This window comes from Micromonospora sp. NPDC049559 (assembly GCF_040676675.1).
Classification (GTDB): Bacteria; Actinomycetota; Actinomycetes; order Mycobacteriales; family Micromonosporaceae; genus JBFAPK01.
Genome location: NZ_JBFAPK010000047.1, coordinates 1 through 57,671 on the forward strand (window position 1 = coordinate 1; position 57,671 = coordinate 57,671).

48 protein-coding genes and 2 pseudogenes (1 of these 50 running past the window's edge) are annotated in these 57,671 nt (G+C 73.9%); 20 read left to right on the forward strand and 30 right to left on the reverse strand.

Going from position 1 to position 57,671, the window contains the following annotated elements; all coding sequences use genetic code 11:
• Positions 1-142: 142 nt before the first annotated feature.
• The 8 genes from AB0J86_RS33910 to AB0J86_RS33945 all read right to left on the reverse strand — a co-directional run bounded on the left by AB0J86_RS33910 (position 143) and on the right by AB0J86_RS33945 (position 10,098).
• Positions 143-949, reverse strand: a complete 807-nt coding sequence (locus AB0J86_RS33910) for a zf-HC2 domain-containing protein (RefSeq protein ID WP_363861774.1) — start codon at positions 947-949, stop codon at positions 143-145.
• Positions 946-1,638 carry a sigma-70 family RNA polymerase sigma factor gene (locus tag AB0J86_RS33915; RefSeq protein ID WP_363861775.1) on the reverse strand — a complete coding sequence of 231 codons (693 nt, stop codon included), beginning with the start codon at positions 1,636-1,638 and terminating at the stop codon, positions 946-948. Before AB0J86_RS33915 ends, AB0J86_RS33910 begins: the two co-directional genes overlap by 4 nt.
• An 80-nt stretch (positions 1,639-1,718) precedes the next feature.
• Complete coding sequence (locus AB0J86_RS33920; RefSeq protein WP_363861776.1) at positions 1,719-2,576, reverse strand: fused MFS/spermidine synthase; 858 nt, start codon at positions 2,574-2,576, stop codon at positions 1,719-1,721.
• Positions 2,577-2,651: 75 nt separating this feature from the next.
• Entirely contained in the window at positions 2,652-3,638 is a 987-nt protein-coding gene (locus AB0J86_RS33925; RefSeq protein ID WP_363861778.1) for a hypothetical protein, read from the reverse strand.
• A gap of 26 nt (positions 3,639-3,664) precedes the next feature.
• On the reverse strand, positions 3,665-6,136 hold the full coding sequence (locus AB0J86_RS33930) for an SMC family ATPase (RefSeq protein ID WP_363861779.1): 2,472 nt from the start codon (positions 6,134-6,136) through the stop codon (positions 3,665-3,667).
• Positions 6,133-7,284, reverse strand: a complete 1,152-nt coding sequence (locus tag AB0J86_RS33935) for an exonuclease SbcCD subunit D (RefSeq protein ID WP_363861780.1) — start codon at positions 7,282-7,284, stop codon at positions 6,133-6,135. The genes AB0J86_RS33930 and AB0J86_RS33935 overlap by 4 nt, the downstream gene beginning before the upstream one ends.
• Positions 7,285-7,294: 10 nt before the next feature.
• The gene (locus tag AB0J86_RS33940; protein ID WP_363861781.1) at positions 7,295-9,067 is read right to left on the reverse strand and encodes an ATP-binding protein; all 1,773 of its coding nucleotides are present in this window, start codon (positions 9,065-9,067) and stop codon (positions 7,295-7,297) included.
• 272 nt (positions 9,068-9,339) lie between these two features.
• On the reverse strand, positions 9,340-10,098 hold the full coding sequence (locus AB0J86_RS33945) for a pyrimidine reductase family protein (RefSeq protein WP_363861782.1): 759 nt from the start codon (positions 10,096-10,098) through the stop codon (positions 9,340-9,342).
• A 242-nt stretch (positions 10,099-10,340) separates the two neighbouring features.
• Here AB0J86_RS33945 and AB0J86_RS33950 point away from each other — a divergent pair, with 242 nt between their 5' ends.
• From AB0J86_RS33950 to AB0J86_RS33975, 6 genes are all read left to right on the forward strand, one after another.
• Positions 10,341-10,904 (forward strand): plasmid pRiA4b ORF-3 family protein, encoded by a 564-nt coding sequence (locus tag AB0J86_RS33950; protein ID WP_363861783.1) that lies wholly within the window; start codon positions 10,341-10,343, stop codon positions 10,902-10,904.
• Between the two features lie 592 nt (positions 10,905-11,496).
• The gene (locus AB0J86_RS33955) at positions 11,497-12,801 is read left to right on the forward strand and encodes an extracellular solute-binding protein (RefSeq protein ID WP_363861784.1); all 1,305 of its coding nucleotides are present in this window, start codon (positions 11,497-11,499) and stop codon (positions 12,799-12,801) included.
• 137 nt (positions 12,802-12,938) lie between these two features.
• Positions 12,939-13,928, forward strand: coding sequence for a sugar ABC transporter permease (locus AB0J86_RS33960; RefSeq protein ID WP_363861785.1), 990 nt, complete (start codon positions 12,939-12,941; stop codon positions 13,926-13,928).
• A gap of 52 nt (positions 13,929-13,980) precedes the next feature.
• Positions 13,981-14,883: a carbohydrate ABC transporter permease gene (locus AB0J86_RS33965; protein ID WP_363861786.1), complete on the forward strand. Its 903-nt coding sequence runs from the start codon at positions 13,981-13,983 to the stop codon at positions 14,881-14,883.
• 71 nt (positions 14,884-14,954) lie between these two features.
• Positions 14,955-16,334, forward strand: coding sequence for a GH1 family beta-glucosidase (locus tag AB0J86_RS33970; protein ID WP_363861832.1), 1,380 nt, complete (start codon positions 14,955-14,957; stop codon positions 16,332-16,334).
• Positions 16,335-16,419: 85 nt separating this feature from the next.
• A complete protein-coding gene (locus AB0J86_RS33975; protein WP_363861787.1) occupies positions 16,420-17,466 on the forward strand; it encodes a LacI family DNA-binding transcriptional regulator in 1,047 nt (348 codons plus the stop codon).
• Positions 17,467-17,537: 71 nt separating this feature from the next.
• Here AB0J86_RS33975 and AB0J86_RS33980 read toward each other — a convergent pair whose 3' ends face one another.
• Both AB0J86_RS33980 and AB0J86_RS33985 read right to left on the reverse strand, forming a co-directional pair.
• A complete protein-coding gene (locus tag AB0J86_RS33980; RefSeq protein WP_363861788.1) occupies positions 17,538-18,764 on the reverse strand; it encodes an acyl-CoA dehydrogenase family protein in 1,227 nt (408 codons plus the stop codon).
• Entirely contained in the window at positions 18,764-19,876 is a 1,113-nt protein-coding gene (locus AB0J86_RS33985) for a phosphotransferase family protein (protein ID WP_363861789.1), read from the reverse strand. Before AB0J86_RS33985 ends, AB0J86_RS33980 begins: the two co-directional genes overlap by 1 nt.
• A 216-nt stretch (positions 19,877-20,092) precedes the next feature.
• On the opposite strand from AB0J86_RS33985, the gene AB0J86_RS33990 reads away from it, so the two are divergent.
• Entirely contained in the window at positions 20,093-20,803 is a 711-nt protein-coding gene (locus tag AB0J86_RS33990) for an amino acid-binding protein (RefSeq protein ID WP_363861790.1), read from the forward strand.
• Positions 20,804-20,961: 158 nt separating this feature from the next.
• On the forward strand, positions 20,962-22,041 hold the full coding sequence (locus AB0J86_RS33995) for a GNAT family N-acetyltransferase (RefSeq protein ID WP_363861791.1): 1,080 nt from the start codon (positions 20,962-20,964) through the stop codon (positions 22,039-22,041).
• A 76-nt stretch (positions 22,042-22,117) separates the two neighbouring features.
• Here AB0J86_RS33995 and AB0J86_RS34000 read toward each other — a convergent pair whose 3' ends face one another.
• A complete protein-coding gene (locus tag AB0J86_RS34000; RefSeq protein ID WP_363861792.1) occupies positions 22,118-23,689 on the reverse strand; it encodes an aldehyde dehydrogenase family protein in 1,572 nt (523 codons plus the stop codon).
• Between the two features lie 228 nt (positions 23,690-23,917).
• Complete coding sequence (locus tag AB0J86_RS34005) at positions 23,918-24,505, reverse strand: isochorismatase family protein (RefSeq protein ID WP_363861793.1); 588 nt, start codon at positions 24,503-24,505, stop codon at positions 23,918-23,920.
• 371 nt (positions 24,506-24,876) lie between these two features.
• Between AB0J86_RS34005 and AB0J86_RS34010 the strand changes: the two genes are divergently transcribed.
• On the forward strand, positions 24,877-27,711 hold the full coding sequence (locus AB0J86_RS34010) for a glycoside hydrolase family 9 protein (protein ID WP_363861795.1): 2,835 nt from the start codon (positions 24,877-24,879) through the stop codon (positions 27,709-27,711).
• A gap of 271 nt (positions 27,712-27,982) precedes the next feature.
• Positions 27,983-28,858 carry a DMT family transporter gene (locus AB0J86_RS34015; protein ID WP_363861796.1) on the forward strand — a complete coding sequence of 292 codons (876 nt, stop codon included), beginning with the start codon at positions 27,983-27,985 and terminating at the stop codon, positions 28,856-28,858.
• Positions 28,859-28,966: 108 nt separating this feature from the next.
• Here the strand turns inward: AB0J86_RS34015 and AB0J86_RS34020 are convergent, their stop codons facing one another.
• On the reverse strand, positions 28,967-30,247 hold the full coding sequence (locus tag AB0J86_RS34020; RefSeq protein WP_363861798.1) for a phosphodiester glycosidase family protein: 1,281 nt from the start codon (positions 30,245-30,247) through the stop codon (positions 28,967-28,969).
• A 510-nt stretch (positions 30,248-30,757) separates the two neighbouring features.
• Here AB0J86_RS34020 and AB0J86_RS34025 point away from each other — a divergent pair.
• Complete coding sequence (locus tag AB0J86_RS34025) at positions 30,758-31,390, forward strand: G5 domain-containing protein (RefSeq protein ID WP_363861799.1); 633 nt, start codon at positions 30,758-30,760, stop codon at positions 31,388-31,390.
• 159 nt (positions 31,391-31,549) lie between these two features.
• On the opposite strand, the gene AB0J86_RS34030 is transcribed toward AB0J86_RS34025, so the two are convergent.
• From AB0J86_RS34030 to AB0J86_RS34050, 5 genes are all read right to left on the reverse strand, one after another.
• Positions 31,550-31,996, reverse strand: coding sequence for a hypothetical protein (locus AB0J86_RS34030; RefSeq protein WP_363861800.1), 447 nt, complete (start codon positions 31,994-31,996; stop codon positions 31,550-31,552).
• Positions 31,989-32,645 carry a hypothetical protein gene (locus AB0J86_RS34035; RefSeq protein WP_363861801.1) on the reverse strand — a complete coding sequence of 219 codons (657 nt, stop codon included), beginning with the start codon at positions 32,643-32,645 and terminating at the stop codon, positions 31,989-31,991. Before AB0J86_RS34035 ends, AB0J86_RS34030 begins: the two co-directional genes overlap by 8 nt.
• Positions 32,642-32,902 (reverse strand): hypothetical protein, encoded by a 261-nt coding sequence (locus AB0J86_RS34040; RefSeq protein WP_363861802.1) that lies wholly within the window; start codon positions 32,900-32,902, stop codon positions 32,642-32,644. The genes AB0J86_RS34035 and AB0J86_RS34040 overlap by 4 nt, the downstream gene beginning before the upstream one ends.
• Before the next feature lie 342 nt (positions 32,903-33,244).
• Positions 33,245-33,445: a DUF397 domain-containing protein gene (locus AB0J86_RS34045; RefSeq protein WP_363861804.1), complete on the reverse strand. Its 201-nt coding sequence runs from the start codon at positions 33,443-33,445 to the stop codon at positions 33,245-33,247.
• Positions 33,438-34,316 (reverse strand): helix-turn-helix transcriptional regulator, encoded by an 879-nt coding sequence (locus tag AB0J86_RS34050; RefSeq protein ID WP_363861806.1) that lies wholly within the window; start codon positions 34,314-34,316, stop codon positions 33,438-33,440. Before AB0J86_RS34050 ends, AB0J86_RS34045 begins: the two co-directional genes overlap by 8 nt.
• Before the next feature lie 494 nt (positions 34,317-34,810).
• Between AB0J86_RS34050 and AB0J86_RS34055 the strand changes: the two genes are divergently transcribed.
• Together AB0J86_RS34055 and AB0J86_RS34060 are read left to right on the forward strand one after the other, a co-directional pair.
• A complete protein-coding gene (locus AB0J86_RS34055) occupies positions 34,811-35,071 on the forward strand; it encodes a hypothetical protein (RefSeq protein WP_363861807.1) in 261 nt (86 codons plus the stop codon).
• 32 nt (positions 35,072-35,103) lie between these two features.
• Entirely contained in the window at positions 35,104-37,227 is a 2,124-nt protein-coding gene (locus AB0J86_RS34060) for a hypothetical protein (RefSeq protein ID WP_363861808.1), read from the forward strand.
• Between the two features lie 73 nt (positions 37,228-37,300).
• On the opposite strand, the gene AB0J86_RS34065 is transcribed toward AB0J86_RS34060, so the two are convergent.
• Positions 37,301-40,432, reverse strand: coding sequence for a tetratricopeptide repeat protein (locus tag AB0J86_RS34065; protein ID WP_363861809.1), 3,132 nt, complete (start codon positions 40,430-40,432; stop codon positions 37,301-37,303).
• A 749-nt stretch (positions 40,433-41,181) separates the two neighbouring features.
• On the opposite strand from AB0J86_RS34065, the gene AB0J86_RS34070 reads away from it, so the two are divergent.
• Entirely contained in the window at positions 41,182-41,946 is a 765-nt protein-coding gene (locus AB0J86_RS34070) for a DUF559 domain-containing protein (RefSeq protein WP_363861811.1), read from the forward strand.
• 163 nt (positions 41,947-42,109) lie between these two features.
• Here AB0J86_RS34070 and AB0J86_RS34075 read toward each other — a convergent pair whose 3' ends face one another.
• Both AB0J86_RS34075 and bioB read right to left on the reverse strand, forming a co-directional pair.
• Entirely contained in the window at positions 42,110-42,304 is a 195-nt protein-coding gene (locus AB0J86_RS34075; protein WP_363861812.1) for a hypothetical protein, read from the reverse strand.
• A complete protein-coding gene (bioB, locus tag AB0J86_RS34080; protein WP_363861813.1) occupies positions 42,304-43,299 on the reverse strand; it encodes a biotin synthase BioB in 996 nt (331 codons plus the stop codon). The genes AB0J86_RS34075 and bioB overlap by 1 nt, the downstream gene beginning before the upstream one ends.
• Positions 43,300-43,556: 257 nt before the next feature.
• Between bioB and AB0J86_RS34085 the strand changes: the two are divergent.
• From AB0J86_RS34085 to AB0J86_RS34100, 4 genes and pseudogenes are all read left to right on the forward strand, one after another.
• Positions 43,557-44,690, forward strand: a pseudogene (locus AB0J86_RS34085) (8-amino-7-oxononanoate synthase); the annotation flags it as partial.
• 173 nt (positions 44,691-44,863) lie between these two features.
• On the forward strand, positions 44,864-45,565 hold the full coding sequence (bioD, locus tag AB0J86_RS34090) for a dethiobiotin synthase (RefSeq protein ID WP_363861834.1): 702 nt from the start codon (positions 44,864-44,866) through the stop codon (positions 45,563-45,565).
• A 145-nt stretch (positions 45,566-45,710) separates the two neighbouring features.
• Positions 45,711-47,498 (forward strand): histidine kinase, encoded by a 1,788-nt coding sequence (locus AB0J86_RS34095; RefSeq protein ID WP_363861814.1) that lies wholly within the window; start codon positions 45,711-45,713, stop codon positions 47,496-47,498.
• Positions 47,495-48,145, forward strand: a complete 651-nt coding sequence (locus AB0J86_RS34100; protein ID WP_363861815.1) for a response regulator transcription factor — start codon at positions 47,495-47,497, stop codon at positions 48,143-48,145. The genes AB0J86_RS34095 and AB0J86_RS34100 overlap by 4 nt, the downstream gene beginning before the upstream one ends.
• Positions 48,146-48,200: 55 nt before the next feature.
• Here the strand turns inward: AB0J86_RS34100 and AB0J86_RS34105 are convergent, their stop codons facing one another.
• The 6 genes and pseudogenes from AB0J86_RS34105 to AB0J86_RS34130 all read right to left on the reverse strand — a co-directional run.
• Entirely contained in the window at positions 48,201-48,785 is a 585-nt protein-coding gene (locus AB0J86_RS34105) for a hydrolase (protein WP_363861816.1), read from the reverse strand.
• Positions 48,786-48,875: 90 nt separating this feature from the next.
• Positions 48,876-49,316, reverse strand: a complete 441-nt coding sequence (locus AB0J86_RS34110; RefSeq protein WP_363861817.1) for a MarR family transcriptional regulator — start codon at positions 49,314-49,316, stop codon at positions 48,876-48,878.
• A 155-nt stretch (positions 49,317-49,471) separates the two neighbouring features.
• On the reverse strand, positions 49,472-50,287 hold the full coding sequence (locus tag AB0J86_RS34115; RefSeq protein WP_363861818.1) for an ABC transporter permease: 816 nt from the start codon (positions 50,285-50,287) through the stop codon (positions 49,472-49,474).
• The gene (locus AB0J86_RS34120; protein ID WP_363861819.1) at positions 50,284-51,558 is read right to left on the reverse strand and encodes a hydrolase; all 1,275 of its coding nucleotides are present in this window, start codon (positions 51,556-51,558) and stop codon (positions 50,284-50,286) included. The genes AB0J86_RS34115 and AB0J86_RS34120 overlap by 4 nt, the downstream gene beginning before the upstream one ends.
• Positions 51,558-52,487: an ATP-binding cassette domain-containing protein gene (locus tag AB0J86_RS34125; RefSeq protein WP_363861821.1), complete on the reverse strand. Its 930-nt coding sequence runs from the start codon at positions 52,485-52,487 to the stop codon at positions 51,558-51,560. The genes AB0J86_RS34120 and AB0J86_RS34125 overlap by 1 nt, the downstream gene beginning before the upstream one ends.
• Positions 52,488-52,661: 174 nt before the next feature.
• A pseudogene (locus tag AB0J86_RS34130) lies at positions 52,662-52,799 on the reverse strand (CGNR zinc finger domain-containing protein); the annotation flags it as partial.
• A gap of 246 nt (positions 52,800-53,045) precedes the next feature.
• Between AB0J86_RS34130 and AB0J86_RS34135 the strand changes: the two are divergent.
• Entirely contained in the window at positions 53,046-53,561 is a 516-nt protein-coding gene (locus AB0J86_RS34135; protein ID WP_363861835.1) for an MFS transporter, read from the forward strand.
• Positions 53,562-53,624: 63 nt separating this feature from the next.
• Here AB0J86_RS34135 and AB0J86_RS34140 read toward each other — a convergent pair whose 3' ends face one another.
• Both AB0J86_RS34140 and AB0J86_RS34145 read right to left on the reverse strand, forming a co-directional pair.
• Positions 53,625-54,815 carry a cytochrome P450 gene (locus AB0J86_RS34140; RefSeq protein WP_363861836.1) on the reverse strand — a complete coding sequence of 397 codons (1,191 nt, stop codon included), beginning with the start codon at positions 54,813-54,815 and terminating at the stop codon, positions 53,625-53,627.
• Positions 54,816-54,827: 12 nt separating this feature from the next.
• Entirely contained in the window at positions 54,828-55,496 is a 669-nt protein-coding gene (locus tag AB0J86_RS34145) for a 50S ribosomal protein L11 methyltransferase (RefSeq protein ID WP_363861823.1), read from the reverse strand.
• Positions 55,497-55,745: 249 nt separating this feature from the next.
• On the opposite strand from AB0J86_RS34145, the gene AB0J86_RS34150 reads away from it, so the two are divergent.
• Positions 55,746-56,696 (forward strand): hypothetical protein, encoded by a 951-nt coding sequence (locus AB0J86_RS34150; RefSeq protein ID WP_363861824.1) that lies wholly within the window; start codon positions 55,746-55,748, stop codon positions 56,694-56,696.
• Positions 56,697-56,746: 50 nt separating this feature from the next.
• On the opposite strand, the gene AB0J86_RS34155 is transcribed toward AB0J86_RS34150, so the two are convergent.
• Positions 56,747-57,671, reverse strand: the 3' portion of a protein-coding gene (locus AB0J86_RS34155; protein WP_363861825.1) for a hypothetical protein. The gene runs 86 nt beyond the window's last position; the window shows 925 of its 1,011 coding nt (coding positions 87-1,011); its start codon lies off the right edge, out of view — the gene reads right to left on this strand; its stop codon occupies positions 56,747-56,749.

The window sequence follows — 57,671 nt, forward strand, 5'->3', positions numbered from 1 at the left end:
GGCGAGCGGCGACCTCGTCGGGGGTCAACAGCTCGTCATCCATTCATGTCCTCAAGCCTGACGGGCTTCGCGGGGCACGGCGGGCCCGACCCCAAACCGCGACCCACCGAGGGACCGCGACCGAAGGAGCGCGACCAGAGACCTACAGCGGCACCGTCACCAGCGGCGTCGCCACCCCGCTCGGGTCCACCGACTGCACCTGCACCCGGTCGATCTCCGCCCGCGGCGTCGAGGTCGAGACCTGGAGCAGCAGCGGCTGGGGCCGGGCGGCGGTGCCGTACCCGCCGGCCGGTACCGACCAGCTGGAGAGCACCTCGGAGGTGCCGTTGCGGCGCAGCACCACCAGCCGGCAGGTACGCGGGCCGGGCAGCTTGGTGAGGGCGAACGAGATCTGCGTGCCGAACGGCGCCGAATCCAGGATCAGGTCGGCGCGGACGCCGGTGCCGCCGTCGGTGGCGGTCACCTTCTGCCCGCCCTCGACCTCGGGGCCGCCGATGCCCGGTCCGGGCTGGCCGCCGGGGCCGGGTTCACCGCTGGGGAACGGCTCGTCGGGACCCGTCGTGGCCGACGCCGTCGCCGAGGGCTGGGCGTCGATGCGCGGCGGATCGGCCAGCCGCGTACCGGCGAAGAGCGCCACGCCGCTGAAGATCAGCAGCGCGACCACGCCGGCGGCCAGGGCGTAGAGCTGGCGGCTGCGGGCCCGGTGGCGTTCCCGTCCGACGGTGACGAGCATCCGGTCGAGCAGCTGCCCGTCCGAGGTCGACTTCTCCACCGTGGCGAGGTCGTCGCCGTCCACGTCGGCGAGCAGGTCGACGACGGGAAGCAGCGACTCCAGCTCGCCCGCGCAGACCCAGCACTCGGCCAGGTGCTCCTCGAAACGTTCGGCGTCGCGCTCGTCGAGCACGCCCAGGGCGTACGAGGCGACGTCCCAGTGCTCCTCGCGGGTCACTCTGTCACCCCTCGTTCCTGCAGGGCGGCGCGCAGCGCGCGGAGCGCGTAGTAGACGCGGGACTTGGCGGTACCGAGCGGCAGGCCCAGTTCCTGGGCGGCCTCCGGCACCGTGCGTCCCCGGAAGTACGTCGAGACGAGGATCTCCCGGTGCGGTTGGCTCAGGGTCCGCAGCGCGTCGGTGACCGTCATCAGCCGCAGCACCCGGTCCGTCTCGTCGGCCTGGGAGAAGCTCTCCAGGTCCCGGTCGTACGTCTCGGCGGGCCGGGCCTGTTCGCTGCGGTGGTCGTCGATCGCGATCCGGCGGGCGACCGTCACGAGCCAGGGCCGGAGCGAGCCGTTCGCCTGCACCCGCAGCCGGTGCGCGTTGCGCCAGGCCCGCAGCAGCGTCTCCTGCACGATGTCCTCGGCCCGCTGCCGGTCCCCGCCGGTCAGTCGCAGCACGAACATCAGCAGCGGTCCCGCGTGCTCGGCGTAGAGCATCCGCATCAGCTCGTCCGAGTGGTTCGTTTCGGCCGACCCGGCGTGGTGTCGTCCGGGGACCGATCTCGCCATCACCGGAACATCATGGCGGTCCGCCGGTCGCGCGTCGAGGGTCTTCCACTGATCTATCGCGCGCGGCTGCCGGACGGCGTACGCCCGCTCCGCCCCGAACCGGTCGCCGCGCCATCCGCTGGCTACCGCATACATCCGCATCCTCCCCATCCGCGCCGGTCCGGGAGCACCGGGTCGGCCGCCACGCAGAGGTACGGATCGGGTGCGGCTACGGATCAAAGCGAAACGCCGAAAGTTCCGCGCGGCGGCGGCTGCGATCCGGTCGCCTCGCCGTCGTGCATCGCCGCCCACCCGCCGACGAAGCGTTCCAGCTCGTCACCGGCGAGCACCCGGCCGGGGAACCAGTCGCCCGCGACCCGCCGGGTCAGCTCGGGCACGGGCGGCTCGGTCCGGCCGGCGACGAGCACCAGGTTGCCGTACCGGCGACCGCGCAGCACCGCCGCGTCGGCGATCAGGCAGGCCCGGGGCAGCACCTCGCGCACGGTGGCGACCTGCGCGCGGGCGTACCGCAGCGGCGGCCCGTCGGCGATGTTGACCAGGTAGACCCCGTCCGGTGTCAGCGCCCGGGCGACCTCGCCGGCGAACTCCACCGACGACAGGTGCGCCGGGGTCCGCGCCCCGGCGAAGACGTCCCCGACGACCAGGTCGTACGAGCCGTCGCGGGCGGCGGTGACGGCGGCCCGGGCGTCCTCGACGCGTACCCGCAGCCGGGGGTCGGGCGGCCAGGGCAGGGTCCGCCGTACCAGCTCCACCAGCGCCGCGTCGATCTCGACGACCCGCTGCTCCGAGCCGGGACGGGTCCGGGCCACGTACCGGGGCAGGGTCAGCGCCCCGCCGCCGAGGTGCAGCACCCGCAGCGGCCGGCGGGACGGCGCGGCCAGGTCGATCGCGGCGGCCATCCGCCGGATGTACTCGAACTCCAGGTGGGTCGGGTCGTCCAGGTCGACGTGCGACTGCGCGGTGCCGTCGAGCAGCAGCGTGAACGCGCGCGGCCGGTCCGGGTCCGGCGCGATCTCCGCCCGGCCGGTGCCGACCTCCTCGACGACCCGGTCCTTCCCCCGCTTGCGCCCCACCCGTCAAGTATCCCCGGACCGGCGGCCGAAGATCACCGGGTCGGGCCAACGGCCGGCGACGTCACCCACGTCGCCTCAGCGGCCGCCCCGGGCCGTGATCGCGGCCCGGCCGGCCGCGATGGTCAGCGCCCGGTGCAGCAGCCGGGCGTCGCCGAGCAGCCCCCGCAGCCGCCGTTCCAGCCCGGCGATCGGGATCAGGTTCTGCGGCGCGCGCGGGTCCTTGTACGAGGTCGAGGCGAACTTCGGCAGCGTCACCAGGGAGAGGTCGGCCAGCGCGACCGCCTCGCCCGGGTCCAGGTCGGTCGAGCACTCCACCCGGACGATGCCCGCCCACGGCGCCCCGGCCGGGCCGGGCAGCCGCAGGTACCAGGAGTAGCCGCCCCACGCGGTACCGACCCGGAAGACCGGGCAGCGCTGGCCCGGCTCCAGCGCCGTCACCACCGCGGAGAGCTGCGCCGACAGGTACCTGCCCTGCTGCGTCTTGATGTAGCCGAGGGTGCGCGGCAGGTTCCGCCGCCGGCGCAGCGGCCCGTCCACCACCAGCAGGTCGTCCGCGTCCGCGCCGCCCTGCCGGGCCTCCGCCGAGACCTCCACCTCCAGCTCGGTCAGCGGGCCCTGCACCGTCTGGCTCAGCTTCGCGACGTCGCTGGTGCCGACCCGGTGCACCCGGTAGCGGACCGTCCCGGCGAGCAGGTCCGGCGCCTCCTGGCTGGCCGTGAAGAGCCCCCGGTCGACCCGGCGCACGGCCAGCTCCGCCGAACCGCGCCGCAGGTCGCAGCGGACCACGCCGGCGGCGTACGAGGCCGCGATGCCCGGGTACGACGCGCCGTCGTCCTCCCGGGTCCAGAGGCCCGCGTCGATCCGGCGTACCCCGTCGACCAGCAGCACCACCGGCGGCGGCCGCAGCTGCGGCGGCGCCGAGAGCGGGCGCCAGGTGGCCGCCGGCATCTCGACGTCGGTGTCGACCTGGGCACTGCTCTCGCTGGTCGGCCCGTCGCCCGTCTCCACCTGCTCGAACGAGGTGCCGTAGGACGGGTTCCACCCGTCCACGTGCCACCGCACTGCCGCACCTCCCGTGGGGGTTGAGGTCACCCGACCCGCTCGATCCGGGCGGTACGGGGAGTCTTGTGCACCTCGAAGCGCACCGGCACCCGCTCGGCCAGGGCCGGTACGTGGGTGACGACGCCGACCATCCGGTCCCCGCGCGCGGCCAGGTTCTCCAGGGTCGCGGCCACCGTGTCGAGCGTGGCGGCGTCGAGCGTGCCGAAGCCCTCGTCCAGCAGGATCGACTCCAGGCTCGCCGCCGTGGTCGACAGCCCGGCGAGCTGTTCGGAGAGGGCCAGCGCCAGGGCGAGCGAGGCCTGGAACGTCTCGCCGCCCGACAGGGTGCGCACGCCCCGGCGCAGCCCCGCGTCGTGGTGGTCGACGACGAAGAACTCGCCCTTGTCGTGGCCGAGGTCGTACTGCCCGGCGGAGAGTTCCCGCAGGATCCCGGAGGCGCCGTCGACCAGCAGGTCCAGCGCCTCGGTCAGCAGCCACCGCTCGAAGTTGTTGGCACGCAGGTGCCCGGCCAGGGTCTTCGCGACCCGGGCCGCCCGCTCGTGCGTACCGCGCTGCTCGGTGAGCTGGCGGGCCTGTTCGCGGCGCTCGGTGAGCCGCCGGTGCTCCGCCTCGGCGCGCTCGACCGCCACCGCGGCGCCGCGTACCGGGTCGTCGGGCACGGCGAGCCCCGCGTCGGCGAAGAGCCGCCCGATCCGCTCCTCGACCGCTGCGGCGGTCGCCTCGGCGTCGCGCAGCGCCGCCGCCGCGCCGACCCGCTCGTCCCGGCGCCGCCGCGCCTCGCCGGCCGCCCAGTCGCCGAGCGCCGTCCAGGCCGCCGCCACGTCGTCGCGGTCCACGGCCGGCGGGCCCAGCCGGGCGATGCCGTCGCGGGCCGCGTCGAAGTCGCGCCAGGCCGTCCGCAGCCGCTCCTCGGCCGCCTCGACCCCGGCCCGGGCGCGGCGCTGGGCCTCCCGGGTCGAGCGGACCGACCCGCCCGCCTCGTCGAGGTCGCGCCGCAGCGCCTCCAGGGTCTCCAACCGCTGGCGCAGCGACTCCGGCCCGGGGGAGTCGGCCAGCTGCGCGGCCAGCTCCGCCAGCCGGGCGTCGAGCTGGTCGTGCCGGGCGCGGGTCCGCTCCAGCGCGCGTTCCAGCTCGCGGGCGGCCTGGTCGCGCTCGGCGACCACCCGCTGGGCGGCGTCGGCGGCGGCGCGGGCGGCGTGCCCGGCGGCCTCGGCCGCGGCCAGCGTCGAGCCGGCCGGCACCGCGGGCACCTCGTGCACCGGCTGCGCGCAGACCGGGCAGGTGGCGCCGGCCGCCAGCTGCGCGCGCAGCGCCGCCGCCCGGTCGCTGTTCTGCGCCTCCTGGTACGCCCGGCGGGCCGCCTCCAGCGCGCCGGCCGCCTCCTCGGCGGCGGTACGGGCCTGCGCCAGCGCGTCGAGCGCCGCCCGGTGGTCGGTCTCGGCCTCGGCCAGGCCCGCGCCCAGCGTCCGCGCCTCGCCCGCCGTGCGGTCCCGCTCGGCGTGCGCCCGCAGCAGCAGCCGCAGCGCGGCCGGGTCGCCGGCGCCGGCCAGCTCGCCCCGGAGCTTCTCCTCCCGCTCCTCGGCGAGCGCCACCGCCCCGGCCGCCTCGGTCGCCTCGGTGCGGGCCGTGGCCACGGCGCGGGCGAGCGCGGCGACCCCCTCGGGCGGCCGGATCCGGGCCAGCTCGGCGATCTCCGCGTCGAGCGCGGCCACCCCCGTCCGCGCCGCGTCGGCGGCCGCTCGGGCGGCGCGCAGCTCCGGCAGGGCCGCCTCGACGGCGTCCGCGAGCGTACGGGCGGCGGCGACCTGCCCGGCCGCGGCCGCCAGCGACTCGTCGTCGGTACCGGTGAGGCCGGCGAGGACCTGGTCGACGGTGGCGAGCTGGGCCTCGGCGCGGATCGCCCGGGCGCTCGCCCGCTTCTGGATCTCCTCGTAGACCCCGAGCCCCAGCAGGTTCACCAGGATCTGCTGCCGGGTCGCCGGCTTGGCGTGCAGGAACTCGGCGAACTGCCCCTGCGGCAGGATCACGCAGCTGGTGAACTGCTCGTACGGCAGTCCGACCGCCTCCAGCACGGCCTGTTCCATCTCGGCCGGCGTACCGGCGATCACCTCGCCCAGGTCCTCCGGGCTCATCCCGGTGTCGAGCTTGGTGACGTCGAACCCGGCCGGCATCAGCTGGAGGCCGGCGTTGCCGGTCTTGGCGTTGCCGCGCGCGTCCCGGCGCACCACCCGGGTCGCCACGTACCGCGAGTTCGCCGACTCGAAGACCAGCCGCACCCGCGCCTCGGCCGACGAGGGGGAGAGCGCGTTGCCGATGCCCCGGGTGCTCGCCCAGCGCGGCACGGTGCCGTACAGGGCGAAGCAGATCGCGTCGAGGACGGTGGACTTGCCGGAGCCGGTCGGCCCGACCAGCGCGAAGAAGTCGGCGTCGGTGAAGTCGATGGTGGTGGGCTCGCGGAAGACGGTGAATCCGGCCATGTCCAGCCGCAGCGGTCTCACGCCGACTCGACCTCCTCGTAGAGCTCGTCGAAGAGTTCCCGTACGCCGTCCTCGCCCTGCCCCCGGCTGGTCAGGTAGTCGGCGAAGAGGTCCCGGGGCGAGCGGCCGGCCCGCTGGGCGCCCCGGTTCGCGGCGGCCGTCGCGGCGAGCAGCTCGGGGTCGATGCGCACCTCCAGGGCGCGCGGCAGCAGCTCCTGCACCTCCTCGCGCAGCCCGGCCCGCGGGGTCTCCCGCACGTACACCCGCAGCCAGGCGTCCGGCGGCGACATCGCGGCCAGCTCGGCGAGGGTGCCGCGGACGGTGCGCAGCGGCGTGGCCGCGGTGATCGGCACCTCGCGTACCCTGGCCGCGGTCCGGGCGCCGACCTCGACGATGGTGACCGACGGGACGTTCTCCGTCTCGCCGAAGTCGATCGGCAGCGGGCTGCCGCTGTAGCGGATCGGGCAGGGACCGATCACCTGCTGGGAGCGGTGCAGGTGGCCGAGGGCCACGTAGTGCGCGTTGCCGGGGAAGACGGTGGCCGGTACCGCGTAGCCGAGCACCGTGTGCGCCTCCCGCTCGCCGCCGCCCGTCTGGGCGCCGACCACGGTCAGGTGCGCGGCGACCAGGTGCACCCGGTCCGGCTCGTCGAAGCCCTCGGTGAGCCGGCCGAGCAGCCGGCCGAGGTGGTCGGCGTACGTCTGGGTGGCCTCGGCGGCGGTCAGCTCGTACATCTCCACGGCCCGTACCGCGTAGCGCTGGGAGAGGAACGGCAGCGCGACGACCCGCCACCGTTCGCCGGAGGCGGTGCTGCCGTCGACGATGTGCTCGGCCGGGCTGTCGCGGACGGTACCGCGCAGCGCCACCCCGGCCGCCTCGGCCCAGGGGCGCAGCGCGTCCAGGGCCGGGCCGTTGTCGTGGTTGCCGCCGATCGCGACCACCTGGGCGCCGGTGGCCCGCAGCGCCGAGAGCGCCCGGGTGACCAGCCGGGTCGAGTCGGGCGTCGGGGCCGCCGTGTCGTAGAGGTCCCCGGCGACGATCACCAGGTCGGGTCGCTCGGCGCGGGCGATCTCGACGAGCTGGGCGAGCACGGCCACGTGCTCGGCGACCCGGTTCTGTCCCTTGAGGACCTTGCCGACGTGCCAGTCGGAGGTGTGCATCAGCTTCACGCGGGCCGCCTCAGAACGGGATGTCGTCGTCGGCGAGCGCGCCCGGTCGGGTACCGACCACCGCGAACGGGTCGGCGGCCTGCGTGATCGACCGCAGCGTCTCGGACGGGGCCCGGCCCGCCTCCGAGACCCGGGTGGCCCAGGCCGGGAACGGGAACTCCAGGCAGAGCGGTACCGGGATGTCCGGCTGGTTGACGAACATCGTGCCGGGCTTGGCGAGCAGGGCGCGCTGGCGCTGGGCCGGGGGGAGGAAGCCGTACTCGGGTCGGGACGCCTCGGCCGGGTCCAGCCGGCCCACCACCCGGATCGCCGAGTTCGTCACGATCCGCCGCTCGACCTCGCTCGCGGTCTGCTGCGCCCCGATCAGGATCACCCCGAGCGAGCGGCCCCGCTCGGCGATGTCGAGCAGCACCTCCTTGATCGGCGAGGAGCCCTCCCGCGGCGCGTACTTGTTCAGCTCGTCCAGCACGACGAAGAGCAGCGGCTTCGCGGTGCCCGCCTTCTCCTTGCGCTCGAACTCGCTCTTGAGGGTCACCCCGACCACGAAGCGCTGCGCCCGGTCCGGCAGGTTGTGCAGGTCGACGACGGTCACCTGGGCGCTCTCGGCGGTGTTGATGGCGTGCGGGCGGCGGGTGGCCAGGTCGCCCCGGATCAGCCGGGACAGGTCCTTCTTGCTGCCGATCAGCCGCCGGGCGAAGGCGTTGACCGTGCCGATGCCGACCGCGCTGCCGGCCCACTCGGACCGGGTCTCGTCGTCGTTGAGCCGGTCGACGATGTGGTCCACCAGGTCGGGGTAGGAGCCGATCCGGGTGCCGTCGATGCTGATCCCGCCGTCGGCCGGCTGCGCGTAGCGGGCCAGGTGCGCCGCGACCGCGTGCACCACCATCGTGTACTGCTGGCGCTCGTCGTCGGCGTCGGCGAAGACGTACGGCAGCAGCCGGTCGGCGCAGAACTCGGCCAGCGTCCAGTAGAAGCTGTCCACGCCCGCGAGCCGGCTGCTCACGTCCGGCGTGCCCGAGGCGTCGCCCGCGCGCGGCGGGGCGTAGACCCGCACGTCCGGGAAGGCGCCGGCGGCCAGCCCCAGCTTCGCGTACGCCGTCGTGGTGGCCTCGTCCAGCCGGGTGTTGGGATGGTCGAGGAAGAGCAGGTCCTCGCCCTTGACGTTGAAGATCAGCGCCTTGGCGTTGACCGCGTCGCCGCCCAGCACGCCGGAGCGGAAGACCGAGTAGAGCAGGAACGTGGCGAAGCTGGTCTTGGTCGCCACCCCGGAGATGCCGGAGATGGAGACGTGCGCGCCCCGGGTGCCGTCGAGGAAGTCGGCGTTGAGGAAGACGGGCACGCCGTCGCGGCCGGTCCCCATCGGGATCCGCCGCTCCATCCGGTCGAAGTGCAGCGCGGCGGCGCGGGCGTCACCCTGCGCGCGGTGCACCAGCGCCCCGGGCGCGGGCGGTACGTACAGCTCCGGGTCGACCCGGGTGGTGCTGATCTCGGCCGCCTCCTGCACCATCGCGGGCAGCGTGCCGTCGGCGATCGCGAAGACGTCCGAGTCGAACTGTGCCCCCTCGTGCCGGGCGCGGACCTGGGTGACCACCCCGGCGATGGTGACTGGATCCCGGTCGGGCAGCTCCCGGTGGGTCACCACCACGTCGTCGAGCTGGAGGTAGCTGCCGGGGATGACCGCGGTCCAGAACTGCAGCGGGGTGGCGTCGGCGGTGCCGAGCACCCGTCCGACCACCTCGCCGGGCCCCTCGGGGGTATCGCCGTCGCGCTCGGGGCCGGTCACCGGCCGCCTCCGATCGTGGTCGACTCTTGGTCAGGACACAACACGAGATGCATCCTGCCCCACGCGTACGACAGCACGCCAAGTGACGCGCTGCCGTCGCGCGCTCCGGACCGGTCCGCTGTGACGCGATCGGCGCGATCCGGCACCCCGGCTGATCCGCGCGGGTGCCCCGCTCCCGGCCCGTCGAGGCGTCCCGCTCCCAGGCCGGCGCCCCTCCCCGGCCCGTCCGGGAGTCCTGCTGCGACCTGGTCCGGGCGTGGCCGGCCGGCCCGTCAGGCGCGGGCGTAGCGGAGCAGCAGCGTGGCGTCGGCCCCGAGCACGTGCCGCAGCGCCATCCCGCGCGGCGGGCTCGGCGTGCCGGTGATGATCCGGTCGGCGCCGGGGCCGGCCAGCAGCGGCGCGACGGTGAGGCAGACCTCGTCCACCAGGTCGGCGGCGGTGAGCGCGCCGAAGAGCCGGGGCCCGCCCTCGCAGAGCAGTTGCCGGTGGCCGCGGCGGCGCAGCTCGGCCAGGCCGGCGGCGAGGTCGACCCGGTCGGTACCGAGCGGCACCAGCTCCGCCACGTCCGTCAGCCCGGGCGGCGGGGTGGCCCCGGCGCGGGTGAGCACCAGCGGGCGTACCGGCGCGTCGGCGAAGGCCGCCTGCGCGGGGTCGAGGACCAGCTCCGACGAGACCACCACCAGCGTCGGGTACTCGGCCAGCCCGTGCGCGCGGCGCCAGGCGCGGCGGCGCTCGTCCAGCCGCACCGCGTGGTACCCCTCGTGGCGCAGCGTGCCGGCGCCGACCACCAGCGCGTCGCAGAGCATCCGCAGCACGCCGAAGACGCGCTTGTCCGGGCCGTTGGACAGGCCCGCGGAGTACCCGTCGAGTTCCACCGCGCCGTCGACGCTGGTGACGAAGTTGACCCGCAGGCACGGCTGTTCGGCGCGGCCGTACAGCTCGGTCAGCGCGTCGTCGTCCAGTGGCGTACCGGTCGGCGCGGGCCAGAGCCGCCGGATGGGGGCCTGGACCGCGGGGGTGGGCTCGGTCATTCGCCGGCCGGCCCGGTCGCCGGGGGCGCGGGTACCGGCTCCCGGTGCTGGCAGTCGCACCAGTTGCGACCCGCACACCGGTCGTGGCGGCGTTCGCGGCATGCGCGGCAGATCATGTCGGCAGCCTATGCCCCCGGTGCGCCGCCCGCCCGGGCCGCCGCCGGAGGAGGTCACCCGGCGGAGGGGCGTACCGTTCGGGTGACTGATGGTTACGCCGCCAGCGCGCATGGTATTCATTGAAGGTGCGCGAACCCTCCAGCCCGCACCGGCAGATCTACCAGCTGAAGGTGTCCCTGGCCGACGTCACGCCGCCGGTGTGGCGGCGGGTACTGGTGCCCGGCGGTTACACCCTGGACCGGGTACACCGGGTGTTCCAGCACGTCATGGGCTGGCAGAACTGCCACCTGCACTCGTTCGACATCGACGGCCTCCAGTACGGTGAACCGGACCCGGACGGCGGCCTGACGCTCCGCGACGAACTGGACGCCCGGCTCGACGCCGTCGCCGTGAAGGGCGGCCGGTTCCTCTACACCTACGACTTCGGCGACTGGTGGGAGCACGAGGTCACCGTCGAGGACGTCTTCGGCGCCGACCCGGACGAGCGGTACCCGGTCTGCGTGGCGGGGGAGCGGGCCTGCCCGCCCGAGGACGTCGGCGGACCCTTCGGCTACCGGCTCTTCCTGGCCGCCCTCGCCGACCCGGGGCATCCGGAGCACGACTCGATGCGCCGCTGGGTGGGGCGCCCGTTCGACCCGGTCGTCTTCGAGCCGGGACGCGTGACCACGCTGGCCCGCCGCCTCGCCTGAGCGCTTCGCCGGAGCCCCCCTCGCCCGCGTACCCGCGGGCCCGCCGTGCGCTGCCCGCTCGCGTGTCCCGGCGCCTTCGCCCACGTGCCCGGCGCCTTCGCCCACGTGCCCGGGCTGGCGCCGCCGCAGGTGTGATCTCACCATTCCCCCGGCAGTAGGCCTCTCCGGAGCACGCGAGGGCCCTGCTGCTCAGCAGTTGCGCGATCATGCGCCCGCCGCCCGCCGCCCGCCGCCCGCCGCCCGCCGCCCGCCGCCCTTTGCCCGCCGCCTCGCCTGAGCCCGCTGCCCGCCACCGGATCGTGGCGGCGTAGCGGGGCGTAACGGACTTCTCGCCGCAGCGCAACGATCGAGTACCGGTAACGAAATGGGAACGCTCCCAAGCGTCTCTTGACACCCCCGAAACTCGTCGGCAATCTCATGGGAGCGCTCCCGAGGGGGTGACGCAAGCCATACCGCCCGGGGCTCTCATCACGCCGGGCGCCGCGAACCTGCCGAACCAACCGGGCGGTACGCCGGGCCGCACGTCGCCGGCGACCGCTCGTTGTACCGCACCACCCCACCGCACCTTGCAGACGACCTGAGAGGGGTCAGGATGAGTGGCACGCCCCGCCGTCGCCGGTACGCGGCCGCCGCACTAGCGTCCGTCGCGGTCTTCGCCGCCACGGCCTGTGGCGACTCCGCGGATTCGGCCGACCCGAACGCGCCCGTCACGCTCGTCGTGGACGTCTTCGGCGACCAGGGCTTCGGTTACGAGGAGCTCTACAAGCAGTACCAGCAGGACCACCCGAACATCAAGATCCAGGAGCGCGGCAAGGGCCTCGGCCTGGGCGACTACAACACCCGGCTGACCCAGCAGATCACCGCGGGTTCCGGCGCCGGCGACGTGGTGGCCCTGGAGGAGGGCACGATCGTCCAGTTCTACGCGCAGTTGGACAAGTTCGTGAACCTGGCCGACCACGGCGCCAACGACCTCAAGGGCAACTTCCTGCCGTGGAAGTGGGAGCAGGGCGCGCCGGGCGGCAAGGTGCTGGGCCTCGGTACCGACGTCGGCTCGATGGCGATCTGCTACCGCAGCGACCTGTTCAAGGCCGCCGGGCTGCCCACCGACCGCGACCAGGTCGGTTTGCTCTGGCCGACCTGGGACGCCTTCATCGAGCAGGGGAAGAGGTTCGCCGCCGCCGACAAGCAGCACAAGTTCGTCGACTCGGCGACCAACTTCTTCAACGTGGTGCTCAGCCAGGTGGCCGGCAACGGCTCCGGCTACACGTACTACGACAAGAGCAACAAGCTGGTGCTGGAGAGCAACCCGGACATCAAGACGGCGTTCGACCTCACCACCAAGATGACGGCGGCGGGGCTGTCGAACAACCTCCAGTCCTTCTCGAACGAGTGGAACGCGGGCTTCAAGAACGGCACCTTCGCCACCATCGCCTGCCCGGCCTGGATGACCGGCAACATCAAGGGCCAGGCCGGTGACGCGGCGGCCGGCAAGTGGGACATCGCGAAGGCGCCGGGCAACGGCGGCAACTGGGGCGGCTCCTTCCTGGCGGTACCGAAGTCGAGCAAGCACCAGAAGGAGGCCATCGAGCTGGCCAAGTTCCTGACCAGCGCGCAGGGCCAGCTGGGGGCGTTCAAGGCGCTGGGCAACCTGCCCTCGAACCCGCAGGCGCTGACCGACCCGGCGGTGACCGCGGCGACCAACCCGTACTTCAACAACGCCCCGATCGGGGTGCTCTTCGCGGCCGGCGCGACCAGCCTCAAGCCGGTCTACCTCGGGCCGAAGAACCAGGCCGTGCGTACCGCGGTGGAGAACGCGCTGCGCGCCAACGAGCAGGGTCAGCCCGCCGACGCGGCCTGGCAGGACGCGTTGAAGAACGGCGCGGCCGCCGGCAAGTGAGCCGGTCGCGCGGATGACGGGTGGCGCCGGCGGCCTGACCGAGCCGGCGCCACCCCGGCACGTCCGAACCCGGACGCCCCGGCCGGCCGGGCCCGCCGCCCGCGGGCCCGCCGAAACTACCCCCGAAGGACTTTCCGATGAGCCTGGACCTCGACACGGCCGCGCCGCACTCCCGGCACGCCCACCGGGCCGGCCGCGGCGCGGGGCGCGGGCGCGCGTCGCGCCGCCCGCTGACCCGCTTGGACCTGAAGTTCTCGCCGTACCTGTACGTGCTGCCGTTCTTCGTCCTCTTCGCGATCTTCGGCGCGTACCCGATCGTCTACACCGTCTGGATCGCGCTGACCGACCGCTCGCCGCTCAACGCGACCATCAACTTCGTCGGCCTGGACAACTTCGTCGAGCTGCTCACCGACGACCCGCAGTTCTGGAACGCGGTCGTCAACACGTTCGGCATGTTCGTCTTCTCCACCGTGCCGCAGCTGCTGCTGGCGCTGCTGCTGGCGAGCGCGCTCAACCGGCGGCTGCGGGCGCAGACCTTCTTCCGGATGGCGATCGCCATGCCGATCATCACCTCCACCGCGGTGGTGGCCCTGATCTTCTCGATGATCTACGCCCGGGAGTTCGGCCTCGCCAACTGGCTGCTCGACCTCGTCGGCATCGACCCGATCGACTGGCGGGCCAGCCGCTTCGCCTCCTGGTTCGCCATCTCCAGCATGGTCAACTGGCGCTGGATCGGCTACAACGCCCTGATCTACCTCGCCGCCATGCAGTCGATCAGCAAGGACGTGTACGAGGCCGCCGCGCTGGACGGGGCGAGCCGGCGCCGGCAGTTCTGGTCGATCACCATCCCGCAGCTGCGCCCGACGATCATCTTCACCCTGATCATCTCGACCATCGGCGGGCTTCAGCTCTTCACCGAGCCGCTGCTGTTCACGAGCGGCTCGGGCGGGATCTCCGGCGGGTCCCAGGGCCAGTTCCAGACCATCACCATGTACCTGCTCGACGTGATGAACCAGCGCTTCCGGTGGGGGTACGCGGGCGCCGTCGCGCTCGTGCTCTTCGTACTGATCGCGCTTATGTCGATCGTCAACTACCTGCTGGCCCGGCGCATCAGCTCGGACAAGTGAGCGGACACGTGAACCGGACAAGTGAGGCGGACCGCAAAGTGAGGGACCGGAGATGACAACGACGACGCTGGGCCCGCGGCCCGTGGCGGGCGCCGGCAAGACGCGGGGCCGCCCGCACAGCGCGGACCGGCTGTGGCGGGCCACGCCGCTGACCTGGTTCGGGCTGGTATTCGGCGTGATCCTCTCGCTCTTCCCGTTCTACTGGATGATCGTGATCGCGTCCCGTACCAACGACGCCGCCAACTCCTGGCCGCCGCCGTTTTTGCCCGGGGGACGGCTGGGCGAGAACATCCAGCGGGTACTGGCCAACGGCGACGCGAACATCGTCAAGGGCCTGATGAACTCGTTCCTGGTCAGCGGGACGATCACCATCGCCACCGTCTTCTTCGGCTCGCTGGCCGGCTTCGCCTTCGCCAAGCTGCGGTTCCGCGGCAAGAACGCGCTGCTGCTGGTCATCCTCGCCTCGATGATGGTCCCGATCCAGCTGGGCGTGCTGCCGCTCTACATCCTCATGGCGAAGCTGAACTGGCTCAACACCATGCCGTCGGTCACCGTGCCGTTCCTCATCGGCGGCTTCGGGATCTTCATGATGCGCCAGTACGCCGAGCAGGCCGTACCGAACGAGCTGATCGAGGCGGCCCGGGTCGACGGCTGCTCCACCTGGGGCGTGTACTGGCACGTCGTCGCGCCGGCGCTGCGCCCGGCCGCCGCCGTACTGGGCCTGCTCACCTTCATGGAGCAGTGGAACCAGTTCTTCTGGCCGTTCGTGGTGCTGGCGGACCCGGCCAACCCGACCGTGCAGATCTCGCTGCGCAGCCTCAACTCCGCCTACTTCGCCGACAACTCGCAGATCTTCGCGGGGACCCTGATCGCCACCCTGCCGTTGTTCGTCGTCTTCGTCCTCTTCGGCCGCCAGATCATCGGCGGCATCATGGAAGGTGCCGTCAAGTCGTGACCAGCTCCGCACAGTCACACCACGTCCAGCTCGCCGACCAGGCGGCCGACCCGGGCGGCCGGGCCGAGGAGATCCACTTCCCGACCGACTTCCTCTGGGGCGCCGCCACCGCCGCGTACCAGATCGAGGGCGCGGCGTCCGAGGGCGGCCGGACCCCGTCGATCTGGGACACCTTCAGCCACACCCCGGGCCGGACCGTCTCGGGGCACACCGGCGACGTGGCATGTGATCACTATCACCGGTTCCGCGAGGACGTGCGCCTCATGGCCGACCTCGGGCTGAAGTCGTACCGGTTCTCGGTCTCCTGGCCCCGGGTGCAGCCGGACGGGTTCGGCGCGGCCAACCCCGAAGGGCTGGACTTCTACCGCCGCCTCGTCGACGAGCTGCTCGAACACGACATCGAGCCGTGGGTGACGCTCTACCACTGGGACCTGCCGCAGCCGCTGGAGGACGCTGGCGGCTGGCCGAACCGGGACACCGCGTCCCGGTTCGCCGACTACGCCCAGCTCACCCACGCCGCGCTCGGCGACCGGGTCCGGTACTGGACCACCCTCAACGAGCCCTGGTGCTCGGCCTTCCTCGGCTACGGCTCGGGGGCGCACGCGCCGGGCCGGCAGGACCGCGCGGCGGCGGTACGCGCCGGCCACCACCTGATGCTCGGGCACGGCCTGGCGGTGCAGGCGCTGCGGGCGGCCCGTCCCGACCACGAACTGGGCGTCACGCTCAACCTGTACGCGGTCTCCCCGGAGACCGGCGCGGCGGCGGACCTCGACGCGGCCCGCCGCATCGACGGGCTGGCCAACCGGTTCTTCCTCGACCCGATCCTGCGCGGGGAGTACCCGGCCGACCTGCTCGACGACCTGCGCGAGGTGAGCGACTTCGCGCACGTGCGCACCGGCGACCTCGACGTGATCTCCACCCCGCTCTCGCTGCTCGGGGTCAACTACTACAGCCGGTACGTGGTGGGCGGCCCGAGGGAGGGCGAGGCGCCGCAGCCGTACTGGCGGGCGCCGTCGGCCTGGCCGGGCAGCGAGCAGGTCCGGTTCGTCACCCGGGGGCTACCGGTGACCGACATGAACTGGGAGATCGACGCGCCGGGCCTGGTCGAGGTGCTCCGGCGGGTGCACCGCGACTACGGCGACCTGCCGATCTACATCACCGAGAACGGCTCGGCCTTCGTCGACGAGGTGGTCGACGGGCGGGTCGACGACCCGCAGCGGCTCGCCTACTTCGACGCCCACCTGCGCGCCTGCCACGAGGCGATCGGCTCCGGAGTTCCGTTGCGGGGCTACTTCGCCTGGTCGCTGATGGATAATTTCGAATGGGCCTGGGGCTACACGAAGCGCTTCGGCATGATCCACGTCGACTACGAGAGTCAGCTCCGCACCCCCAAGTCAAGTGCCAGGTGGTACGCCGAGGTGATCCGACGTAACGGACTGGCCGCAGAATAGGCGGGACCCAGCCACCATCAGGGGCTCCCGGTACCGGCCCGACCCGGGCCGGTACCGGTTCCGCCCGACGTCGGAGGAGCAGACGATGACAACCCAGCGCACCCGGTCGCTCGGGCGGCCCACCCTGGACGCGGTCGCGGCCCGGGCGGGTGTCGGGCGGGGCACGGTCTCCCGCGTCGTCAACGGTTCGCCGCAGGTGAGCCCGGAGGCGCGGGCCGCCGTACAGCAGGCCATCGCCGAGCTGGGTTACGTGCCGAACCGCGCGGCCCGGGCGCTGGTCACCCAGCGGACCGACTCGATCGCCCTGGTGGTCTCCGAGTCGGAGGAACGGGTCTTCGGCGAACCGTTCTTCGCCGGCATCGTCCGGGGGATCAGCTCCGGGCTGCTGGACACCCAGATGCAGCTCTGGCTGGCGATGGCCCAGTCCCCGGCCGAGCGGGAGCGGGTCGAGCACCACCTGACCAACCAGCACGTCGACGGGGTGCTGCTGCTCTCCCTGCACGACGCCGACCCGCTGCCCACCCTGCTGGAAGAGCGCAACCTGCCCACCGTGCTCGGCGGCCGGCCGGCCCGGATGCTCCAGCCCGACGCCCAGCCGGCCTACTTCGTCGACGTCAACAACGCCGGCGGCGCCCGCCAGGCCGTGGAGTACCTGCTCGCCAAGGGGCGCAGCTGCGTCGCCACCATCGCCGGCTCGCAGGACATGGGCGCCGGGCTCTCCCGGCTGGTCGGCTACCGGGAGGCGGTGCGGGCCAGCGGCGGCCAGGTGCGCGAGGAGCTGATCGCGTACGGGGACTTCAGCGAGGGGAGCGGGGCCGCCGCGATGCGCCGGCTGCTGGAGCTCTGCCCCGAGTTGGACGCCGTCTTCGTCGCCAGCGACCTGATGGCCTGCGGCGCCCTGCGCGCGCTGCGCGAGGCGGGCCGGCGGGTGCCGGACGACGTCGCCGTGGTCGGCTTCGAGGACGCCCCGATCGCCCGGCAGGCCGACCCGCCGCTGACGACCGTGTTCCAGCCGGTGGAGGAGATGGGCCGGCAGATGGCCCGGCTGCTGGTGTCGCGGATCCGCGGCGAGGACCTCCAGTCGCCGTACGTGCTGCTCGACACGCACATGGTCACCCGCGCCAGCGCCTGACCCTCCGCGCCCCCTCCGCGTCGATCTAGGGCAAATCCGCGTGATTAGAGATCAAATAGCAGGGATTTGCCCTAGATCGACGTGGGCTGGGTCCAGCGGCGGAGTTCGCGGCGGGCCAGCGAGGCGCGGTGCACCTCGTCCGGCCCGTCGGCCAGGCGCAGCGTACGGGCCTGGGTCCAGAGCGCGGCCAGGGGCGTGTCCTGGCTGACGCCCGCCGCGCCGTACGCCTGGATCGCCTTGTCGATCACCCACTCGGCCATCGCCGGCGTCACGATCTTGATGGCCTGGATCTCGGTGTGCGCGCCCCTGTTGCCCACGGTGTCCATCAGCCAGGCGGTCTTGAGCACCAGCAGTCGGGCCTGCTCGATGCGGACCCGCGACTCGGCGATCCAGTCCCGCACCACGCCCTGCTCGGCCAGCGGCCGGCCGAACGCGACCCGCTCGGCGGCCCGCCGGCAGAGCAGTTCGAGGGCCCGCTCGGCCATGCCGACCAGGCGCATGCAGTGGTGGATCCGGCCCGGCCCGAGCCGCGCCTGGGCGATGGCGAAGCCGGCCCCCTCCGCGCCGAGCAGGTTGGCCGCCGGCACCCGTACGCCCTCGAAGGTGATCTCGGCGTGGCCGCCGTGCGCGCCGTCGGTGAAGCCGAAGACCGTCATGCCCCGGCGTACCGTCACCCCCGGGGTGTCCCGCGGCACCAGGATCATGCTCTGCTGCCGGTGCCGGTCGGCGTCCGGATCGGTCTTGCCCATCACCACGAAGATCTCGCAGCTCGGGTCCATCGCCCCCGACGACCACCACTTGCGCCCGTCGATCACGTAGTGGTCGCCGTCGCGCCGGATCCGGGTGGCGATGTTCGCCGCGTCGGAGGAGGCGACCTCCGGCTCGGTCATGCAGAACGCCGAGCGGATCCGCCCGTCCAGCAGCGGGCGCAGCCAGCGTTCCCGCTGCTCCGGCGTGCCGAACTCGGCCAGCAGCTCCATGTTGCCGGTGTCGGGCGCCGCGCAGTTCAACGCCTCCGGGGCGAGGTGCGGGCTGCGGCCGGTCAGCTCGGCCAGCGGCGCGTACTGGAGGTTGGTCAGGCCGGCGCCGTACTCGGGGTGCGGCAGGAAGAGGTTCCACAGGCCCCGCTCGCGGGCCTGGGCCTTCAGCTCCGCCAGCACCGGCGGCCGGGACCACGGGTCCCCGGCCTCGGCGACCTGCGCGGCGTGCACCGGCTCGGCCGGGTAGACCCGGTCGACCAGGAACTCGTGCAGCGTCTCGCGCAGCTCCTCGGTGCGGGCGTCGAAGCCGAACTCCATCACTTCTCCCTGACGGCGTCGAGCCCGTACGCGACCAGCGGGGCGACCAGCCCGCCGATGCGGTCGAAGCCCTCGCCCACGGTCTGGCCCAGGCCGTACCGGTAGTGGATGCCCTCGCAGATCACGGCGAGCTTGAAACAGCCGAGCGCGACGTGCCAGTGCAGCGGGCCGACGTCGACATCGGCGCGCCCGGCGTACCGGGCGATCAGCTCGGCGCCGTCCGGGAAACCGGCGGCCGGGCCGAGCCCGTCGGCGACCGGGTTCGCGACCGGTGCGTCGCCGTCCCCGCGGCCCAGCACCTCCCAGTACGTCAGCAGCAGCCCGAGGTCGGCCAGCGGATCGCCCAGCGTCGCCATCTCCCAGTCGAGCACCGCCCGTACCGACACCGGCTCGACCTCGGCCAGCAGGTTGTCCAGGCGGTAGTCGCCGTGCACGATCCGGCCGGCGTTCGCCCCCTCCGGTACCGTCGCCGCCAGCCGTTCGCGCAGCTCGTCGATGCCGGGCAGCGGCCGGCTGCGGGAGCGGTCCAGCTGGGCCCCCCAGCGCCGGACCTGCCGGGCCAGGAAACCCTCGGGCCGGCCGAAGTCGGCGAGCCCCACCTCGGCCGGGTCGACGCCGTGCAGCGTCGCGAGGGTGTCCATCATCGCCATGGCCAGGTCCCGGCGCTGCCCGGCGCCGAGCGCGTCGGTCTGCGCGCGGCTGCGGTAGATCACCCCGTCGACGCGTTCCATCAGGTAGAACGGCGCCCCGAGCACCTCCTCGTCGGCGCAGAACAGCAGCGCGGCGGGGACCGGTACGCCGGTCGGGGCCAGCGCCGTGATGACCCGGTGTTCGCGCGCCATGTCGTGCGCGGTGGCGAGCACGTGCCCCAGCGGCGGCCGGCGGAGCACGAACTCGCGGGCGCCCGAGCGGACCAGGTAGGTGAGGTTCGACCGGCCGCCGGCGATCAGCTCGGCCCGCGGCGCCGCGCCGTCGAGCAGCTCCGGCCGGTGGGTCGCGAGGTACGCGGCGAGCCGGTCGAGGTCGAGGCCGGACGGGTGTCGGCCGGGCCGTGACGGCGGCTGCGCCGGCTGCCGCGCCGGCCGGAGGGGTGCGGCCGGCGGGTCGGTCATCCGAACAGTTGATGGCAGTTCAGCCGGGTTGTCAAGGGACGGATTGTTGCCACCGAGACACGGTGTGGCAACAGGGGCGAAATGGTCAACATGCAGGCTGGTGCCATCGATCCGGGGTACGCGGATGGACGACGGGTGACCGGTGGGTGTCCGGCGCGTGCGACGCGTGGGTCCGGTGCGTGCGCCGCGGGGACCTCGCCAGACGAAGGGACTGCCATGCTGCTGAGGGTTCGGGTGACCCTGCCGGACCGGCCCGGAGCGCTCGGCCAGGTGGCCCGCACGCTCGGCGTCGCCGGTGCCGACATCGTCCAGGTGGTGGTCCTGGAGCGGCTCGGCGGTCGGGCGGTGGACGACTTCACCGTGGTCTGGCCCGGCGTGGCCCGCGTCGACCGGCTCCTCGCCGGCCTCGCCGCGATCCCCGGGGTGCAGGTCGACGGCGTCTGGCGGGCGATCGGCACCCCGACCACCGGCGGTCAGGACGCGGAGTTGCTGGCCCAGGTCGCGGCGAACCCGACCGACGGCCTGGCGACCCTGGTCGACGCCGTACCCGGCCTGCTCGCGGCCGACTGGGCGGCGGCCGCGGTGGTTCCGGCGGACTGGGCGGCCCGCAGCGAGCCGTCCGGCGCCGGGGGCGAGCCCGCGGTCGCGTACGCGAGTTGGCGCGCCCCGACGCCGCTGCGACTGCCCGAGGTGACGCCGCTGCGGGCCCGCGCGCTGGACGGGCCGACCGGCGTGCACTTCGCCGCGGCCCCGTTCGGCCGGGCCGGGCTGGTGCTGCTGGTGGCGCGCGAGTCCCCGGAGCTGTCGGCGGCGGCCTTCCACGTCACCGAGGTCGACCGGGTCGCGCAGCTGGTCCGCGCCGCCGCGGTGATCCTCGGTGACCGGCTCGACCTGGTCAGCGCGCCCCCGGTCGCATCGCGCCCCTGACCACCCGGGCCGCCCTCCCGGGCCCGCCGAGTCGCGACAGCCCCGGTCGCCGGGCCGCCCCGCGGCCGGCCCCGCTCGGCGCGGCGGCGCGACTGGTCACCGGCGGGCAACCCGGGGGAAACAGCCGGTGGGCACGCTGGGTGGGGAAGGAGGACGACATGGCGCTATGGCGGATCCGGGCCACGGTCGACGACCGCCCCGGCTACCTCTCCGTGCTGACCGCGAGCCTGGCACTGCGGGGGGTCAACATCCTCACCGTGCAGGTGCACACCACCGAGGCGGGGGCGGTCGACGACTTCCTCGTCGACGCGCCCGACGCGCTGACCGAGGACGACCTGGTCGCGGCCGTCGAGCGGGGCCGGGGGCGGCACTGCTGGGTGGCCCGCAGCGAGGCGCGCGGCCTGGTCGACCAGCCCACCCGGGCGCTCGGGCTGGCCAACCGGCTGGTACGCGACCCGGACGCGCTCGGCGAGGCGCTGCGTACCCTGCTGGGCGCCACGGCGGTGACCTGGCGGGCGGTACCCGGTCCGGCGCGGCACGGCGGTCCCGGCGAGGCGATGTGGCTGTCGGACCCGGCCGGCGGCTCCTTCGAGATCGTGCGGGACGCGCCCAGCTTCACCCCGGCCGAGTACGCCCGCGCCCAGGCCCTGGTGGACCTGGCCACCACCGTCGTGCGGCAGCCGGCCGAACGGGTCGCGCTGGTGCTGGCCGACGGCACCGAGCTGACCGTACGACCGGCGACCGGCGACGACCTGCCCGCCGTACGCGAGCTGCACGAGCACTGCTCGCCCGCGAGCCTGCGCCGGCGCTACCCCGGCGGTACGCCCGGCCCCGCGCGGCTGGCCCGGCTGCTGGCACCCGCCCGCGGCCTCACCCTGCTGGCCGTCGCGGACGGCGGTGTGCCCCCGGACCTCGGCGGACCGGACCGGGTGGTGGCGATGGCGAACCTGGCGGCCGAGGGGCACCTGGCCGAGCTGGCGGTGCTGGTGGCGGACGCCTGGCAGCGCCGCGGACTGGGCGGGGCGCTGCTGCGCCGGCTGGTCGCCCACGCCCGGCGGGTCGGCGCCGGGGCGCTGACCGCGCACACCGGCGCGGAGAACACCAGCGTGCTGCGCATGCTGGATCGGCACGGGCTGCCGCCGGCCACCGTGGAGCGGGACGCCTCGCTGGTCAGCGTCACGCTCCCGCTGCTCCCGGCCGCCCCGCCGGTTTCCGCGCCCCGCGACGTCGCGATCTAGGGCAAATCCGCGCTATTTGATCTCTAATCACGTGGATTTGCCCTAGATCGCGGGCGTCGGGCGCCAGCGACCGTGGCTAGGTGGCCGGGTAGCTGTTGTAGTCGGGGAAGTTGCCGTAGAGCCGCTCGCCGGTCGGGCTGACCGTCACGGCGTGCACCAGCAGGTCACCGCCGACGAACGCGCCCTTCCAGGAGGCGCCGCGACCACCGAACGGCTCGTCCCGGTCGCCCCGGGAGCGGGGCTTGTTGATGCCGACCTTGAACGCCTGGAGGTCCACGGCGAGCTTGGCGGCCAGCTCCTCGTCGTCGCAGGCGAGGCTCGCCACCAGCGCGCCGTTCGAGGCGTTCATCGCGGCCAGCAGCTCGTCGCGGGTGTCGACCACCACGATCGTGTCGACCGGGCCGAACGGTTCGGCGTGCATCAGCCGGGACCGGCCGGGCGGGGCCAGCAGCACCGACGGCGCCACGTACGCGGAGGTGTCCTGCCCGTCGAGGAAGGGCGCGCCGTCCAGCCGGCCCCGGTAGAGCGGGACCGCGCCGCCGCGTACCGCCTCGTCGACCTTGCGGTGCAGCTCGTCGGCCTTGGCGGCGCTGATCAGCGGCCCGAAGTCGAGCTCCGGCAGCGGGTCGCCGGCCGACCAGTCGTCGCCCACGGCGAGCGGGTGGCCGAAGCGGACCGAGCGGACCACCGGCAGGTACATCTCCAGGAAGCGGTCGACCAGGTCGCGCTGCACCACGAAGCGCGGGTACGCCGTGCACCGCTGCTTGCCGTACTCGAAGCCCTTCTTGAGGTGCTTGGCGAGGCTGTCCCACTGGCTGAACTCCCAGATGCCCCAGGCGTTCAGCCCCTCCTGCTCGATCATGTGGCGCTTGTCGGTGTCGAGCAGCGCGGCGGCGACCTTGCCGCCGTTGGAGCGGCCGCCGACGAAGGCGACCGCGCCGATCTCCGGGGCCCGCACCAGCACCTCGGATAGCTCCTCGCCGCCGCCGGAGAGCAGCGTGGCGGGAAGCCCGGCCCGGCGCATCAGCGCGTGCGCCACGGTGAGGCAGACCGCGCCGCCCTGGGAGGGGGTCTTGGCGATCACGGCGTTGCCGGCGAGGAGCTGCACCAGCTCGGCGTGGACCAGCACGCTCATCGGGTAGTTCCAGCTGGCGATGTTGCTGACCGGGCCGTCCAGCGGCTCGCGCCCGTCGGCGAGCATCCGGTCGATCTCGCCGACGTACCAGCGGACGCCGTCGAGCGCCCGGTCGACGTCGGCGCAGGCGAGCCGCCACGGCTTGCCGATCTCCCAGACCAGCAGCAGGGCGAGCAGGTCCCGGTGCTCGGTCAGCGCGTCGAGCGCCTCGACCACCCGGGCCTTGCGCTCGGGCAGCGGCGTGGCGGCCCACTCGCGGTGCTCGGCGGCGGCGGCCAGCACCGCGGCGCGCGCGCCGTCCGCGCCGAGCCGGGGCAGGTTGACCAGTACGCTGTTGTCCACCGGGGTACGCACGGGGGTCGGGGTGCCGACGGATCGCCAGCTGCCCTCGACGAGGTTGCGCAGGGTCGCCGGGGCCGAACCGGCGCCCGCGTCGAATGCTTCGGGGGTCGCGGCCACCGCGCGGGCGAGTGTCTCCTGCCAGGCGGTGCCGTCGGCGAGGCGTAGGGCCATCGCAGCCTCCTCGGAATGACCAGTGGAGCGGCGACATCGCTGGCACCGCTGATCTGCCCGTACTGTCTCCCGAGGCGATGAGCAGCGGCAACCGTACGCTCGTAGGCCGGGACATGCCGTCCCAGTCGCGGCGCCGACCGGTACGTGGCGCGCCCCGGCCGAACCGGGCCGAGCCCGGCTGAGCTGGCCGAACGAGCGCTGTACATCGACCAAGCTCGATTATGTGAGCTAACTCGTTGCGCGGAAAGGGCTTTCCTGTGTATCGCCGCGCCCGGTGCCGCCGAGCGCCGCGAGCACGTCGTCGGTCCGGCAGACCGTGCCGAGCCGCGGGAAGACGTACTCGAACGCGAAGGCGTGGGCGTGCGCGTCCAGGCCGGTCATCGCGTCCTCCGGCAGGACGACCCGGTAGCCCAGTTCGTCGGCGAAGTGGGCGGTCTGTTCGACCCCGAAGTTGGTGGCGATGCCGGTGAGCACGAGCGTGTCGATGCGCCGTTCGCGCAGCGCGGCGTCGAGCCCGGTCTCGTGGAACGCGCCCCAGGTGTGCTTGACGACGGGCAGGTCGCCGGCGAGCGGCGCGGCCTCCGGTACCAGCTCGCTGCCGGGCGGCTGCTCGGTCACGCCCGGCCGGTCGACCCGCACGCTCACCACCAGCGCGCCGGCGGCCCGGTGCGCGGCGGCCAGCGCCGTGGCGCGGGTGACCACGTCCGGTCCCGAGTGCGGCGCGGTCGGCAGCTCGACGATCCGCCGCTGCAGGTCGATGAGCAGCACGGCGGTGCGGGCGGGTTCGAGGGTCAGGTCGCTGTCGAGGTTTTCCATGATCTTGAGGTTAGCCGGTGCCGGCCCCCGGCCGGTGCGGTGCTTCACAAAGCGGCAACGGCCCGGTTACATTGTTGGGCATCCATTCGTGGGAGCGCTCCCGGGCCTTCGCCGGAAACTCCCTCCGCGCCGCAACGAACCCCCACCCCAGCAGGCCGTGCCGGATGCGGGGAAGGGGCGGATGCGCCCACACCCGCCCCTTCATGTCCTCCGCAAACGCGTCACCGCGCGCGGCTCCACGGACAGGAGCGATTCTAATGCGTGACGACACGGCACCGGTCCGCCCGAAAGGTCAACCCCGGCGGTCCGGAAATCGGCCAAGGTCCGGACACTGGTACCACCGCCTCCTGGGTACGACGGCGGCGCTGCTGGTGACGGCCTCGCTCGCCGCCGCGCCCGCGCGGGCCGCGACCGCGACCCCGGCCGGAGCCGTCGGTGCCGGTGACGTCGCCCCGGCCGCGACCTACAACTACGCCGAGGCGCTGCAGAAGTCGCTCCTCTTCTACGAGGCGCAGCAGTCCGGCACCCTGCCCGACTGGAACCGCGTCTCCTGGCGCGGCGACTCGGCGCTGACCGACGGCGCCGACGCCGGCCTCGACCTCACCGGCGGCTGGTACGACGCGGGCGACCACGTCAAGTTCGGCTTCCCGATGGCGTTCAGCACCACCATGCTCGCCTGGGGCGCGGTCGAGTACCGCTCCGCGTACGCCGCCTCCGGCCAGCTCCCGCACCTGCTGAACAACCTGCGCTTCGTCAACGACTACTTCGTCAAGGCGCACCCGTCGGCCAACGTGCTCTACGGGCAGGTCGGCAAGGGCGACGACGACCACAAGTGGTGGGGACCCGCCGAGGTGCTGCCGATGGCGCGGCCCGCGTACAAGATCGACGCGAGCTGCGGCGGCGCGGACCTGGCCGGCGAGACCGCGGCCGCGATGGCCGCCTCCTCGATGGTCTTCCGCCCCACCGACGCGGCCTACGCCGACCGGCTGCTCGGCCACGCCCGGCAGCTCTACACCTTCGCCGACACCGTCCGGCGCGCCTACCACGAGTGCATCACCGACGCGACCAACTTCTACCGCTCCTGGAGCGGCTACACCGACGAACTGGTCTGGGGCGCGATCTGGCTCCACCGGGCCACCGGCGAGGCGAGCTACCTGGCCAAGGCCGAGAGCGAGTACGACCGGCTCGGCACCGAACCCCAGTCCAGCACCCGGCTCTACAAGTGGACCGTGGCCTGGGACAACAAGCAGTTCGGCGCGTACGTGCTGCTGGCCAACCTGACCGGGAAGCAGAAGTACGTCGACGACGCCAACCGCTGGCTCGACTACTGGACCGTCGGCGTCAACGGCGAGAAGGTGCGCACCTCCCCGGGCGGGATGGCGGTGCTCGACAGCTGGGGCGCGCTGCGCTACGCCGCGAACACCTCCTTCGCCGCCCTGGTCTACGCCGACAAGACCACCGACACGACCCGCAAGGCCCGCTACCACGACTTCGCCGTACGGCAGATCAACTACGCGCTCGGGGACAACCCGCGCCGCGCCAGCTACATGATCGGCTTCGGCGCCAACCCGCCCAAGAATCCGCACCACCGCACCGCGCACGGCTCCTGGTGGGACAGCCAGCAGGTGCCCGAGGCGACCCGGCACGTGCTCTACGGCGCGCTGGTCGGCGGCCCGTCCGCGCCGGACGACGCGTACACCGACAGCCGCGGCGACTACGTGATGAACGAGGTCGCCACCGACTACAACGCCGGTTTCACCTCCGCGCTGGTCCGGCTCTACTCCGAGTACGGCGGCACGCCGCTGGCGAACTTCCCGCAGCCGGAGGCGCCGGACATGGACGAGCTGACCGTCGAGACCACGGTGATGCAGAACGAGCCGCGGGCCACCGGGATCAAGGCGATCGTCTACAACAGGTCCGCCTTCCCCGCCCGGGCCCTGAAGAACTCCGCGTTCCGCTACTACTTCCGCCGCGAGGGGACCAGCGCCATCCAGGTGACCAGCTCGTACACGCAGGGCTGCCCGGCGCCGACCGCCGCCCGCCAGGCCGCCGGCGACCTCTGGTACGTCGAGGTCAACTGCGCCGGGTACACGATCGCGCCGGCCGGCCAGTCGGCGCACCGGATGGAGGTGCAGTTCAAGGTCGGCGTACCGGAGGGGGGAACCTGGGATCCCGCCAACGACCCGTCGTACTCCGCCACCGCCGGCCCGAACCGCAACGTCCCGCTCTACGAGGCCGGCGCGCGGGTCTGGGGGCAGGAGCCCGACTCCGGGCCGGCCGACACCACACCGCCGAGCGCCCCCGGCACCCCGGTCGCCTCCGGGCTGACCTCGACCGGCGTGACGCTCACCTGGGCGGCCTCGACCGACAGCGGCGGCAGCGGGCTCGCCGGCTACACCGTGCGCGAACTCCTGGTCGGCAACGACGTGGTGGTGGGGCGACCGGCGTCGACCAACTCCCTGACCGTCTCCGGGCTGCTGCCCGGCCGCACCTACCAGTACTCGGTGGTCGCCCGGGACAACGCGGGGAACGAGTCCGCCGCCTCGGCCACCCTCTCGGTCACCACGCCGCCGGTCGGGGGCGGCGATCCGGACACCACCCCGCCCAGCCGGCCCGGCACGCCGACCGCCTCGGCGGTCACCTTCTCGGGGGCCACCCTGACCTGGGCGGCGTCGACCGACAACGTCGCGGTCAGCGGGTACCGGGTCTACCGGGAGGCCGGCGCCACGGACGTACCGCTGGCCACGGTCACCGGCACCACGTACGCCGTGACCGGGCTGGCGCCCGCGACCGCGTACGAGTTCTACGTCGTGGCCCTCGACGCCGCCGGCAACGCCTCGACCCCGTCGGCGCCGGTGGCCGTGACCACGGCGCCCGCGCCGCCGGCCAGCGCTTGCCGGATCACGTACGCCACCAACGACTGGAACACCGGTTTCAGCGCCACCGTGACGGTCACCAACACCGGCTCCACCGCGCTGACCAGCTGGAACCTGGCGTGGAGCTTCACCGCCGGGCAGCGGGTCACCCAGGCCTGGTCGGCCACGGTGACCCAGACCGGCACCTCGGTCACCGCCGCGAGCCTCTCCTACAACGGGGCGCTGGCGCCGGGCGCGTCGACGAGCTTCGGCTTCAACGGTACGCACAGCGGCAGCAACCCGAGGCCGGCCGCGTTCACGCTCAACGGGGCCGCCTGCACGGTCGCCTGACCCGCCACGGCCGGCCCGGCGGCGTCGGGTCCGTGATCCGGTCCGGCCCGGCCCGGCGGGGTCGGCACGCGGCCCGGTCGGGGCCGGCCCGGCGGCGTCGGGTCGGCCCCTCGGCGGCAACTCTGAGCCGTTCTCGCCGTTCCCGGGGTGAGGAAACGCCAACATCTGGACAATTGGGCGGTGGGAGCGGTCCGGTCCCGGCCTCGCGGCTCGGGTACGCGATGAGTGCCCGCCGGCCAGCCGCCGCGGGCGCCCGCCGGTGCGGTGAGCGGTGAGCGTCGTCGCGATCGTGCTGGGGCTCGCCGCGGCGGCGCTCTTCGCGGTCGGCTCGGTGCTCGAACAGCGCGCCACCAAGCGGCAGAAGCAGACCCGTACGCTCGATCCCCGGCTGCTGCTGCAACTGCTGCGCGAACCGATGTGGTTCGCCGGCTGGGTGCCGGACCTCGGCGGCACCGTGCTCCAGGCCGTCGCGCTGCGCTTCGGCCCGCTCGCCCTGGTCGAGCCGATGCTGCTCGCCGGGGTACTGCTGGCGATCCCGCTGGAGGCGGCCTTCGAGAAGCGCCGCCCGCACGCCCGCGACCTGACCGTGGTGGTCCTCGGCGCGATCGGCCTCGCCGCGTTCCTGGTCGCGGCGGCGCCCCGGGGTGGGATCAACGAGCCGAAGACCGGCGACTGGCTGCGGGTGATGGCCGCGCTCGCCGTGGTCTTCGCGGCCTGCCTCTTCTTCGCCTGGTGCGCCCGCAACACCACCCGGGGGATCCTGCTCGGCGTCGCCACCGGACTGCTCTACGCGCTCGCCGCGTCCCTGCTGAAGTCGGTCACCGTGCAGTTGGGGCGGGGGCTGCCGGAGACCTTCTCCCACTGGCACGTGTACGCGCTGCTGGTGGCCGGCGTCGGCGGCATGATGCTCAACCAGAACGCCTTCCAGGGCGGCCCGATCGCGGCGCCGCTGACCACCATCGCGATGACCGACCCGGTCGTCAGCATCGGCATCGGCATCACCGCCTTCCACGAGCAGCTCAGCGTCGACGGGCCCCGGCTCGCCATCGAGATCCTCGCCGGGCTGCTGATGATCTTCGTACTCTGGCTCGCCCACACCATCCGGGGCAACAACGGCAACAACGGCAACAACGGCGCCCAGCACTGAGTCCGCCCCCGTCGATCTAGGGCAAATCGTTGCTAGACGATCTCTAATCACGTGGATTTGCCCTAGATCGAAGGGGGTTCTCGGGGCGGTGTTCGCGGGGCGGGGCGGTCAGCGGTGGCCGGCGAAGATGCCGATGCCGTTCGCCACCGCGCGCTCGGTACCGTCCGACGGGCTGTTGCGGGCCGTCACGGTCGACTCGCCCGGAGCCCGCACCGCTACCGTCGTCGACCCGCCGCCGTCCAGGTTCACCGCGTCGTCCGCGCCGAACGAGCGCAGCAGGTCGGCCAGCTCGGCGATGGTGAGACCCTTGCTGACCGCCGACCGGCCGTCCAGCGCCACCAGGTAGACCGTCCGCCCGTCGGCGCTGACGCCGGCCGAGCTGCGTACCGCGGCGGTCTTGGTGTCCACGCCCGCCAGCGGCGCGCCGTCGCGCAGGATCGGGAACCCGCCGACCGCGAACGTCAGCTTCGGCCGCTCCGCGGCCTCGAGCCGGTGGTCGATCTTCACCCGGTCGCCCACGGCCAGGTCGTCGAGCTGGTCGGCACCGCCCTCGCGGCCCACGAGCACCTCGGTGTCGCCGGGGATCTGACCGGCGCCCGGCGTCGTGCTCACCGAGGTCACCACGCCGTGGCGCACCGTCACCTCGTACGTCTCGGTGCTGCACGGGTCGTTGCGGCTGGTGTCGCTGCCGCAGGTGGCGCGTACCCGGGAGGCGCTGCCCCAGTCGGAGGTGAAGACGCCGACGCCGCCGACCGGCAGGGCGTACTGGTTCAGGCCGGTCAGCGGGATGCTGCCGGCGGGGGTGCGGACCTCGCCGGCCAGCTCCAGGCTGGTCACCCGGGCCCGCTTGTCCGCGCCCACCGCGAAGACGTCGCGGGTGGAGGTGCCGGGCGGCAGTCCCGGCCCGAAGCGCTGCGCGTTCGGTACGGCGGCCTTGAGCTGGCGGCCGTCCGCGATCGCCGGGCCCACCGACGACCCGGTCGGGGCGACCCCGGCGTGGGTCTCGCTGATGTTGAAGAAGTCGCCGTTGACCCCGGCGATCGCGTGCTGCTCGTTGGCCATCGCCGAGACGACCTCGCGCTGCGCGACGGACGCGGGGTGCAGCAGGTCCAGGCTGACCTTCGGGTTACGCAGGTCGGCCGTGAGCAGGTAGCCGAGCGTGGCGCCGCGCGGGGTCTGCACCTCGAACGACGAGTACGCCACGCCGGGCGCGAGCTGCTGGCTGCCGGTGACCTGTACCGCCTCGGCCTGGGTCGCTGCTCCGGTCGCCGGCGCCGGGGCGGGCGCGACCGTCGCGGCCTGGGCCGCCCCGGTCGGTACCGCGAACGCGGTCAGGCCCGCGGCGAGAAGTGTCGCCACCCGTGCGCGTACCAGTGGTGCTGGTCGCATCGCCACCTCTTCCTTCTCTTCGTGCCCGGCGGGCCGGCGGGCCCGGCCGGGTCAGGGTTTGCGCAGGTAGCCGACCACACCGGGGTGAACACCCGTCATGATCGACTTGAACCGCCGGTGGCGCGCCGGCCCCGAGCCGGTCGGTCGAGCGGCCAGGGGGAGGGGCGCCGTCCGGCTGCCAATTGTGGACGGTCGATCGACCGGCCGTGGGGTCGGCCGGGCCGGGAGGGCGACCGGCACCGACACGTCCGGTCGATCGGAGGGCCGGACAGGGCGGGCTGACGAGATCGACCGGCGCCGGTGCGTGAGCCGATCGTCCGCCGAATCGCCGCTGCTCGACCGCTGTGGCTGATCTAGTGATCGCATGAGACTGCCCGGGTGACATATCAGCCGCCACGAGAGCCGCATCATCCGCACGCGCGGATTCATCCGCCTCAGGCAGCGGACTCCCGCCGCAGGGCGATCCACACGCCGCTGGACCTGATTCAAGGTCTCCGCCCGGGACAGAAGATGGCATTTCTCGTCGTCGGCGGGATACTCGCATTCGTTCTGGTCTGCGGCGTCGGCATCACGGCTGTCGGAGCGATCGTGGGGCCGCCGACCGAACCGCCTCGGCGAGCCGCGGCCGCCAGCGCCACCCCGACGGCGCTCCAAGCGTCGGCGAGCGCGCCCGCGACGCCGTCCGCGACGCCGCTCGCGCCCACCTCGACGCCGTCCGCCCCGGCGCAGCCGGTGGTCGAGAAGCGAACGGTCACCGAGACGCAGCGGCTGCCGTTCGCCGAGAAGACGGTGAAGGACTCGTCCCTGGCCGAGGGCGTTCGGAAGGTGCGTGCGAAGGGTGTCGCGGGTGTGAAGACCCTCGTCTACGAGGTGACGCTGACCGACGGGGTGGAGACCGGCCGGAAACTGGTACGACAGGAAGTCACGAAGAACCCGGTCACCCAGGTCGTCGCGGTCGGCACGAAGAAGACCAAGCGGTGCGACCCGAACTACAGCGGTGCGTGCGTACCCATCGCCAGCGACGTCGACTGCGCCGGCGGCAGCGGCAACGGCCCCGCGTACGTGCAGGGCCCCGTACGGGTCGTCGGGAGCGACATCTACGACCTGGACCGTGACGGCGACGGCATCGGCTGCGACGACTGAGCGGGAGACCGACGTCCCGATCTCCAGTCGAATGCCCTCTGCCGAAACCGCGCTGTCGGGCGAAGCACGTGATCGTCGGTTTCCCCAGGTGACTGTCGTGGAAGCCCCCGAAGGGCTTTCACGACAGTCGTCAAGGCCCCCGAGCGCAGCCTGAGGCGCTCAAGAGGCGGATTGCCACTGTCGGACAAGGTCCTCCGCCTCGGTCAAGAGAAGGTCCAACTGCTGCTCGGACAGTTCGGCTTCCGCGACCAGTCTGAAGAGGAGTTGTCCCTCGATTTCGGCGATCGTGCCGACGTCCAGGCGCTCGACCGTCTCGGCCACCCCGGGCGCGTCGAGGTCCAGCGTGGCGGCGATCAGAGCTTCCGCCTCCTGCGCCGGTAGGTCGCGGCCCTCGGACAGGAAGGCCCGCGCGTCCGCAACGAATCGAATGATCTCGCGCATGTCCCTGGTGGTCCCGAACCGCCGTCGTACTGACAGGTAGAAGGCGGAATTGATGATCGCAACCGGGGTGCCCTTGCCCTGCTGTTCAAACTCTGCGCGGAGCTTCTCGTAGGTGTCCCAGTCCTGCAACAGGAGGGCTTTGAGGAACCTGGTGTTGTCATCCATTGGTATCGCCTTCCTGCTTTTTTGATCGCCTGTCGGCTTGAACCTTCTTGCGGAGCCGGCCCGCTACCTCGGCACCCTTGACACCGAGGAGGGCCAATGTAAACGCCGCCAACAGCGCGTCGCCGGCCGAGCCACCCCGGGTTTCGGCTGCCCTGATGATCGGATCGGGAGAGCGGGGTACTGCGGTCGCACCCTTCCCCGCAGCGTCCTGAATCGCCGACGCCAGTTTGCTCGCGTGTTGGAGGCCGTCGTCGGCGTTGGGGACACTGGTCATCCTGCGGAAGAGGCGGCTCGAGAGCGGCCCGCCGGGCCCGGTGGAGCTGGCAAGGGCTTGTCCGTCGGGTAGCGATCGAGGCGTAGACGTTCGTGTGGGCGCCGAGCCTGGGACGATGACATTGGCGTACTCGGCAAACGCGCCTGCCGCTTCGGCGAAGAGTCTGGCGCTCTTGCCCGCCTTCTCGGCTGCGGTTCGCGCCTCCGTGATGGCTTGGTTGGCCGCTGGGTCGTTTGTGCCCTGAGCGGCTTCCGTCAGAGCGGCGAGCGCTTGTTCGGCCTGGTCGCGTGCACGGCCCGCAGTGACGGCGGCACGATCCAGTTCGCCGATTACCCGCAGAAGCTGACGTATGACCTCGCCGAGATCACCGCTCACCCCAGGGTCCCCAGGTATCTCTCGGTCGCCTCCTTGGCCCCCTGTAGGCGACGGCGTACCAGCTCGGTCTCGCGGACAGCCTCGCCAGCGAGTCGAAGCCCCTTCTGCGCCGCGCCGTGCTGACTGTCGTGCACCGTAATCCCGGCGAGCGTCAGCGCCTCGGTGCCGGCCTCCCGAGCCGATCGGATGGTCATCTCTGCCTGATCGGCAGCCTCAAGAGCGCGATGGAACGTCGCCTTCACCTGCTCGATGCTCATCGACTGCCCTTGGTCGGATGGCCGCTACTCTGAGTGCGCCATTGAACACTACCGAAGACCCGGTCCCGGTGACAGCCCCGAGGTCCCGGTTATGGCGCTACGGGCGGGTGAGTTCGATTTGATCACCGGGTTGACTTCGACCGTCCCCTCCGGGTGCTGGACCTCAAGCACCGGTACGCCCTCGTCGAGCCGGGCGGCAGCGCTCCGGGCTCGATGCGGTCGCGCAGCAGGTCGGCGAGCTGTGTGTAGACGGGCGTGTGCGAGCGCGGATCGATGGCCACAGAGCGTTAGTCCTGGACTGGATGTCGGCCCTGTCGGAACGTCGCCGTATTCGCATCTGGCTCATCGGCTGAACGTGTCGTGCTTGGCGGCGGTGACGAAGTCGGTCCAGTCGGCCGGGTTGAAGACCAGGACCGGGCCCGTTGGGTCCTTGCTGTCCCGGACTCCTACGACACCGGGCAGGTTGTCTGCGACCTCCACGCACTCCCCGCCGTTGTTGCTGCGGCTCGACTTGCGCCACCGGGCGCCGGTCAGATCAGGCACGGTCGTACTCCTCTGCTAGCTGCTGAATCATGGTCTTGGATCGGGACTCGTTGAGGGCGCGGTTCTCCATGTCTGCCCAGATCTTGTCGTAGGCGCTGGTCTCGTGTGGTTTGTCTAGGTAGATGGCCCCGGTCGCACCCTCCAGGTAGGTCACCGTCGGTTCCACCTCCTTGCCGGCGTCGTCCCGTGGAAATTCCAGGATTGAGAAGGCTCCGGCCATCGCGCCGGCATGAAGCCCGGCAGAAAATGGCAGCACTCTGATGGTTACGTTGGGTAGTTCAGCGGCCTTCAGGAGTTGGTGAAGCTGCTCGGCCATGATCTTGTCGTTGCCGACCGGCCGACGCAACACCGCCTCGTTGATTATCACGCTCAGTTGCGGGGGTGAGAAGCGGGTCAGCAGGCTCTGTCGCTCGATCCGGAGCCGGATCGCCCGCTCCCGCTCGGCGTCGTCCTCCGAGTCGATCGCACCGCCGGGCATCAGGAACAACTGCTCGGCGTAGGCCCGGGTCTGAAGCAGGCCGGGGATGAGTTCGCTCTGGTACTGGCGGATGTTGGCAGCGGCGGATTCGAGTCCTATATAGAGTTGGAACCAGCGGGGAAGGCCCGAGCCGATGTAGTCGTGCCACCAGTTCTTGTTCGCACGCGTGGCGGCGGTCAACGCGAGCAGCAGTTCCCGATCCTTCTTCGAGGCGCCGTACAGGTTGAGCATCTGCTCGACGTCCGCCTGCCGGTACCGGATGTTCTCGGCGCCGTTCTCAATCCGGTGCAGGGTCGCCCGTGCCCGGTCGAGCTGCGCCGCTGCCTGGTCCATGGTCAGCCCGGCGGCCTTCCGTAGCGCCTCGAACTTCCGGCCGATCTGTCGCCGCAGCATCGTCGATCCGGTTACTAACTGTGACACCGGTGGCCTCCGTGGATCGGGTACTTGAGACGTGCCGCAGCCAATTAAACGGGCCTGGTGTATCAGAAACAATAGACAAGTTACTAAGAGAATGTGTCGATCAAGGACTCGCTATTTTGATCTCTCCTGTTAAACGTTGCATTTGATTCCGGGCGATGCTCTACTGCCTCCACGGCCCGGTGTGGAGCCCGCCGAACTGGGGCTGAGCTGGGCAGCCCTGCCTGCCGCACCTGTGACGGGAGCTGCGGCGGTGGGGCCGGGTGGTCCGCCCGTTCGAGGCGAGCGGGCGGACCACCCTCCATTCTTCGATCCGGAAGGCAGGTCCTCGGCATGTGTCTCGTCGTGCGGTTGCTGCGCCGCTCGCGTACCCCGGACCGGTCGACTCGGGGGAGCGCCAGTGGCCGGTCCGCCGGTCACGCACCGCTACCTGACCGCCGTGCCCGGAGAGCCAACGCCCGGGGGCACCGGTGAGGGCGGCGGGACAGCGGTGGGTCGTTCACCTCCCGGTGATCGCCGCCGACCTGGCCGCCGCGCAGCGGCTCGCCCGGGTGGTCGCCCGGGGGATGAGCTTCCTGCGCCAGGTCGACCCCGGCGAGACCACCGTCTCGGCCGAGGACGACCAGGGCGTACGCCATCGGGTCTTCTGCGACCTGCGACTGCCCGGCGGCCGGCGGTGCCTGCTCGGGAACGACCACGACGGACCGTGCAGCCGGCGGCTGCGTCGGTGACCAGCGACGACCACCCGCCGGAGGCGGCACCCATGACGTCCAGCACCGAATTGACGATCACCTGCCCGGACTGTGTCGGGCTCACCTTCACTCTGGTCCAGTGCACCTGCGTCAGCGGCGGCGACCGGCTGGTGGTCGACTTCGACCTAGGCGACCCGGACGGCAAGCCGTACCGGGACTGCCTGGTCTGCCAGGGCACCGGCACCGTCGCGCGCGCCTGCACCCGGTGCGAGCAGCGCGGACGCCGCCGGGCCCAGCTCGTGCTCACCGTGGCGAATCTCGACACCGGTACGGTCGCCTCGCGCAACGTCGTACCCGGGTCGCTGGAGCCGGTGCCCGCGCCCGACGGCGGCTGGCGCCTCGTCCTCACCCCGGTGGTACGCGACCTGGCCGCCGCCGTCGGCGCTGAGACCATCACCGACATCTGGGACGCGAGGCGTCCCCTCAAGGAACAGTTCGCCCCGCTGCCGTCCTGGCGGCCCGACCTGCCGGCCGAGCGGCGGTACGCCATCGAGGCCGAGGCGATCACCCGACAGGACTTCTACCCGTGGCGGCTCTACCTCGGGCGGGTCCGCGCGCAGCAGCCCTTCGACCCGGACCGGGCGCTGGGGTGGCTCTGCGCCGTGGCGGACCTGCTCTGCCTCGACCTGATGGTGGAGGCCCGCCACGAACCGTGGGGTGACCTCTCCTGGGACGTCCGCTACGAGGTGGCCGGTGGGCCGGTGCCCGCCAACCCGTCGCACCGGGCGCGTGACCTGCCCGAGGCGGTCGCCACCACCACCGTCCAGGACGCCCTCGACGGGCTGGGCCGACGCGGGCTCGCCGCGTCGGCGTACGCGATCGGGCCGGCCTCGCCCGAACGCCAGTGGCCGCCCGTGATCGACCTCGACCAGGTCGAACGCCGGGTCCACGCCGACGCGCGCGACGCCCTCTACGCGGCCGGCGGGGCGGCCGGCGCCCAGGCGATCTGGCGCGACGGCCGCTGGTGGCACACCCGGCTGCGCCCCGGCGACACCACCGAGGTTCTCGCCGAGCGCTCCACCGGCCAGATCGTCAGCCGGCGGGTCACCAGCTTGGCGCGCAACTGGGAGCCGCCCGCCTCGGTCCGGCGCGGCGACCCGATCCCCTACACGGTCTGCCCGGACTGCGACCCGGACAGCCGCCTGCGCCGCTGCCTCTGCACCCTCGGCGGCCGGCCGGTCGACGCCGACTGTGCGAGCTGCGCCGGGACCGGCCTCGCCGCCTCGACGCTGCCCTGCCCCACCTGCCGGGACAGCCACCGGATCTACTCGGCGCTCACCGTCACCGTCACCGACCTGCGCTCGCGCGTCGTGCACCAGCTCTGGCGTCCGCAACCCGGCGAACCGGCCGAGCTGGTCGCCACCCAACCCGGCGGCCGGCCCGTCTACCGGCTCGCCGAGCGTTATCGGCTCGACCGGTGGGCGGCCATCTTCGGGGTACCGTCCGGAGAACTCACCGAGGCCGACGGCGGCCACGAGGTCGGCCAGGACCTGCGCGAAGGCGTCGTCACCGCCTCCGGCCCCGGCGCCGACCCGGTCATCGAGTACGTCGCCTCCGCCGGACGTGGACAGCCCGGCGCCCGGTTCATCGTCGTGGCCGCCCCGCCGGAGGTGCCGCCCCTGCCGGTGCTGATCCGGCTCGCCCTCGGGCTGCGCCTGGCCGTCGTGGTCACCATCGAGGACCACCGGCTCGACGCGGACGACCCGCGCAAGCTGCACGGCCAGCGCTGGCAGGTCGAGATCGTGCCGCCCGAGCCGTCCGGACCGCTGCCTGGTCAGCCGGACCAGCGGGGCACATCCGAGCAGCCCGACCGGCTGGACCCGCCGGTGTGTCCGACGCTCGCGGCGGCCATCGGGCACTGCCTCCGATACCTGGGAAACGCACTGGTCGACGCGGTGCCAACCGAGCCGGACCAGCCGATCGAGGTGCCGCAGTTGCCGGTACCGGTGGCCGTCACCGACCCGACGCCACTGATCGAACGCCTCGGCGCGCACTACCCGGGCCGGCCGGTCGCCATCCGCTTCGACGCGGGCGGCTGCCACGTCCGGCTCGGCGAGCGGGACGGCGTCCGGCCGCTCGCGCGGGCCCGTACCCTCGCCGCCGCCGTCACCGCCCTCGGCCTGACCAGCTCGTGACCGGTGTGGCCGGTGGCCGGGCCGGTCCGGCCACCATCGATTCGCCCGGCCCGGTCGATCCGCCTTGGGCCGGTCAATCCGCCCGGCCTTCCGGCGGCACGGCCGGGCCGCGGCCAACGGCCGCGCACGCCGAGGCGGCCGGCGCGGTGCCCGCCGGGGTACCGGCCGGGGCCGACAGGTGGGCGCGGATGGCCGCGGCGGTCGTCTCCTCGTCGTCGGTGTGGTCCACGCCGAGTCCGGTGAGGATCTCCAGGGCGAGCCGCCAGTGCTCCCGGGCCCGTCCGTCGTCGCCGAGGGCCTGACGGGCGTGGGCGATCCCGTCGTGGGCGCGCGCCTGGTCGACGGGTTGGCCCAGCTCGCCCGCCAGAGCCAGGGCCCGCTCGTGGTACGCGACGGCCGCGCCCGGGTCGCCGGTGGCGTACCGGACCCGGCCCAGGCCCTGCTGGGCCTCGAACTCCAGGTTGCTGTCGCCGCCCTCCCGGGCCAGGTCGAGGAGCTGCCGGTAGTGGTCGGTGGCCTGGGCGTACCGGCCCTGGCGCCGGTGGATGTGACCGAGGCCGTTGAGCGCGTCCAGCTCGCCCCGGCGGTGGCCGGTCGCCCGGGCGATCCGCAGCGCCCGCTCGTAGTGGTCGGCGGCCGGCTCGTCGCGTCCCTCAAGCCGGTGCAGCAGGCCGAGCCCGTTGAGCGCGTCCAGTTCGCGGGGGCGGTAGCCGGTCGCGGCGGCGAGCCGCAGCACCTGTTCGAGGTGGTCGGTGGCCTGCGCGTACCGGCCCTGGCGCCGGTGGATGGTGGCGAGCCCGTTCAGCGCGTCCAGCTCGCCGACCCGGTTGCCCGCCGCGCGGGCGAGCCGCAGCGCGCGCTCCAGGTGGTCGGTGGCCTGCGCGTACCGGCCCTGCAGGCGGTGGATGTCGCCGAGGCCCGTCAGCGCGGCCAACTCGCCGGAACGGTGGTCGATGCCCCGGGCGATCCGCAGCGCCTCCCCGTACCGGTCGGCGGCCTGGGTGAGCCGGCCCTGGAGCCGGTGGATGTTGCCGAGGCCCACCAGCGCGTCCAACTCGTCGCCCCGGCTGCCGGTCGCCCGGGCGGTGGACAGGGCCTGGCGGTGCAGGAGTTCGGCGTCGTGGTACCGGCCCCGGATGCGCAGGTGCCGGTGCAGGACGGCAGACAGGTGCACCAGGTGCGCCGGCAGGTCGTGGTCGGCGGCGTACCGCGCGGCGGCCAGCAGGTTGGGCAGCTCGGCGTCCAACCAGCCCAGCGCCCGCGCCGGGTCGGGCACGTCCGGTCGCGCGGTGGTCGCCGGCGGTACCGGCGGGAGCTGTTCCCGCTCGTACGGATAGGCGGTCTCCGTGGCCAGCGCCGCGGTGTGCCGGTAGTGGTCGAGCAGCCGGACCAGCGCCGCCCGGACGGCGGGATCCGACCCGTCGCCCGCGACCTGTGCGGCGTGGGCGCGGACCAGGTCGTGGAAGCGGTAGCGGCCGGTGGCGGGTTCGAGCAGCAGGTGCGCGTCGAGCAGTTGGTCGAGCATCCGCCCCGCGTGCGTCACGGTGGAGTCGAGCAGGGCCGCGGCGGCGTACGGGTCGATGTCGGACCCCGGGTGCGGGCCCAGCAGCCGGTACGCCCGCTGCTGGTCGGCGCTCAGGTGCTGGTACGACAGGTCGAGTGCGGCGGTGACGCTGCGCTGGCCCGCCTCCAGCTCGTCCAGCCGTTGCTGCAGGTCCCGCAGGCGCGCGACCAGGTGGGACAGGTCCCAGGTGGCGTGCGAGCGCAGCCGGGCGGCGGCGATCCGGATCGCCAGCGGCAGCCGCCCACAGAGCTGCACCAGTTCGACCAGCAGGCCGGCCGGCGCCTCGGCGAGCCGGTCCTCGCCGACGCTGCGGGTGAAGAGCGCGACCGCGTCGGGCACCGGCAGGGTGTCCAGCGACAGCGTACGGGTACGGTCGAGCCCGGCCAGCCGGCGCCGGCTGGTGACCAGCACCAGCGAGCCCGGCGTGCCCGGCAGCAGCGGCGCCACCTGGGACTCCGCGGCGGCGTTGTCCAGCAGGATCAGCATCCGCTGGTCGGCGACCCGGTGGCGGAACAGCGCGGCCCGCTCGTCGGTGTTCGCCGGGATCTGCGGCGGGGGCACGCCCAGTTGCCGCAGGACGCAGTCGAGCGCCTCGGCCGGCTCCATCGGCGCCACCCCGGGGGTGTGGCCGTGCAGGTCGAGGAAGAGCTGGCCGTCCGGGTAGTGACCGGCGATCCGGTGCGCCACGTGGACGGCGAGCGCGCTCTTGCCGATCCCGGCCATCCCGTCGATCGCGCTGATCACCACCGTGGACGCGTCCTGCACCTCGTCCAGCGCGGCCAGCTCGCGCTCGCGCCCGGTGAACATCTGCGGCGGCGTGGGCAACTGTCGCGGTACCCGCCGCGCGGCCACCGCGGCGGCCGGGGGCACGGCGGGCGGCGGGGCCAGGGTGGGGTCGGCGGAGAGGATCCGCCGGTGTACCTGTTGCAGCGCCTCGCCGGGCCGGATCCCGAGCTCCCGGTCGAGCAGCCGGTAGACGCGCTGGTACGCGTCGAGGGCGTGGGCCTGCCGGCCGGCGCGGTACAGCGCGACCATCAGCTGGGCCCAGAGCCGCTCGCGCAGCGGGTGGCGGGCGGTCAGCGTGGCCAGTTCGGCGGCGAGGACCGCCGGCTTGGCCAGCGCGAGCCGCGCCTCGATGCTCTCCTCCAGCACCGTCATGCGCAGCTCTTCGAGCCGCTCGGTCTCCGGCCGGAGGGCGGCGGGCAGCGGCAGGTCCTCCAGTACGGGTCCGCGCCACTGGGCGAGGGACCGCCCCAGGCGCTCGGCGGCGAGCGCGTGCTGCTGCTCGGCCAGCGCCTGCCGTCCCTCGCCGGCCAGCCGCTCGAAGACGGCGGCGTCCAACTCCTCGTGCCGGGCCCGGAGCACGTACCCGCCGGACAGCCGGCGCAGGCGGGCCCGGTCGGCCGGCTCGTCGCCGCGCAACAGCCGGCGCAGGTCGCTGACGTAGGACTGGAGGTTGGCGCGCGCCGACGACGGCGCCGACTCGGGCCAGAGCAGGTCGAGCAGCGTCTCGGTGGAGACCGGGGCGTTGGCGTGCAGCAGCAGCACGGCCAGGAGCAGCCGCTGCTTGCGCCGGGGCGGCACGAGCAACCGGCCCGCGGCGCCCCTGACCTCCAGCGGTCCCAGGATCCGAAACTCCATGGTGTCCCCGTCCCAGTCCCCGTCTTCGGCCGAGGCGACAGCCGCCGCCGGTACCGGTCATGGTGGCTGCGCGACCCAGGTTAACCGCTGGGTGCGTCGATCTCCGCCCGGGACAGATATCGGACAAGGTAGCCAGAACGGTCGATGCCACACGGGATCTACACGGCCGCGTATGGCGGGCCGTGTGGCGCCGCGCGACAGGGTGGTCCAGGTACGGGGGCGACCGGTGGTCCCGCCGGCCGGCCGTTCGAGGGGGGTGGCGCGGCGCGGCGGGACGCCCGGTCGGTTCGACCCCGTCGAGTCGACCGGACGGAGGTCAGCATCGTGACGAAGTGGATTGCCGGTACGGGACCGTCGCGCCTCGCGTGCGGCGCGACCGCGGAACCCGGCTCGCTCCAGGGCCCGTTCGCCACCGGCGTGCCCGTGCCCTTGCCCCGTCGATCATGGAGTTGTGGCTGACAAAATGCCACATTCATGATGCTCTGTTCCGACCACAACTCCTTGATCGACGAGGTGGGTAGGAGCGGGCGCGGGCGGGGCGGGCGTTAGCAGACGGGAGCTTGATCAGGGGGATGTCCACAGGGAACCTGCTGGTCCACAAGGCGGGCGGACCGGCTGGGACGTCGGGCCCGGCGTCTCCAGCATCGGTCGGCGTGACCGAAGACCTCTGCCCGTACGCCCGGCTGCTGGCGGCTGGCTCCTCTCGTTGGAATGTCCGCGCTCGCGTCGCTAATGGTGGGCTGAACCGCGTGACCCGGGGGGTTTACGGTCCCTGGAGCGACCGGGGTGATCGGGGCGAGCTGCTGCCCGGAATGTTCCTGCGGTTGCCGGCCGGCGCGGTGGTGGGCTTCCATACCGGCGCCGAGCTGCACGGCTTCGCCGACCTGCACGACCCGGCCATCCATGTCATCGTGCCCGCCGGTACCCCGGTACCGAAGATCAGCGGCGTGGTCGCGCACGAGGCTGTGCTTCCGGTACGGGGCACGGTGGAACTGGCCGGGGTGCCCTGCGCGCCGGCGGCTCGCTGCGCCGTCGACCTGGCCCGAAGCGTACGGCGAATGGACGCGCTGCCGCTGCTCGACCTCGCCCTGCGCTCGAACGCGAGCACGGCGGAGGAACTGCGTGACGAGGTGCGGCGGCACGCCCGTCTGCGTGGCGTCTGCCAGGCTCGTCAACTGGTGGGATTGGCCGACCCGAGAGCCGAGTGCCGCCAGGAAAGCCAACTGCGCCTGGTGCTCGTCGATGGTGGACTGCCCGTACCGGAGCCGCAGCTGTGGGTGGCGGACGAGTTCGGGGTGGCGCGGTATCGGCTTGATCTCGGCTACCGCGCGCGCCGGATCGGCGTCGAGTACGACGGCGCCACGCACCTCGACCGTGATCGTCTGCGTCACGATCGGGAGAGGATGAACTGGCTCGCCGCGCGGGGCTGGCGGATGCGCTACTTCACCGATCTCGACCTCTACCGCCGCCCGACTCACGTCGTGCAGGCCGTGCGTAACCTCCTGCTCCGCTGATCACCGCGTCGATCATGGACTTGTGGTCGGCGCAATCACGTGCAATAGCGACATAATGCCGACCACAACTCCATGATCGACGCGGACGTCGACGCGGACGGCGGACGGAGGGCGGCGCGGACGGCGGACGGAGGGCGGCGCGGACGGCGGGGTGGGGCGGGAGTCAGGAGCGGGTGTCGCCGTGCTCGACGCAGGTGGCGGTCCAGCCGGCCGGCAGGACCTGCACCTTCATCCGACGGCGGCAGGCCGGGCAGTACCGTGGCGGCTCCAGCGACCGCGCCGTCCGGCACCCGTCGTGCCCGCCGTCGGAGAGCGCGCCACCGCAGCGATCACACCAGGGCAGCACCGGCGTCGTCATCACAGCGTCGCCGACAGCGCCTTGACCGGCATCTTCAGCTCGTCCAGCAGGGCCAGGTCCGCCTCGGCCGGCCGGCCCAGCGTGGTCAGGTAGTTGCCGACGATCACGGCGTTGATGCCGCCGAGCAGCCCGTCGCGGGTACCGAGGTCACCGAGGGTGATCTCCCGGCCGCCCGCGTACCGCAGGATGGTGCGCGGCATGGCCAGCCGGAACGCGGCGATGGCCCGCAGCGCGTCGCGGCCCTCGACGACCGGACGGTCGCCCAGCGGCGTGCCGGGACGCGGGTTGAGGAAATTCAGCGGCACCTCGTGCGGGTCCAGCTCGGCGAGCTGCGCGGCGAACTCGGCCCGCTGCTCGACGGTCTCACCCAGCCCGAGGATGCCACCGCAGCAGACCTCCATCCCGGAGGCGCGAACCATCTTCAGCGTCTCCCAGCGCTCCTCCCAGCTGTGCGTGGTGACCACGTTCGGGAAGTAGGAGCGGCAGGTCTCCAGGTTGTGGTTGTAGCGGTGCACGCCCATCTCGACCAGCTCGTCCACCTGGGCCTGGGTCAGCATGCCCAACGAGGCGGCGACCTGGATCTCCACCTCGGCCCGGATCGCGGCCACGCCCTCGCGCATCTGCTTCATCAGCCGCTCGTCCGGACCGCGTACCGCTGCGACGATGCAGAACTCCGTCGCCCCGGTCGCCGCGGTCTGCCTCGCCGCCTCCACCAGCGCCGGGATGTCCAGCCAGACCGAGCGTACGGGCGAGGTGAACAGGCCGGACTGCGAGCAGAAGTGGCAGTCCTCCGGGCAGCCGCCGGTCTTGAGCGAGACGATGCCCTCGACCTCGACCTCCGGGCCGCACCAGCGCATCCGTACCTCGTGGGCGAGTTGCAGCGCGGCGCTCAGCCGCTCGTCGGGCAGCCGCAGCACGGCGAGCACGCCGGCCTCGTCGAGGCCGATTCCCTTGCCGAGTACCTGGTCGCGCGCCTGGTCGAGGATGTCTGGCATGGTCGTACCCTACAAGGCCGGCCGCCCCCGCCGCCGTTCCCGCCCCGCCCTCCGAGTACCCCCGGCGCGTCGCCGCCCGCCCACCGTGGCCACCCCGCTCACCTCACCCCACCGGATCGAGCCCGCCACGCCACCCCAGCCGCCCCCGGCCCACAAGCGCGAGCAGAGAGGAGAAAGACCAGGCGAGAGCGCGGCGCCAGGGCGGCGGGGCTGGGCGGGTGGTACCTTGCCCGGTCGGGACGAACGGAGGTGTACGCGTGGCGGACTGGCTCGCGGCGCTCGACCGGCGTGCCGAACTGCGCGCCCGGGCGGGACTGACCCGGCGGCTGCGGCCGCGCGGTCCGGCCGACGTGGTGACGGACCTGGCCGGCAACGACTATCTCGGCCTGTCGCGGCATCCGGCCGTACTCGCCGCCGCCGAGAAGGCGCTGGCCGCGTACGGGCTGGGCGCCACCGGCTCCCGCCTGGTGCGCGGCTCGACCGACCTGCACGCCGAGCTGGAGACCGCCCTGGCGGAGTGGCTCGGTACGGCCCGGGCGCTCGTCTACTCCTCCGGCTACCTGGCCAACCTCGGCGCGGTACGGGCGCTGACGCGCCCGCGTACCCTGCTCGTCTCCGACGCGCACAACCACGCCTCCCTGATCGACGGTTGCCGGCTCTCCGGGGCCGAGACGGTGGTGACGCCGCACGCCGACGTGGCCGCGGTACGGTCCGCGCTGGCCGCGGCGCCGGGACGGCCGGCGGTGGTGGTGACCGAGTCCGTCTTCTCCGTCGACGGCGACCTGGCGCCCCTGGCCGAGCTGCACCGCGCGGCCCGCGAGCACGGCGCGTTGCTGCTGGTCGACGACGCGCACGCGCTCGGGGTGCTCGGGCCGGGCGGCGCGGGTGGCGTGGTCGCCGCCGGGCTGGCCGGCGAGCCGGACGTGGTGGTGACGGCGACGCTGTCGAAGGCGCTCGGCGGGGCCGGCGGGGTGGTCGCCGGGCCGGAGCAACTGGTGACGCACCTGGTGGACACCGGTCGTACCTTCGTCTACGACACGGCGCTGCCGCCGGCGGTCGCGGCGGGGGTGCTCGCCGCCGCCGGGCTCGCGCGCGCCGGCGACGAACTGCGGGCCGAACTGGCCGCGCGGGCGGGTGCCGTGGTACGCCAGCTGGGGGCGGCCGGGCTGACGGTCTCCGCGCCGGCCGCCGGGGTGGTCTCGGTGACCGCGCCCGGCCCGGCGGCGGCGGTCGCCTGGGCGGCCGACTGCCTGGAGCGCGGGGTGGCCGTCGGCTGCTTCCGGCCGCCGTCGACCCCGGACACCCGCTCCCGGCTGCGGATCACCATCAACCTGGGCGTGCCGAGGCCGGAGTTCGACCGGGCGCTCGACGTGATCGCCGCCTGCGCGCCGACGCGGGGCGCGGTCGCGCCCGGCGAACCGGCGCCGCCAGCCGAACCGGCGGCGGTGGGGACGAACGCCGGACCGGCGGCGGTGGCGATGAACGCCCGACCGGCGGCCGCTGCGGCGAACCCCGGACCGGCGGCGGTGGTGGTGTCGTGAGCGGCTCGCCGTGGCGCGGTCCGATCCTGGTGACCGGCACCGACACCGACGTGGGCAAGACGATCGTCACCGCCGCGATCACCGCCGCAGCGCAGGCGGCCGGCCTGCGGGTCTGCGTGATCAAGCCCGGCCAGACCGGTACCGCCGACGGCGCGTCCGACATCGACACCGTGACCCGGCTCGCGGCGCCGGCGAACACCCGTACGCTCGCCAGCTACCCGGATCCGCTGGCGCCCCTGGCGGCGGCGCGGGTGGCCGGGCTGGAGCCGCTGGAGCTGTACACGGCCGTCGACGCGGTACGCGAGGAGGCCGAGAAGCACGACCTGGTGCTGGTGGAGGGGGCCGGCGGGCTGCTCGTACCGATGGGGCTGCGCCCCTCCGGCGAGCCCTGGACCGTCGCCGACCTCGCCGTGTCGCTCGGCGCCCCGGCGGTGGTGGTGAGCCGGGCCGGCCTGGGCACCCTCAACCACACCGCGCTCACCCTGGAGGCGCTGGAGCGCCGGGCGGTACCGGCCGGGGTGGTGCTCGGCGCCTGGCCGGCGGAGCCGGAGCTGGTGCACTGGGCCAACCTCACCGAACTGGTCCCGAACATGGTCGGCGCGCTGCCCGACGGGGCCGGCACCATGGAGCAGGGTGTCTTCCAGCGCTCCGCGCCGGGCTGGCTCACCCCGGCCCTGTACGGCGTGTTGGACGACTGGCGCACCTGGGCCGACGAGGTCAGCTGAGCGCCGGGGCGGCCAGCCCGCCGCCGGGGCGGTTCGGGTGGGTCCGTCGACGGGCGGCGGGAACCGGGTCGGCGGGCCGGGGGAGCCCCCCCGGTACTGACTTTCGTCGGTAACGGCGCCGGTCGGCCGGGCGTAGCCTGGCCGGGTGTTTTCCCTGCCCACCACCGTGCGCGGGCGGGCCGGATGGACCGACGCGCTGCTCTGGGCGGCGCTCTCCGCACCGGTCGCCTGGGCGCTGCTCACCCCGCCGTGGGAACGCCACGCCGCCGCCCGGCTGGTCGGGTCGCTGCTGGTGCTGGCGGTGGCGGTGCTGGCGAGCCGCCGGCAGCCGCTCGTGTCGCTGCTGCTGGTCGTGCTCCCGACCTTGGTCGACGGCAACTTCGCCTTCGGTATCCCGGTGATGAGTTACCTGCTCGGGCTGCGGATGGCGCGGGCCTGGCCGGCGGCGCTCGCGTTCGCCACGATCGCGCTCGGCGGTTCGGTGATCAATTTCGGGCTGCTCGGTACCGGTGCGGCCACCTGGTTCCTGCTCGCCACCACGCTGCTCTTCGCCGGCGTCTTCCCGTGGCTGGTGGGGCGCTACCGACGCCAGCACCGCGAGCTGATGCTGGCCGGCTGGGAGCAGGCGGAGCTGCTGGAACGCGAGCAGCGGGGCGCGGCGGAGCGGATCCGGATGCGGGAGCGGGCCCGGATCGCCCAGGACATGCACGACTCGCTCGGGCACGACCTGAGCCTGCTCGCCCTGCGCGCCGCCGCGCTGGAGCTGGCGCCGGACCTCGACGAGCGGCACCGGCGGGCCGCGGGCGAGCTGCGGGCCAGCGTGGCGGCGGCCACCGAGCGGCTGCGGGAGATCATCGGGGTGCTCCGGGAGGACGCCGAGCCGGCGCCGACCGGCCCGGTGGCGGAGAGCGTCGCCGACCTGGTCGAGCGGGCCAGGGAGGCCGGCCTGCCGGTCCGGCTGCGCGAGGGGGGACCGGAGCCGGCCGCGACCGGGTCCGGGGACCGGGCCGCGACCGGGATCGCGGACGCCGGCGCGCCCGGGTCCGCGCCGGTCGGGCCGGCGATGGTACGGGGTGCCGCGTACCGGGTGGTGCAGGAGGCGCTGACCAACGCCGCCCGGTACGCCCCGGGCGCCGCGGTCACCGTCCGGTTGGAGCACGCGGCGCGGTGGACCCGGGTACGGGTCGTCAACGCGCGGCCGTCCGCCGGAGGCAGCGCCCTGGCCGGCCCCGGCGCGTCGGCCGGCGAAGCTGCCCCGGGCGCCGCTGCCGTGCGCGTGGGCGCCGCTGCCGTGGCCGTGGGCGCCTCGGGCGGCGGTACCGGGTCGGGCCTGCTCGGCCTGCGGGAACGGGTCCGGCTCGTCGGCGGCACCCTGCGCGCCGGGCCGCGCGACGGCGGATTCGAGGTGCTCGCGTACCTGCCGCACGAGCGGGCGGCGGCCGGTTCCGCCGACGCCGGACCGGTGGCCGGGGGAGCCGTCGCGCCGGCCGGAGACGGTACGGTGCACGCCGGTCCCCGGTCGGCTGTCCGGTTGCGGGCCGCCCGGCAACGGGTACGGCGCAGCCTCCTGCTCGCGGTCGCGGCGCCGGTGGCCATCGCCGCCGCGCTCTGCCTGGCGTACTACCCGTTCGCCACGCTCCACACGGTCCTGCCGGACGAGGCGTACCAGCGGCTGCGGGTCGGGCAGCAGCGGGCCGAGCTGGCGCACCTGCTGCCGGCCCGGCAGGTACGCCAGCCGGACGACGCCACGCCGCCGGCGCCGGCGGGCACGGTCTGCGAGTTCTACACCGACGGCAACTTCCCGCTGGCCCTCGCCTCGTACCGGCTCTGCTTCGCCGACGGGCGGCTGGTCGCGAAGGACCGCCTGTCGGGCGAGGCGGCCGGGCGGGAACGCGTCGACGTGCCGCCCGGGGCGGGGGAGGCAGCGCGGTGATCCCGGTGCTGCTCGCCGACGACGAGGCGATGATCCGGGCCGGGGTGGGCGCGATTCTCGCCACCGACCCGGAGATCGAGGTGGTGGCGGAGGCGGCCGACGGTCACGCCGCGGTCGAGCTGGTCCGGGCGCACCGCCCACGGGTGGCGCTGCTGGACATCCGGATGCCGCGGCTGGACGGGCTGGCGGCCGGCGCGCAGATCCGGCGGCTGGTACCGGAGACGGCGGTGGTCATGCTCACCACCTTCGGCGAGGACGACTACATCGCCCGCGCGCTCGGCGAGGGAGCCAGCGGGTTCCTGCTGAAGTCCGGCGACCCGCGCGAGCTGATCGCCGGGGTGCGGGCGGTGGCGGACGGCGCCGCGTACCTGTCGCCGCGGGTGGCCCGGCGGGTGATCGCGCTCGGCGGGGAGCGGCTGGGCCGGCGGCCGGCGGCCCGGGAGCGGGTCGACGTCCTCTCCGAGCGGGAGCGCGAGGTGCTGGCGCTGGTGGGCGGGGGACTGTCCAACGCGGAGATCGCCCGGCGGCTCTTCCTGGTGGAGGGGACGGTGAAGGGCTACCTCAGCTCGATCTTCCTGCGGTTGGGGGTACGCAACCGGGTGCAGGCGGCGATCGTCGCGTACGAGGCGGGGCTGGTGGACGGGTAACCACGGGGGGCGGCGGGCGCCTGGTACGGGCGCCCACCGCCGGTCCGGTTCCGCCTCAGGACCGGGTCTTGTCGAGCAGGTCGAGGATGTCGGCGGTGGTACCGGTCTCGCCCAGCCTCGGGAAGATCCTCTCGACGCTGTTGCGGTGGGCGTCGGCGTCGAGGTCGGTCATCGCGTCGGTGGCCAGCGTGACGTGGTAGCCGTGCTCGTGGGCGGCGCGGGCGGTGGACTCGACCCCGATGCTGGTCGCCACCCCGGTCAGCACGATCTGGGTGACGCCACGGCGGCGCAGGTGCAGGTCCAGGTCGGTGCCGTAGAAGGCGGACCAGTTGCGCTTGGTCACCAGGATGTCCTCCGGATGCCCGGCCAGCTCGTCGGCGAGCCGGTCCCAGCCGGCGGGCCGGGCTCCGGAGGGGCGGGACGCCTCGGTGCGCCCGGGTACGGCGTCGGCGCCGTCGGGGGCGCCGGTGACCCGGACCAGGACCACCGGCAGACCGTGGCCGCGGAAGGCGTCGGCGAGCCGTACCGTGCGGGCGAGCACGTCGGCGGTCGGGTACGGGGTGCCGGGCGCGGCCAGTATGCCGTTCTGCAGGTCGATGACGACCAGCGCGGTCCTGGGGTCGAGCGTGGTGATCGGCATGAGGGGTGTCCCTTTCGTGCGGTTGGATCGGTCCGGCCGCGGCGGGCCGGCCGAGTTGGCGGAGCGAGCGGTCGGCCAGGGTGACACGGGTCATGACTGCGCCACCGCGTCCAGCAGCGCCATCGCCTCGATGATCGTGCGCAGCTCCGCCTCGTCGTACCGCTCCTGCAGCGACCGGGCCAACCACACCTCGCGGGCCCGCCGGTCGTCCAGCCGGCGCTCGCGCCCCAGCTCGGTCAGGGAGACCAGCTGCCGCCGGCCGTCCTGCGGATCGCGGTGCCGTTCCACCAGCCCGGCCTGCTCCAACACGCCGACGATGGTCGCCATGGACTGCGGCCTGACCCGCTCGGCGGCGGCCAGCTCGCTGGCCGAGGCCGGGCCGTGCTTGGCGAGCCGGGTCAGCACCGAGGCCTGGCCGGCGCTCAGGTCCTCCGGCCCGGCCAGCTCCCTGAGCCGCCGGATCAGCCGGCTGACCACCACCCAGGTGTCACCGGCCGCCTGCGCCGCCGACGCCGAGATGATCTCACTCATCGGCCACCTCCCCGGTAGAAATAGTCAGTCCGGACTGCTCACCTAAAACTTAGCAGTCCAGGCTGGCTATCTTGTCCCCGAGGGCGGTCCCGAGGGGCGATTTCGGGGGGGTGGCCGGGTGGGGCGCCGGGCCGGCGCCCCACCCGGGACCAAGATCAGGCGTCGCGGCGGCGCAGCACCGCGTGGCCGGCGCCCAGCGCGACCGCCGCCCAGCCGGCGAGCAGCGCCAGCCCGACCGGGGCCGGGTACGTGTCGCCGTCGCCGCGCATGAAGTGCCCGCCGGCCACTCCCGGCAGCGCGTCGACGAACCGTCGCACCATCTCCAGGTCGAGCAGCCCCAGCATGGCCGGTACCACCGAGAGCAGCAGGAAGACCGTGATCAGGGCGCCGACCGCGCCCCGCAGCGCCGCGCCGACGCCGAGCGCGAAGACGCCGATCAGGGCCGAGTACGCGCCGACGGCGAGCACGTCACCGGCGGCCTCGGCCGGGTCGAGGCGCCCCCACTCGCCGAGCACCGGGTCGGCCACCGCGATCCCGAGCACCCCGAGCAGCAGCCCGGCGACGAACGAGACGCCCGCCACCAGGGTGGCCTTCGCCAGCAGCAGCCGCCCCCGGGACGGTACGCACTGCAGCGTGGTCCGGATCGTGCCGGCCGAGTACTCGCCGGCCAGTACCAGCACCGCCAGCGCGATGATCGCGTACTGGGCCAGCTCGAAGGCGCCGATCGCGGAGCCGCCGACCGCGACGATTCCCTGGTCGTCGGCGGGGTCGGCGTTGGTGTTGCCGTTCGCCGTGTAGATCGCCAACTGGCCGGCGGCGGCCGCCATCAGTACGGCGCTGGCGAGCAGGCTCCACCAGGTCGACCGTACCGACCAGAGCTTGGTCCACTCGCCGACGATCGCCCCGGGCAGGCCCCCGTCGCCGGACCGCCGAGCGGTGTCGGGCGAGCGGTGCGCGGTGGTGGCGGTCACGACGCCGCGCCTTCGCCGGGGGCCGGCGTCCGGAACCGGACCTCGGGGTAGGCGGCGCTCGGACCGTCGAGCAGCGGGCCGGGCCGGCCGCGCAGCTGCCGGTCGAACAGCGCCCGGACGTACTCGCGGGTGATCAGCAGTTGCCGGTCGGCCGGGATGGCGCCCGGGTCCAGGCCGAGCTGCGCGCCGAGCACCGGCCGGTCGGTGAAGGACATGTGTCCCGCGTCGGGCACCTGGAGCCAGCGTTTCCAGCCGGCCAGGTTCGCCCAGGTCCGCGACCAGCTCGGATCCTCGGCGGGGTCCTCGTGCTCCACTGAGCCGATCATCAGGAACGGCCGGTCGACCGCGCCGGCGGGAAGCTCGGTGAAGAACGTGCCGTCCAGGTTCGCCCCGGCGTCGACGCGCCGGTCGGTCACCATCGTCTCGGCCGCGCTCGCGCCGCCGATCGAGTGCCCGGCCATGCCGATGCGTCCCGCGTCGACGAACCGGGCGCCGGCCCAGACCGGACGGAACCGTGCCCCGGCCGCCGCCGAGCCCGCACCGGCGTCCGCGCCGCGAGCCGGTCGCGCCGGCCCAGCCGCCGGGCCGAGCAGCCGGTCGAGCAGGAACGAGACGTCGGCCGCGCGCCCCCGTACCACCCGCGCGGCCACGCCCGGCCCCCACTGGTCGCAGGCGAGGCAGGTGGCCACCCGGCCGTCCGGGAACTCGACCCCGCGCGCCTCGTACGGGTGGTCGACACCGGCCACCACGTACCCGTGGCTGGCCAGCTCCTCCGCGAGCCCGGTGAGTGACTCGCGGCTCAGGCTGAAGCCGGGGGAGAGGACCACCAGCGGCCAGCCGCCCGGGGTGGGGCGTACCGGCACGTCCCGGCGGGCGTTGGTGCGCACCGTGGTCAGCACGTCGGCCGCGAGCGGCAACCCCTCCGCCTCGACGATCCGGGCCGAGACCGCCGCGGTGGTGTAGGGCGCCGGTGGCCCGTCCGCGGCCAGCGCCGGGTACCAGATCGAGACCATCAGCTCCCGCCGCAGCTCGGGCCGCCACGGGTCGGGCCGGGCGTCGTCCACGAGGTGCAGCCAGGTCGTGCCGACCGGGTAGCGGCCGGTCGGTGCCGGCAGCACCAACGCGGGCGGGGCCGCGGCGGCGCGGGGACGTCCGGCCGCGGCCAGCGGCGCCGGGGCGGCCGTGGCGGCGAGCACCGGGACGGCCAGCAGCGCGGTCGCGAGCAGGAACGGCACCCGGGCCCGCCGGGTGATCCGGTGGCGGTCGCCCATCAGGCCACCTCCGCCGGGTACGCGACGCTGCCGGCGGTCAGCTCCAGGTACGCCTGTTCCAGCGACGCCGTGCGCGGGCTCAGCTCGTGCAGCGGTACGCCCAACTCGTGGGCGAGGTCGCCGACCTGCTCCACGGTCGCGCCGGTGACGGTCAACTCCGTCGGGTTCCGCTCCGCGTCGCCCGGCTCGACCGTCCAGGACCGGGCGCGTAGCCGTTGCGCCAGCGCGGCCAGCCCGGTCGGCTGCGGGCTGCGCACCCGTACCGCCGTCCGGGAGCTGCCGGCGAGCACCTCGGCGATCGGGGCGTCCGCGAGCAGCCGGCCCCGGCCGATCACCACGAGCCGGTCGGCGGTGAGCTGCATCTCGCTCATGAGGTGGCTGGAGACGAAGACGGTACGGCCCTGCGCGGCCAGCGAGCGCATCAGCTCGCGTACCCAGCGCACCCCGTCCGGGTCGAGGCCGTTGACCGGCTCGTCGAAGATCAGCACCCCCGGGTCGCCGAGCAGGGCGGCCGCGATGCCGAGCCGCTGGCTCATGCCGAGCGAGAAGGTGCCGGCGCGTTTCCCGGCCACCTCGCCCAGCCCGACGGCGTCCAGCACCTCGACCACCCGTCGGTCCGGGATCCCGTTGCTGCGGGCCATCGCCCGCAGGTGGGCGCCGGCGCTGCGGCCCGGGTGCACCGCCCGCGCGTCGAGCAGCGCGCCGACCTCGCGGAGCGGATGGCGCAGCGTCCGGTACGCCCGCCCGGCGACGAGCGCCCGCCCGGCGTCGGGGCGGTCCAGTCCGAGGACCATCCGCATGGTGGTGGACTTGCCGGCACCGTTGGGGCCGAGGAAGCCGGTGACCCGGCCGGGCGCGATCTCCAGCGTCAGGTCGTCGACGGCGGTCAGCGCGCCGAAGCGTTTGGTCAGGCCGCGTAACGTGATCATGAAGCCTCCCTGGGGATTCCCCCGTCGTGGTGCGTCGACGGTAGGAATCCGGACCGGGGTGGCGCAGGGCCCGATGGCCGGGTCGGGCGGCTGACTTTCGTCAGGTCCTCGCGCGCCTACGGGCACCCGGCCCGCAGCCGCTCAGAAGGGCCACCAGCCGGGTGGGAGCGTCCGTCAGTCTGTCTTCGACCCGGTGCGCCGGGCGTAGGCGCGGGCGGCGCGGGCGCGGTCGCCGCAGCGGGTCGAGCACCAGTGGCCGCGGCCACGGCGCAGCAGGTAGCGATTGCAGGGGGTGGAATCGCAGGCCGTCAGGGATGCGACCTCGCGCACGCCCTCGGCATCCCCCGCCTGGCCGGCCCGTTCCTTCTCGCCGGCGCCGCCTACGCGATGGCCGCTCTGGTCCTGGCCATCTGGCTGCGCCCCGACCCGCTGCTGCTGGCCCGCACCCTGGAAGCGGGGAGCGCCGTCGCGGCGCACGCGCAGCCGGACAATGCCGGCGCCCAGCCGCGCCCGACGGTCGAGAGGGGCCGCTCCGGCGTGCTGGTCGGCGCACTGGTCATGGTGCTCACCCAACTGGTCATGGTCGCGATCATGACCATGACGCCCGTCCAGATGCACGACCACGGCGCCAGCGCCGCCGCCTCCGGCCTCGTCATCGCCATCCACATCGGCGCGATGTATCTGCCCTCGCCCCTGACCGGCTGGCTCGTCGACCGCTACGGCCGCCCCGCGGTCGCCGCCGCCTCCGGGGTGACCCTGCTGGCCGCCGGAACCGTTGCCGCCAGCGCCCCCGGCGGCTCGATCGCCCCGCTCGCGGTGGCTCTCGCGTTGCTGGGCCTGGGCTGGAACTTCGGCCTCGTCAGCGGTACCGCGATCATCACCGACGCCGTCCCGCTGGCCATCCGCGCCAAGACCCAGGGCTTGGTCGACGTCTCCATCGCCGTCGCCGGTGCCACGGGCGGTATGGCCTCGGGGCTCGTCGTCGCCGTTGCCGGCTACCCCCTCCTGGCCATCGGCGGTGGGCTCCTGGCGCTGGCCATCGTGCCGGCGATCGTCGCCGCGCGCGGCCGGTGAGCGGCGCCCCGGTCGGCGTCCGGGGTGCGCGATGACCAACGTTCGAGAGGTACTTCGATCCGGCTAGGCGGGGACGGCTGCCGGCGCGTCGCGGCGGATCACGAAGGCGTCGGGCATCCGGAACGAGAGGTTGTCCGGGCACCAGGGCGGGCGTACCACGGTGGCCCCGGCCAGCAGCGGCGCGGCCAGCTCGACCACCACCGCGGCCTCCATCCGGGAGAGCTGGGCGCCGACGCAGCGGTGCGCCCCGGCGCCGAAGGCCAGGTGCCGTCGGGAACCCGGCTGCCCGGGACGGAACTCGTCGGGGGCCGCCACCACCGCCGGGTCGCGCCCGGCGTGGGCCAGCCAGAGTACGACGCTGGTGCCGCGGGGCACCTCGGTGTCGCCGAGCGTGGTGTCGACGGCCGCGACCCGGCGCCAGGTGACGATCGGCGGCTCCACCCGCAGCCCCTCCTCGACCACGTCGGCGACCTCGATCCGCCCCGAGCGCAGCCCGTCCAGCACCGCCGGCTCCCCGGCGAGCCGGTGCAGCAGCAGGGTGAGGAACTGCGACGTGGTCTCCTGCCCGGCCACCAGCAGGAAGAAGAGCGCCCCGACCACCACGTCCGGACGGTGACCGGCGGTACGCAGCGCCGCGGCCAGTCCCGGCCCGGTCGTCGCGAACTCCCGCAGCACGGCGTGGAAGCGGCCGACGGTACCGGCCAGGGCGCGCTGCCGCTCGGCGTCGACCGGCGCCCAGAACAGCTCCAACGCCGCCCGGGTGAACTCCTTCACCGTCGCCACCCCGGCGTCCGGCAGGTCGACCAGCCGGGCCAGGACCAGCAGCGGCAGGTCGGCGGCGAGCTCGGCGTACAGGTCGACGGGCTCGCCGGCGTCGAGCGCCGCGGCGAGCCGGTCCACCCGCGCCCGGACCATCCCGGCCAGCCAGGGGCGCTGCCGCTCGACCCGGTGCGGGTGCAGCGCCTCGGCGACGATGGCGCGGATTTCCGGATGGCTCGCGCCGCCGTTGTTGGCCAGCGTCGGCGGCAGTCGGAAGCCGTGCTCGGCCAGCACCCGCAGCGCGGTGACCGGCATCGGCGTCACCGCGTCGAGCGCGTTGTCGGGGCGGAAGGTGTGCGGGTCGGCGAGCACCCGCCGGACCAGCGCGTGTCGGGTCACCACCACGTGGTCGACGCCGACGTGGTCGGTCACCCGGACCGCGTCCGGCCACCGCCGCCCCTGCGGGTCGGCCCCCTTCTCCCAACTGCGGAACAGCACGGCGACACGCTACCCGCGGTCGGTCCGGCGGTCGGGCGCCAGCTCCCAGACGGTGGTGTGCTTGACCCGTACGCTCTCCAGCGCGGGCGGGACCGGGACGTCGTACTCGGCGAGCCGCCGGAAGCGGTCGCGGGGCAGGAAGGCGCGGCCCGGGTCGCCGACCAGCACCCGGGCGCCGCCGCGCGCCGCGCGCAGCAGGAACCGAAGCATCCGGTTGGCCATCGCCTGGCTGTAGAAGACGTCCCCGGCCAGGACGAGGTCGGCGTCACCGGCGTCGCCGTCGAGGATGTCGCCGAGCTCCACCCTGACCGGTACCTCGTTGGCGGCCGCGTTGATCTCGATGGCGGCCACGGCCCGGGGATCGATCTCCACCGCCCGTACGGTCGCCGCGCCGACCCGGCCGGCGGCGATGGCGACCAGGCCGGAGCCGGCGGCCAGGTCGAGCACCCGGCGACCGGCCGCCACCTCGGGGTGGTCCAGCAGGTAGCGGGCGAGCGCCTGCCCGCCGGCCCAGGCGAAGGCCCAGAACGGGGGCGGCTGGTCGCTGCGGAACTCGCCCTCGGTCAGCTCCCAGAGGCCGATCGGTTCGTCGGCCTGGTGCAGCCGCACCTCCGGTACGAAGGCCACCGGCGCGAGCCGGGCGTGCAGGCGGACGAAGGCCGCCGAGGTCTCGGACACCAGCCCGATTCTGCCGGTTGCCGGAAATGACCCCGGAACGGGGGACTCGTGTCCGGTTCACTACCCTCGGTGAAAACACCCGGAATCATTCGCGAAAGGTGCGGAGAAGCCACCCTTACGCGCCGCGCCGGCTGGCAATAGCGTTGCCGGGGACCGATTTCGTCGATCGAAACGAGGCGGTGGATACGGGTGTGGCGGACTCTGGCCCGACGGGGGGCGGCGCTTCTCTGTCTGCTCGGCGGCCCGGCGGTGGCCCTGGTTCCGGCCGGCCCGGCGGGAGCGGCCCCGGTCCCCGCGGCGGCGCTCGCCCCCGGTTTCCGCGTCGAACTGACCGACCTGCCGGGGCGGCTCAACCCCGGCGCGGCGCCCGCCACGATCGCCGCGGTGGTCTCCCGCACCGGCGGCGGTGACTGCCTGAAGGTGCGCTGGTCGCTGCTGCTGCGGGTCCGCGACGCCCGGCTGGACCAGGTACGCGTCGACCGGGTCGAGGAGACCGGCTCCTTCCCCGTCCAGGTGCGTGGCGAGAACGGGGCGGCCCGGATCACGGACGTGCAGCCCGACCCGGGCACGCTCTGCCGGGACCGTACCGTCACCGCCCGGTACCGCATCGCCGTCGACGCCGGGGTGGCGGGCGGTGAGCTGACCCTGACCGCCGAGGCGTACGACGAGAACTTCCGGCTGCTGGACCGGGCCTCGGCCGAGCGGCAGATCGGCGGCTTCCGGGCCGTCCCGCCGCAGACCCGCACGACCGGACCGGGCGCCGCCACGCCGACCGCGGCCCCGACCGTCGAGGACGAACCGACGGTGGCGCCCGAGGACGAGAGCACCGTGCCGCCCGAGAGCGAGGCGCCCGCGGCGGGCGGCGCCGCCGGCACCGGCACCGGCGCGGGCGGCGGCCGGGCGGATCGGGCCTCCGCGACGGGCTCCTTCGGCGTCGTGCAGGCCGGCTTCATCCTCGGTGGGCTGCTGCTCTTCCTCGGCGTGGGACTGCTGCTGCGGCTGCGCCACCTGGTCCGCCCGGGTTCCCGGTCGGAGCCGGGGCTACCGGGACCGGCCGTGCCGGAGGTCGCCGTCTCGGGCGGTCCGAGCTGGCCGGGCGCCGCGACGGGAGGCGCCGGCTGGGAGAGCATCTCCTCCGGCGGTACGGGCTGGACGCGTACCGGCCCGCGCTCCCGCCGTCGCCGCCGCGCCCGGGCCTGACCGCGTACCTCCGGGGCCGCGTCCGTGGCGGGGGAGCGTCGCCGGCCGGCTCAGCCCGGCCGGCGGGCGTCCGGGGTGGCCGCCGTCGGGCAGGTGCTGCCGGCGTAGCCGAAGAGCGAGTCGGCGGCGGACTGCCGGATGGACCGGTGCCGGAAGAGCGAGTCGGTACCGGCGATCGGCTCGGTGGCCAGCGGATCGGGGCGTACCGGGCAGGCGTTGAGGCGGTCGAGCAGCCACACCCGCCGGCCGCCCGGGTCGGTGCCGACGCCGAACGAGAGCGTCAGCGCCGTCGTGCCGGTGTAGCGGGGTACCTCCGTCCCGCCGGGCGGCCGGGTGAGGCAGGCCGGCGTCGTCTCGACCACCCGGACCCGCACGACTGTGCTGCCGTCCGGCGCCGTCTTCACCCGCAGTGACGCGGGCTGCGGCGTGACCTCGACCCGCTGCCAGTCGTCCCAGAAGCCCGCCGACGCGCCGGGGCCCGCCGACGCGCTCGCCGGGACGGCCGCCGACGGGCCGTCCGCCGTCGGCACGGCCCCGGTCGACGGGAAGACCGCGCAGTTGCGGGCGTGGCGGTTCAGCTCGCCGAGCGCGGCGGCGTACCGGTCGTCGCGGTGCAGCGCGCCGACGTACGGCGTGACGTTCCCACCGGGAAACTCGCCGCCCAGCAGCAGGAAGAGCCGATCCAGGTACGCGCCGACGAGTGCCGGACCCGGCGGGACCTCGTCCGTCGGGATCGTCAGCAGGTACCGCTGCCCGTTCGGGCAGAGGGCGGCGAACGCCGGCATGTTCCGTACCAGGGCGGCGGCGGAGACGGGATCGGCGCACGCTTGCTCGAAGGTGGCCCGGTCCCGCCGCTCCTGCTCCCGGTCCAGCGACGCCGCCCGGTCGTCGAGGTAGAGCGACAGTGGCGTGGCGAGCGCGACGAAGAGCGCGACGAGCGTCGCCGCCACCTTCGACCGGCCACGACCCCGGCCC

Coding starts and splice junctions, on each gene's coding strand:
- AB0J86_RS33945 (WP_363861782.1), bottom strand. CDS start 10,098: ATGACCGAGCCCACCCCCGCGGTCCAGGCCCCCATCCGGCGGCTCTGG.
- AB0J86_RS34025 (WP_363861799.1), top strand. CDS start 30,758: ATGGCATTTCTCGTCGTCGGCGGGATACTCGCATTCGTTCTGGTCTGC.
- AB0J86_RS34020 (WP_363861798.1), bottom strand. CDS start 30,247: ATGCGACCAGCACCACTGGTACGCGCACGGGTGGCGACACTTCTCGCC.
- AB0J86_RS34065 (WP_363861809.1), bottom strand. CDS start 40,432: ATGGAGTTTCGGATCCTGGGACCGCTGGAGGTCAGGGGCGCCGCGGGC.
- AB0J86_RS33965 (WP_363861786.1), top strand. CDS start 13,981: ATGACAACGACGACGCTGGGCCCGCGGCCCGTGGCGGGCGCCGGCAAG.
- AB0J86_RS33980 (WP_363861788.1), bottom strand. CDS start 18,764: ATGGAGTTCGGCTTCGACGCCCGCACCGAGGAGCTGCGCGAGACGCTG.
- AB0J86_RS34060 (WP_363861808.1), top strand. CDS start 35,104: ATGACGTCCAGCACCGAATTGACGATCACCTGCCCGGACTGTGTCGGG.
- AB0J86_RS34125 (WP_363861821.1), bottom strand. CDS start 52,487: ATGATCACGTTACGCGGCCTGACCAAACGCTTCGGCGCGCTGACCGCC.
- AB0J86_RS33960 (WP_363861785.1), top strand. CDS start 12,939: ATGAGCCTGGACCTCGACACGGCCGCGCCGCACTCCCGGCACGCCCAC.
- AB0J86_RS34005 (WP_363861793.1), bottom strand. CDS start 24,505: ATGGAAAACCTCGACAGCGACCTGACCCTCGAACCCGCCCGCACCGCC.
- AB0J86_RS33955 (WP_363861784.1), top strand. CDS start 11,497: ATGAGTGGCACGCCCCGCCGTCGCCGGTACGCGGCCGCCGCACTAGCG.
- AB0J86_RS34120 (WP_363861819.1), bottom strand. CDS start 51,558: ATGGGCGACCGCCACCGGATCACCCGGCGGGCCCGGGTGCCGTTCCTG.
- AB0J86_RS34030 (WP_363861800.1), bottom strand. CDS start 31,996: ATGGATGACAACACCAGGTTCCTCAAAGCCCTCCTGTTGCAGGACTGG.
- AB0J86_RS33985 (WP_363861789.1), bottom strand. CDS start 19,876: ATGACCGACCCGCCGGCCGCACCCCTCCGGCCGGCGCGGCAGCCGGCG.
- bioB (WP_363861813.1), bottom strand. CDS start 43,299: ATGCCAGACATCCTCGACCAGGCGCGCGACCAGGTACTCGGCAAGGGA.
- AB0J86_RS33915 (WP_363861775.1), bottom strand. CDS start 1,638: ATGTATGCGGTAGCCAGCGGATGGCGCGGCGACCGGTTCGGGGCGGAG.
- AB0J86_RS33975 (WP_363861787.1), top strand. CDS start 16,420: ATGACAACCCAGCGCACCCGGTCGCTCGGGCGGCCCACCCTGGACGCG.
- AB0J86_RS34110 (WP_363861817.1), bottom strand. CDS start 49,316: ATGAGTGAGATCATCTCGGCGTCGGCGGCGCAGGCGGCCGGTGACACC.
- AB0J86_RS33990 (WP_363861790.1), top strand. CDS start 20,093: ATGCTGCTGAGGGTTCGGGTGACCCTGCCGGACCGGCCCGGAGCGCTC.
- AB0J86_RS34000 (WP_363861792.1), bottom strand. CDS start 23,689: ATGGCCCTACGCCTCGCCGACGGCACCGCCTGGCAGGAGACACTCGCC.
- AB0J86_RS34040 (WP_363861802.1), bottom strand. CDS start 32,902: ATGAGCATCGAGCAGGTGAAGGCGACGTTCCATCGCGCTCTTGAGGCT.
- AB0J86_RS34050 (WP_363861806.1), bottom strand. CDS start 34,316: ATGCTGCGGCGACAGATCGGCCGGAAGTTCGAGGCGCTACGGAAGGCC.
- AB0J86_RS34135 (WP_363861835.1), top strand. CDS start 53,046: ATGGTGCTCACCCAACTGGTCATGGTCGCGATCATGACCATGACGCCC.
- AB0J86_RS34105 (WP_363861816.1), bottom strand. CDS start 48,785: ATGCCGATCACCACGCTCGACCCCAGGACCGCGCTGGTCGTCATCGAC.
- AB0J86_RS33995 (WP_363861791.1), top strand. CDS start 20,962: ATGGCGCTATGGCGGATCCGGGCCACGGTCGACGACCGCCCCGGCTAC.
- AB0J86_RS34075 (WP_363861812.1), bottom strand. CDS start 42,304: ATGACGACGCCGGTGCTGCCCTGGTGTGATCGCTGCGGTGGCGCGCTC.